The sequence below is a fragment of the Caballeronia choica genome, from assembly GCF_001544535.1.
GTDB lineage: Bacteria > Pseudomonadota > Gammaproteobacteria > Burkholderiales > Burkholderiaceae > Caballeronia > Caballeronia choica.
The window spans coordinates 1-56,593 of sequence record NZ_FCON02000008.1 but is presented as its reverse complement, the minus strand read 5'-3'; the positions used below and the strand labels follow the sequence as shown (position 1 = coordinate 56,593).

Below are 56,593 nucleotides of genomic sequence, written 5' to 3'. Positions count from 1 at the left end.
CGGCACGCGGCGCCTCTGGCAGTACGCGCGCGGCGGGAAAGCCGGCGTCGAGGGCGGCGCGCACGTCGTCCGGATTTGCCGACAAAAACAGCGACGCGCGGAACGGCTTCAGATAAGCAAACGGAGGGCGCCCCCGCGTGAACACGCCGCGCTCAATCGCGAGTCCATGCTCGCGACACGAACTGAACGCGCGCAAGCCGCTGATCGGATCGCTGCGCGACAGGATCACGACTTCGACATGCTGCGCGCCCGTGTTCAACGCCAGCAGCTTGCGAATCAGCCCGAACGCGACGCCCGGCTTGGCCGGCACGTTCAGCCGCGAGCGCTGCAGCGCTTCGTACTTGGAGAGATCGCCGGTCTCGTAGACCTCGTTCTCTTCTTCGAAGTCGAACAGCGCCCGCGACGAAATCGCGACGACGAGCTTGTCTTCGAGCGTGAATGCTGGCATCGCGAGTCAGGCCAGGAACAGCTTGTAGACCGGATTCGTGCCTTCGTCCCAATACGGATAGCCGAGCGTCGTGAGAAAGCGCTCGAATTCGGCGTTTTCCGCCGACGGCACCTGAATGCCGACGAGAATCGAGCTGTAATCCGCCCCCTGGTTCCGATAATGAAACAGGCTGATGTTCCAGTTCGGCGCCATCGACGACAGGAATTTCATCAGCGCGCCCGGCCGCTCGGGAAACTCGAAGCGCAAGAGGCGTTCGTCGCGGGCGAGCGGCGAACGGCCGCCGACCATATAGCGGATGTGCTGCTTCGAAAGCTCGTCGTGCGACAAGTCGACGGTCGCGAAACCGTGCTCGACGAACGCGTTCTGCATCTGCGCCGCTTCGCTGCGGGTCTTGATCTGCACGCCGACGAAGATGTGCGCGGCGTTGGCATCGGCGATGCGGTAGTTGAACTCGGTCACGCTGCGCGTGCCGACGAGTTCGCAGAAGCGCCGGAAGCTGCCGCGTTCTTCGGGGATCGTCACGGCGAACACGGCTTCGCGCGCCTCGCCGACTTCGGCGCGCTCGGCGACGAAGCGCATCCGGTCGAAATTCATGTTCGCGCCCGACGTCACGGCGACGAGCGTCTTGCCCTCGATGCCCTCGCGTTCCGCATACAGTTTCGCACCCGCGACGGCGAGCGAGCCGGCCGGTTCCAGCACGCTGCGGGTGTCCTGGAAGACGTCCTTGATCGCGGCGCAGAGCGCGTCGGTGTCGACGGTGACGACTTCGTCCAGCAGTTCGCGGCACAGCCGGAACGTTTCCTCGCCGACGAGTTTCACCGCCGTGCCATCCGAGAACAGGCCGACTTCCGGCAACGTGACGCGCTCGCCGGCCTTGATCGACTGCGCCATCGCGCAGGAATCCTCGGTCTGCACGCCGATCACCTTGATCTCGGGGCGCACGGCTTTCACATAAGCCGCGACGCCCGCCGCCAGCCCGCCGCCGCCGATCGGCACGAAGATCGCGTGAATCGGCCCCTGGTGCTGGCGCAGGATTTCCATCGCGACGGTGCCCTGGCCCGCGATCACGTCGGGGTCGTCGAACGGGTGCACGAAGGTGAGGCCGCGCTCTTCCTGAAGTTGGAGCGCATGGGCATAAGCGTCGCTGTACGACTCGCCGGCGAGCACCACTTCGACTGTCGGCCCGCCGTGAGCGCGCACGGCATCGATCTTGACCTGCGGCGTGGTGGTCGGAATCGCGATCACCGCGCGGCAGCCGAGCCGCGCCGCCGAAAACGCCACGCCCTGCGCGTGATTGCCCGCCGACGCCGTGATCACGCCGCGCGCGAGCACCTCGGCGGGCAGGTTCGCCATCTTGTTGTAGGCGCCGCGAATCTTGAACGAGAACACCGGCTGGTTGTCCTCGCGCTTCAGATAGACCGAATTGGAGAGGCGTGCCGAAAGATTGCGGGCCGGTTCGAGTTCGCTTTCGCGCGCGACATCGTAGACGCGGGCGGTCAGGACTTTTTTCAGGTAATCGGGGTGTGCCATGCGGGGAAGGTCACGCAGAGCGACTGCGCGCTATTTTTGAGAGCGAAAACGTCAATGATAGCGCCAACGTCCCGTGCATCGGCCGCGAGTCGCTTTTACCGACCGGCCGGTCGTCGATAGCACATGCAAAAAGTGACGGAAATACGGCGAAAACCGGCTGGCAAATGCCCCTTCGGCGCGCTAGTCACCGCGAACGGCGATTTTCGCGATGGGTTAGAATTCTCTTTTCGAATCTGGATCGGAAGATGCAACGGCAGCCTCGGATCGGTTTTTTGACGCATGTCCCCCGCGAGTCTCATCCCGCGGCTGAGCGGCATGCGCGGCATGCGCGTCATGCGCGATCGTGGCGCTGATTCCTGGCATCTCGAAGGCGCGGCGCGGCTCATGAGGCTGCTCATCCGCTCGATGGCCCGATGACCGGCCGCCTTCTCAAAAACAAGTCTCCCTCGAAAATTTGCGCCCCCACGCGCATCGTCGGGCATTGCGCCTTCCTTGGCGAATGCGCCGGCTCACCGAACCGTCGAACATGAACGCACCCCAAGCCTTCGATCCGAATGGCGCCGCCGCCGCTGCGGCGCTCGATCTCGAACCACGCCTGCGCGAAATTCCCTATAACTACACGTCCTTTTCCGATCGTGAAATCGTGATGCGGCTGCTCGGCGATGAAGCCTGGGCCGCGCTCGACGTCCTGCGCAACGAGCGCCGCACCGGCCGCTCGGCGCGCATGCTGTACGAAGTGCTCGGCGACATCTGGGTCGTGCGCCGCAATCCCTATTTGCAGGACGATTTGCTCGACAACCCGAAGCGCCGCGCACTGCTTGTCGAGGCGCTGAACCATCGGCTGCACGAGATCGAAAAGCGCCGCAAGGACGATCTGTCCGAACACGGCGATACGGCCGGGCACGATCGGGCGAAACGCGTCGAGATCCTGGTGTCGGCAGCGCGCCGCGCGGTCGACGATTTCGCCGACGAATTCGGCCGCATGGCGGAGTTGCGCCGGCGCGCGTCGAAGGTGCTCGGCAAGTGCACGCAGAAGGACAACATCAAGTTCGACGGATTGTCGCGCGTGTCGCACGTCACCGATGCCACCGACTGGCGCGTCGAATATCCGTTCGTCGTGCTGACGCCGGACACCGAGCAGGAAATCGCCGGGCTCATCAAGGCGTGCTTCGAACTCGGGCTGACCGTGATTCCGCGCGGCGGCGGCACCGGCTACACCGGCGGCGCGATTCCGCTCACGCCGTTCTCCGCCGTCATCAACACCGAAAAGCTCGAACAGCTCGGTCCGGTCGAGATGACGGACCTGCCGGGCGTCGATCACAAGGTCGCGACGATTTTTTCGGGCGCGGGCGTCGTCACGCGCCGCGTGACCGAAGCGGCGGAACAGGCGGGCTTCGTCTTCGCCGTCGATCCGACTTCGCTCGACGCGTCGTGCGTCGGCGGCAATGTCGCGATGAACGCGGGCGGCAAGAAGGCCGTGCTATGGGGCACGGCGCTCGACAACCTCGCGTGGTGGCGCATGGTCGATCCGGAAGGCAACTGGCTCGAAGTCACGCGGCTGGAGCACAACTGCGGCAAGATCCACGACATTCCGGTCGCGCGGTTCCGTCTCGACTGGTTCGATGGCACGCGTGCGCCGGGCGAAAAGCTCTTGCGCACGGAATCGCTCGATATCGAAGGCAAGACGTTCCGCAAGGAAGGGCTCGGCAAGGACGTGACCGACAAGTTCCTGTCGGGGCTGCCGGGCGTGCAGAAGGAAGGCTGCGACGGGCTGATCACGTCGGCGCGCTGGATTTTGCACAAGATGCCCGCGCACACGCGCACGGTCTGCCTCGAATTCTTCGGGCAGGCGCGCGATGCGATTCCGAGCATCGTCGAAATCAAGGATTACCTGTTCGAGACGTCGAAGCAGGGCGGCGCGATTCTCGCCGGCCTCGAACACCTTGACGAGCGCTATCTGCGCGCGGTCGGCTACGCGACGAAAAGCAAGCGCAACGCGTTTCCGAAGATGGTGCTGATCGGCGATATCGTCGGCGACGATGCCGATGCCGTCGCGCATGCCACGTCGGAAGTCGTGCGGATGGCGAACGGCAAGAGCGGCGAAGGCTTCGTCGCGGTGAACGCCGAGGCGAGGAAGCGCTTCTGGCTTGACCGCTCGCGCACGGCCGCGATCGCGAAGCACACGAACGCGTTCAAGATCAACGAAGACGTCGTGATTCCGCTCAATCGCATGGGCGAGTACACGGACGGCATCGAGCGCATCAACATCGAACTGTCGATCAAGAACAAGCTGCAACTCGTCGATGCGCTCGAAGCGTTCTTCAAGACCGGCAAGCTGCCGCTCGGAAAAAGCGACGACGCCAACGAAATCCCCAGCGCCGAACTGCTCGAAGACCGCGTGCAGCAGGCGCTCGATCTGTTGAAGCGCGTGAAGGCGCGCTGGACCTTTGTCGGCGACAAGCTCGACATGTCGTTGCGCGAGGCGCAGCACTATATGGTCGGTCTCGGCTACGAGTCGCTGGCGGAGAAATTCGCGGATCGCGTCGATGTGCAGCCGGGCGCGAACGTGTTCCACGTCGCGCAGGACCGCACCGTGCGCATCTCGTGGAAGCAGGAAATCCGCGCGGAACTGCGCCAGATTTTCAACGGCGGCGAGTTCAAGCCGATCCTCGACGAAGCGCAGAACATCCACAAGCAGGTGCTGCGCGGGCGTGTGTTCGTCGCGCTGCACATGCACGCGGGCGACGGCAACGTCCACACGAACATTCCCGTCAACTCCGACAACTACGAGATGCTGCAGGACGCACATCGCGCGGTCGCGCGGATCATGAAGCTCGCGCGTTCGCTCGACGGCGTGATCTCCGGCGAGCACGGCATCGGCATCACGAAGCTGGAATTCCTGACCGAAGACGAAATCAGCGAATTCCGCGCGTACAAGCAGCGCGTCGATCCTAACGGGCGCTTCAACGCGGGCAAGCTGCTCGCCGGTGCCGATCTGCGTAACGCGTACACGCCGAGCTTCGGCTTGATGGGCTACGAGTCGCTGATCATGCAGCAGAGCGACATCGGCGCGATCTCCGATTCGATCAAGGACTGCCTGCGCTGCGGCAAGTGCAAGCCGGTCTGCGCGACCCACGTGCCGCGCGCGAACCTGCTGTACAGCCCGCGCAACAAGATTCTCGCCACGTCGCTCTTGATCGAGGCGTTCCTGTATGAAGAGCAGACGCGCCGCGGCGTGTCGATCAAGCACTGGGACGAATTCAACGACGTCGCCGATCACTGCACCGTCTGTCACAAATGCGTGACGCCGTGCCCGGTGAAGATCGATTTCGGCGACGTGACGATGAACATGCGCAACCTGCTGCGCAAGATGGGCAAGAAGAAGTTCAACCCGGGCAACGCGGCCGGCATGTTCTTCCTCAACGCGACCAATCCGCAGACGATCAACATTGCGCGCACCGCGATGATGGGCGTCGGCTACAAGGCGCAGCGCCTCGGCAACGACCTGCTGAAGAAGTTCGCGAAGAAGCAGACGGCGCATCCGCCGGCGACCGTCGGCAAGCCGCCGGTCGTCACGCAGGTGATCCACTTCATGAACAAGAAGATGCCGGGCAATTTGCCGAAGAAGACGGCGCGCGCGCTGCTCGACATCGAAGACAACAAGATCGTGCCGATCATCCGCAATCCGAAGTCGACGACCGTCGATTCGGAAGCCGTGTTCTATTTCCCGGGTTGCGGATCGGAGCGGCTGTTCTCGCAAGTCGGCCTCGCGACGCAGGCCATGCTCTGGGAAGCGGGCGTGCAGACGGTGTTGCCGCCGGGTTATCTCTGCTGCGGCTATCCGCAGCGCGGCTCCGGCCAGTACGACAAGGCCGAACAGATTGTCACCGACAATCGCGTGCTGTTCCATCGCGTCGCGAACACGCTGAACTATCTCGATATCAAGACGGTGGTCGTGTCGTGCGGCACCTGCTACGACCAGCTCGCCGGCTATGAATTCGAGAAGATCTTTCCGGGCTGCCGGATCATCGACATCCACGAATTCCTGCTCGAAAAGAACATCAGGCTGGAGGGCGCGAAGGGCACGCGCTACATGTATCACGACCCGTGCCATTCGCCGATCAAGACCATGGACCCGGTCAAGCTCGTGAACGAACTGATGGGCTCGAAGAACGACGGCTACAAGATTGAAAAAAATGATCGCTGCTGCGGCGAGTCGGGCACGCTCGCCGTCACGCGGCCGGACATTTCGACGCAAGTGCGTTTTCGCAAGGAAGAGGAAATTCGCAAGGGCGCGGCCAAGCTGCGCGACATCCCGGTTCTCGCTGAGGCCGGGGCGAACGGCGTCGATCCGGCGAACGCGGCGGCGCCGGGCCTGGCGAGCCCGGCGGGCGCTTCCGTCCTCAAGGCCGGCGACGGCCCGCAGTCGAACGGCACCGACGTCAAGATCCTCACGAGCTGCCCGTCGTGCCTGCAAGGCCTGGCGCGCTATAACGAAGATGCGAACATCGAGGCGGACTACATCGTCGTCGAAATCGCGCGCAAGGTGCTCGGCGAGAACTGGATGGCGGAGTACGTCGCGCGCGCGAACGATGGCGGTATCGAGCGCGTGCTGGTGTAATAGCGAAATCGATGTTTGTTTCGCTAGAGGAAGATGATGGACTGTGTGTTTTGCCGTGAAGACGGCGGCGAGGTTTTATGGTCGGACGACACGTTGCGTGTCGTCCTCGCCGACGAGCCCGACTGGCCGGGCCTGTGTCGTGTGATCTGGAATGCGCACGTCGCCGAGATGTCCGATCTCGCCGATCCGTCGCGCATGAAGGTGATGACGGCCGTGAACGGCGTCGAGCGCGCGATGCGGCGCGTGCTGTCGCCGGCGAAGGTGAATCTCGCGAGCCTCGGCAATCAGGTGCCGCACGTCCATTGGCACATCATCCCGCGCCGCTCGAACGATTCGCGCTTTCCTCTGCCCATTTGGGCGCCGCGGCAGCGTTCGGTGCCCGAGGCGCAACTGTCGAAGTGGCGCGCTCAGGCCACGTTGCTGCGCGAAGCGGTGTGCATCGAACTCGATCACGCGTTCGGCCGGAACTAGACCCCTACCGATCAAGGCTCATCATGAGCGGACTCACTCCCCAAACGCCGATCCCGACCGGGATCGTCGTTCATTCGAAATCCCGCGCGCTGGAATTGCAGTACGCCAGCGACGAGACGTATCGCATTCCGTTCGAACTGCTGCGCGTTTATTCGCCGTCGGCGGAAGTGCAGGGGCACGGCCCCGGCCAGGAAACGCTGCAGACCGGCAAGCGCGATGTGACGTTGATCGCTGTCGAGCCGGTCGGCCACTACGCGCTGCAACTGAATTTCTCCGACGGCCACAATACCGGCATTTATTCGTGGGACATCCTGTACAACCTGGCGGTGCGTCAGGATGAGCTCTGGCGCGACTATCTCGCCAGACTTGAAGCAGCGGGCGTCGATCGCGACGCGCCGATGGCGGCGAAAGCGTCCGGCGGCCACTGTCATTGAGCGGGTTCGGGGCCATCACGACATCGCGGCGTTTTGCCGCATCGGCTGGCGCTCCGGGCGCGGGCACACAACGCACACAACGCACACAACGAATAACAGGCGAGGACGAACGCGATGAGCAAGACCCACTTCGGTTTCGAAACGGTCGACGAGCAGGACAAGGCGAAGAAAGTGGCGGGCGTGTTCCACTCTGTCGCGAGCAACTACGACCTGATGAACGACCTGATGTCGGGCGGGCTGCATCGCGTGTGGAAGATGTTCACGATCGGGCGGGCGGCGGTGCGTCCAGGTTCCAAGGTGCTCGACATCGCAGGCGGAACGGGCGATCTGGCGATGGCCTTCGCCAGGCAGGCCGGCGAAACGGGCGAGGTCTGGCATACGGATATCAACGAATCGATGCTGCGCGTCGGGCGTGACCGGCTGCTCAACAATGGCGTGATCACGCCCGCGCTCTTGTGCGACGCAGAACAGATTCCTTTCCCCAATAATTATTTCGATGTGATTACAGTTGCCTTTGGACTTCGTAATATGACGCACAAAGATGGTGCGTTGACGGAGATGCAGCGGGTTTTGAAGCCGGGCGGCCGATTGCTGGTGCTGGAGTTTTCGAAGGTTTGGGACCCACTGAAGAAAGCCTACGATATCTACAGTTTCAAGGTTTTACCGTGGCTTGGTGATAAATTTGCCAAAGATGCCGACAGTTATCGTTACCTGGCGGAATCCATCCGGATGCATCCGGACCAGGAAACTTTAAAGACGATGATGGAACAAGCCGGCCTGGATCGAGTCGAATATTACAATTTGTCAGGTGGCGTGGTAGCGTTACACGTCGGGACCAAATTTTAGTGTTCCACTCTTCTTAAAGGATTCGAAATGTCCGATTCGCGCTCACCCCAGTCTCGGGGTTTCCTGAAGTCTCTTTTCAGGAAAGCCGGGCTCCTGGCGCTGGCTGGCGTAATCATGGCCGGCGCCGTCATGTCTGACGACGCAGAGGCAAGGCGCATGGGCGGCGGCCGCAGCATGGGCCGCCAGTCCGCGACCGCAACGCAGCAGAATCAGGCGACGCCGCCTTCGCAGTCGATGCAGCCAGGTCAGGCCGCACAGGCGCAACGCGCCCAGCCGGCTCCCGCTCCTGCCGCGCCCGCCGCGCAGCCGGCGCGCAACCGCTGGCTCGGGCCGATCGCCGGTCTGGCCGCCGGCCTCGGCATCGCGGCGTTGCTGTCGCACTTCGGCCTCGGCGGCGCGTTCGCCGGAGCGATGGCCAACATCATCATGATCGCGCTGATCGTCGGCGCTGCCGTGCTGCTGTTCCGCTTCATCATGCGCAGGCGCAACGCCGCCAATGCCAATACGCCGGCATACGCTGCTGCTGGAGCCGGCGCAGGCGCCGGTTCGCCGTTCGGCGGCTCCGCTCGCACCTTGAATCAGGAGCCGAGCTACTCGGCGCCGGCCTCGGGTGGTTATATCCCGCAAAGCGCCGCGAGCACGACCGACGTCGCGCCGCAACCGGTCGTGCCGGCCGGTTTCGACAGCGAATCGTTCCTGCGCAACGCGAAGGTGTACTTCGTGCGTCTGCAGGACGCGTGGGATCGCGGCAACGTGAACGACATCCGCGAATTCACGACGCCCGAGATGTTCGCCGAAGTGAAGCTCGACATCGACGCGCGCAACGGCCAGCCGAACCGCACCGACGTCGTGCAGCTCAACGCCGACATTCTCGGCGTCGAAGATCGCGGGCAGGAGTATCTGGCGAGCGTGCGCTTCCACGGGTTGATCCGCGAGTCGGAAGGCGCGTCGGCCGAGCCGTTCGTCGAGATCTGGAACCTGTCGAAGCAAAAGACGGGCAACGAAGGCTGGCTGCTGGCCGGCATCCAGCAGGTTAGTTGAACGTCGACCTGACGCATTGGCCGGTTGGCCAGTCCGCACAGCGCGGCCGGCGGCATCGCCGGTTGCGAAGGTAGAATAGAAACCCGCGCGAGCCACCGCTTGCGCGGGTTTTTTCATCTCAGAGCCGATGACGAACGCAGACGAATCCGCCCGCATTTCCGCAAGTCCAGCCGTCAAGACCGCGTCGAAAGCCTTCGCGGCCGCCGTCAATCATCTGCTCGCTCGTGAGTCCTGGGCCCGCGAGCGCTTCAAGCCCTACGCCGGGAAGACTGCCCGGCTTGCCTGTGCGCCGTTCGCTCTGGCGCTCGTCGTGCAGCCGGACGGGCTCATCGCAGCCACCGACGAAGCCGAAGCGCAACGTTTCGACGTCACCGTCTCGGTCCCGCGCGACGCGCTCCCGGCGTTCCTGCAAGGCGGCCAGGCCGCGGTGATGAAGCACGTGAAGATAGAAGGCGATGCGGAATTCGCGACGACCATCGCGAAGCTCGCCGAGCATCTGCGCTGGGAACCGGAGGAAGATCTCGCGCGCGTGATCGGTGACGCGCCGGCACACCGTATCGGCGCTGTCGTGCGCACGGCGCATGAACAGGCGCTTCGCACGGGCCGCAATCTGCTCGATGCGGTCGCCGAATTCCTGCTGGACGAACAACCGCAACTCGTGCGTCGCAGTGCGCTCGACGCCTTCAACGCCGACCTGTCGCACGCCCGCGATGCACTCGCGCGCGTCGAAAAGCGCGTCGAGCGCATCGAGCGGATCGCAGGTTCCGAACCAACAGCTGAAGCCCGTGGCGCGTCCGCGTTCGGCGCCGCCGCAATGTCGCGCGGCACGCGCAAGTAATGGGCTGAACCATGCGTTTTCTGCGTTTCCTCAAGATATTCTTCACGATTGTCCGTTTCGGGCTCGACGAACTGGTGTTGAGCGGCATCGACGATCGCCGCGTGCGCTTCCTGATGCGCATCACGACGTTCGGCCGCAAGTTCGAGGTGCCGCGCGGCATTCGATTGCGGCTCGCGCTAGAAAGTCTCGGGCCGATTTTCGTCAAGTTCGGGCAGGTGCTGTCCACGCGCCGCGATCTCTTGCCGGTCGACATCGCGGATGAACTCGCGAAGCTTCAGGATCAGGTGCCACCGTTCGATTCGGCGGTTGCGATCGCGATCGTCGAGAAATCGCTGGGCGCGCCGATCGACGTCCTCTTCAACGACTTCGAGCGCGTGCCGGTGGCGAGCGCGTCGATCGCGCAGGTCCACTTCGCGAAGATCCGCTCGGGCGTGCATGCGGGCAAGGACGTCGCGGTGAAGGTGTTGCGGCCGGGCATGCTGCCCGTCATCGATTCCGACCTGGCGCTGCTGCGCGACATCGCGATCTGGGCGGAACGTCTCTGGGCCGACGGACGGCGCCTGAAGCCCCGCGAAGTGGTCGCGGAATTCGACAAATACCTGCACGACGAGCTCGACCTGATGCGCGAGGCCGCGAACGGCAGCCAGTTGCGCCGAAATTTCGCGGGGCTCGATCTGCTGCTCGTGCCCGAGATGTATTGGGACCTCTCCGCGCCTAGCGTGCTCGTGATGGAACGGATGGTCGGCGTGCCGATCAGCCAGGTGGAAACGCTGCGGGCCGCCGGCGTCGATATTCCGAAGCTCGCGCGCGAAGGCGTCGAGATCTTCTTCACGCAGGTCTTCCGCGACGGCTTTTTCCACGCCGACATGCATCCGGGGAACATCCAGGTGAGCCTCGATCCGGCGCATTTCGGACGCTATATCGCGCTCGATTTCGGAATCGTCGGCGCGCTGTCGGACTTCGACAAGAACTACCTGGCGCAGAATTTCCTGGCGTTCTTCAAGCGCGACTATCACCGGGTCGCGACGCTGCACCTGGAGTCAGGCTGGGTGCCGGAGAACACGCGCGTCGAGGAACTGGAGAGCGCGATCCGCGCGGTTTGCGAGCCCTATTTCGACCGCGCGCTGAAGGATATTTCGCTCGGGCAGGTGCTCTTGCGGCTCTTTTCGACGTCGCGCCGCTTCAACGTCGAAATCCAGCCGCAACTGGTGCTGCTGCAAAAAACGATGCTGAACGTGGAAGGGCTCGGCCGGTCGCTCGATCCCGAGCTCGATCTGTGGAAAACCGCGAAGCCGTATCTGGAACGCTGGATGAACGAGCAGATCGGGTGGCGCGGCTGGTACGAGCGGCTGCAGATGGAAGCGCCGCAGTGGAGCAAGACCCTGCCGCAGTTGCCGCGCCTGATTCATCACCTGCTCGCCGAGCGCCACGACCTGCCGCGTCCCGGCAACGACGAACTGATGCGCATGATCCTCGTCGAGCAGAAGAAGACGAACCGGCTGCTGCAGGCCTTGCTGATTTTCGGACTGGCGGTGGGCGCGGGCGTGGTCATCGCGCAGTTCTGGCTTACCTACGCCTACGGGAGTTGAACGGCATGAGCGATCCGACCTTTCCCGGTGCGCCGGAATTCCAGGCGCGCGATCCCAATTCACCGGAATTCTGGAACGAGCGCTTCGATCAGCGTTTCACACCGTGGGACCAGGCGGGCGTGCCCGACGCGTTTCAAGCGTTCGTCGCCGGGCGTGCGCCGTGCAACGTGCTGATTCCCGGCTGCGGCAGCGCGTATGAAGCGTTGTGGCTCGCGCAAGCTGGCTGGCCGGTCAAGGCGATCGATTTCTCGCCGAGCGCCGTCGCGGCGGCACGTACCCAACTCGGCGACCATGCGGACGTCGTCGAGCAAGCCGACTTTTTCGCCTATCAGCCTCCGTTCCCGGTCGACTGGGTGTACGAGCGTGCATTTCTCTGCGCGTTGCCGCCGGATCGCTGGCCGGACTATGCGGTGCGCATGGCCGCGCTGCTGCGTCCCGGCGCGCTGCTCGGCGGCTTTTTCTTTCTGGGCGCGACGCCGAAAGGTCCGCCGTTCGGCATCGACCGCGAGGCGCTCGACGCCATGCTGAGTCCGCACTTCGAACTGGTCGGGGAGCACGAGGTGTCGGGGTCGATCGCGGTATTTGCCGGGCGCGAACGCTGGCTGACCTGGCGACGACGCGCGTGAACTTTTTTGCCTTGAATTGCAGCCAGACGGACCGCATCTAGGAGTCCGCCCGCATGCCCCGACGCCCCGAAAATCGCGGGCCGTAAATGGTTTGCGGCTATAATTCAAGGCTTTGCAAGCGTCGACAGATTATTGTAGGAAGAGGGCCATGCCGATCTACGCGTACCGCTGCGAGTCCTGCGGCTTCGGAAAAGACGTACTCCAGAAGCTGAGCGACGCGCCACTCACCCAATGTCCCGAGTGCGGGAAGGAAACATTCGCCAAGCAGGTGACCGCCGCCGGTTTCCAGTTGAAGGGTTCCGGCTGGTATGTCACGGATTTCCGTGGCGGCAATAGCGGCGGCAAAGCTGCTGCGCCGAACGCGGAGAAGTCGGACGGCAACAAAGCGGACGGCAACAAAGCGGACGGCAGCAGCGCAGGCGGCGAAGGCGCGAAAACCGAAGGCGCCGCCACTGATTCCGGCGCGAAGTCCGATACCGCGAGTGCATCGAAGGATGCATCCAAGTCGAATTCCGCGACGCCCGCGCCGGGCACGCCACCATCGTCCGGCAACGCGTAACGCGTAAAGGGCAAAGCGCCCCGACGCCGGCTTCCGATCCGCCCGATCTGTCCGATCGCACGCAAGAAGACGACCGCTCTCCATTCAGGGCGGCAAACCTGCCAAACCGCGCCTCAAGCACGGGGCGGCCTTCCGGCTGTGTAAATGACGACCAAAAAGACTACGTTGAAATCCGTGTTCCTCACCGGCCTGCTCGTGCTGGTGCCGCTCGCCATCACCTTGTGGGTGCTGGGGCTCGTGATCGGAACCATGGACCAGACGCTCTTGCTGCTGCCGTTGTCGTGGCAACCCGAGCGCCTGTTCGGTTTCCATCTGCCGGGTCTCGGCGCGGTGCTGACGCTCGCGTTCATTTTTATCGTCGGCTTGCTGACGCAGAACTTTGTCGGGCAGAAGCTCGTCGGGTGGTGGGACGTCGTGGTGCGCCATATCCCGGTGGTCGGCCCGCTGTACACCAGCGTGAAGCAGGTGTCGGACACCTTGCTGTCGAGCAGCGGCAACGCGTTTCGCAAGGCGCTGCTAGTCGAATATCCGCGGAGGGGTTCGTACACCATCGGCTTCCTGACCGGAATTCCCGGCGGTGACGTGCTCAATCACCTGAAGGAAGATCACGTGAGCGTCTATGTGCCGACCACGCCGAATCCCACGTCCGGCTTCTTCCTGATGATGCCGAGAAGCGAAGTCATCGAGCTCGACATGTCCGTCGATGCCGCGTTGAAGTACATCGTCTCGATGGGCGTGGTGGCGCCGAATGCGCCGCCCGCGCAGGTAGCGCCCGCGCGCCGCCCCACCGAGCCGCCGCTGTAATGCCGGCACGCGCCGCGAAACCCTTCGCGCGCGTGCCGTTGATTAATGAAACAACGAAAGACACAACATCATGTCGATGCGATCTGAATACTGCGGTCTGGTGACCGAAGCCCTGCTGGGCCAAACCGTCTCGCTGTGCGGCTGGGTACACCGCCGCCGCGACCACGGCGGCGTTATCTTCATCGACCTGCGCGATCGCGAAGGGCTCGTCCAGGTGGTCTGCGATCCGGACCGCGCCGACATGTTCAAGGTCGCCGAGGGCGTGCGCAACGAGTTCTGCGTGCAGGTGAAGGGCGTCGTGCGCAGCCGTCCGGAAGGCACGGCGAACGCGGGCCTGACGAGCGGCAAGATCGAAGTGCTGTGCCATGAACTGACGGTGCTGAACCCGTCGGTGACGCCGCCGTTCCAGCTCGACGACGACAACCTCTCGGAAACCACGCGCCTCACGCATCGCGTGCTCGACCTGCGCCGCCCGCAGATGCAGCAGAACCTGCGTTTGCGTTATCGCGTGGCGATGGAAGTGCGCAAGTATCTCGACGCGCAAGGCTTCATCGACATCGAAACGCCGATGCTCACCAAGAGCACGCCGGAAGGCGCGCGCGATTATCTGGTGCCGTCGCGTGTGAACGCCGGTATGTTTTTCGCGCTGCCGCAGTCGCCGCAACTTTTCAAGCAGCTTTTGATGGTGGCGAACTTCGATCGCTATTACCAGATCGTGAAGTGCTTCCGCGACGAAGACCTGCGCGCCGACCGTCAGCCGGAATTCACGCAGATCGACTGCGAAACCTCGTTCCTGAACGAGCAGGAAATCCGCGATCTGTTCGAAGCGATGATCCGTCACGTTTTCAAGGAAACGATGAACGTCTCGCTCGACGAGAAATTCCCGGTCATGCTGTATTCGGAAGCGATGCGCCGTTTCGGTTCGGACAAGCCCGACCTGCGCGTGAAGCTCGAATTCGCCGACCTGACCGATGCCGTGCGCGACGTCGATTTCAAGGTGTTCAGCACGCCGGCGAACTCGAAGGACGGCCGCGTCGCGGCGTTGCGCGTGCCGAAGGGCAGCGAACTGTCGCGCGGCGACATCGACGGCTACACGGAATTCGTGCGCATCTACGGGGCGAAGGGGCTGGCGTGGATCAAGTTCAACGACGTGTCGAAGGGCCGTGACGGCCTGCAAAGCCCGATCGTGAAGAACCTGCACGACGCCGCGATCGCCGCCATTCTGGAGCGCACCGGCGCGCAGAACGGCGACATCGTGTTCTTCGCGGCGGATCGCGCGAAGGTGGTCAACGACAGTCTTGGCGCATTGCGCCTGAAGATTGGCCACTCGGAATTCGGCAAGGCGAACGGTCTGCTCGAAACGGGCTGGAAGCCGCTGTGGGTGATCGACTTCCCGATGTTCGAGTACGACGAGGAAGACAACCGCTACGTGGCGGCGCACCATCCGTTCACGAGCCCGAAAGACGAGCATCTCGAATATCTCGAAACCGATCCGGGCCGCTGTCTCGCGAAGGCGTACGACATGGTGCTGAACGGCTGGGAAATCGGCGGCGGTTCCGTCCGTATCTTCCAGGAAGACGTGCAGAGCAAGGTGTTCCGCGCGCTCAAGATCGGCGAGGAAGAAGCGCGCGCGAAATTCGGCTTCCTGCTCGACGCGCTTCAGTACGGCGCGCCGCCGCATGGCGGCATCGCGTTCGGCCTGGACCGCATCGTCACGATGATGGCCGGCGCCGATTCGATCCGCGACGTGATCGCGTTCCCGAAGACGCAGCGCGCGCAATGTCTGCTCACGCAGGCGCCGAGCGAAGTCGACGAGCGTCAGTTGCGCGAGTTGCACATTCGTCTGCGTCAGCCGGAGCAGAAACCGCAATAAGTCTGAAGTAATCCCCGGGAAAAAGGCGCCGAGTGCGCCTTTTTCATTTTTTGGGTTACATTCATCGGCCATGATAAAAGATGTACGCGCCGTCACCCTATGACCAAGCCGCCGAAAATCCCCGAATCCGTTCTCGTCGTCATCCATACGCCCGAACTCGACGTGCTGGTCATCGAACGCGCCGATCACAAGGGCTTCTGGCAATCGGTGACGGGCTCGAAAGACCGCGTCGACGAACCGCTCGTCGAGACGGCCGCGCGCGAGGTCGCGGAGGAGACGGGGATCCTCATCGGGAGCGAACGGGTGCCGCAGCGGTGCCTGCTCGACTGGCATCACCGCATCGAATACGACATCTATCCGCAATGGCGGCATCGTTACGCCGAGGGCGTGACGCGCAACACCGAGCATCAGTTCAGCCTGCTCGTGCCGCACTGCCTCGAAATCACGCTCGCGCCGCGCGAGCATACGTCGCATGTGTGGTTGCCCTTCCGTGAGGCAGCCGACCGTTGCTTCTCGTGGTCGAATCGCGAGGCGATCCTGCAATTGCCCGAGCGCCTCGCGGAGCACAACCGATGATCGGTTTCGGCCAGCGGCGCCGATTCACGCGCTTGCGGCAGGCTCTGTTTTCCGGGCGGCGTCCATCGCGGCTGTGCTTTACCGTCGGCAACGAAGTGCGGCTCCTCAAATGCGGCACCGAATTCTTCCCGACGCTGCTCAAACGCATCGACAACGCGCGCCACCGCGTCACGCTCGAAACCTACATCTTCAGTAACGACGACACCGGCCGCGCGGTTTCCGAAGCGCTGGTCCGCGCGGCCAAGCGCGGCGTTCATGTACGCGTGATCACCGACGGCATCGGCACCGAGAAAAACCTGCCGATGTTCCCCGAGTGGGACGAAGCGGGCGTCGAGCATCGCATCTACAACCCGCATCTCTTCGGGCCGCTCGGTTTTTCGCGCACGCATCGCAAGCTCGCCGTGATCGACGAGACCTATGCGTTTTGCGGTGGCATCAATATCGTCGACGACCTGGCGCAGGACGGCGTGCGCCTCGAGCGCCCGCGCTGGGATTTCGCGCTGGAGGTGCAAGGGCCGGTGGTCGCCGATGTGCGCGAAGCGTTCGATCTTCAGTGGCAGCGCATCTGGCTCGGCGTCAAGCCGCGCGAGCCGCGCCAGCCGGGCTGCGACGAGCCGCAATCGGGCGGCGCGCACTTCGCGCGCGGCTCGGTGTGGCGGGCGGCGCGCGCGAAGCGCCGCGCTCGCCTCGGCGAGATTCACGCCGTCGATCAGCCGTGCGTGGCGTTCGTCGCGCGCGACAACCTGCTGAACCGGCGCGCGATCGAGAAGGCCTATTTGCGCGCGATCGCTCATGCCGAGCGCGAAGTGTTGCTCGCGAATCCTTATTTCATGCCCGGTCGCAAACTGCGGCGCGCGCTGGTGCAGGCGGCCCGGCGCGGCGTGCGCGTGAGTCTCGTGATCGGCCGCAAGGAGTTCGTCGCGCTCGATTATGCGACGCCGTTCCTCTACGACAACCTCCTCAAGCACGGCGTGCGGATTGCTGAGTACGAAAAAACGATGCTCCACGGCAAGGTCGCGGTGGTCGATGCCGACTGGGCGACGGTCGGCTCGTCGAATCTCGACGCGCTCAGTCTCGTGCTCAACAACGAGGCGAACATGGTGCTCGTCAATCACGCCGAGATCGCGGCGCTGCACGACGCGATCCTGACGGCGTTCGGCGAGGCCCGCAGCATCGACGCGAAGCATTACGCCGCGCGGCCGATCGGCGAACGGATACTCAGTTGGCTCGCCTATAACACCTACCGAATGATGATGAAAATGCTGACAATTGGCCAATACGATTAATTTCCCACAAGATGGGAACTCGGGGAGCACCTAGCATGCAGGCTGCTAATAAAAGGGGACAATGAGCGCGGGCAAGAACTACGCGTTTTCCTATTGACGGGCACTCGGCGGTTAGATATGGGTTTCTAAAAAATAGCTTGTCTCGCGAACGGCCGACTAGAATAATAGTACGGCCGTTCGATTTTTAATCGGTCACATAAGAACGGTAGGGAAGATCATGCGAAAAGGCGAACAGACGCGAGTCGCGATTCTCGATGCAGCACTGGACCTCGCAAGCCGCGACGGGCTCGAAGGGCTGACGATCGGCCTTTTGGCCGAGCGGATGCAGATGAGCAAAAGTGGCGTGTTTGCGCATTTCGGGTCGCGCGAGGACTTGCAGGTCGAAGTCGTGCGCGAATATCACCGCCGTTTCGAAGACGAAGTGTTTTTCCCGAGCCTGCGCGAGGCGCGCGGCCTGCCGCGTTTGCGATCGATGATGAATCGCTGGATGGAACGGCGCATCCAGGAAGTGACGACCGGGTGCATCTACATCAGCGGCGCCGTCGAATACGACGATCGCGCAGCGAGCGCCGTGCGCGAGCAGCTCGTCCATAGCGTGACGATGTGGCGCGAGGCGCTGTTGCGCGCGATCCAGCAGGCGAAAGACGAAGGGCATCTGAAGGCGGAAACCGATCCGGCGCTGATGCTCTTCGAACTGTATAGCTTCACGCTCGGCCTGCATCACGACGCGCGGTTCCTGCATTTGCCGGATGCCGTGCAACTGACGCGGGACGCGCTGGAAAAAACGATTGTTTCGTATCAAAGCGATAACAGCCGTTAGCGGCGCCGATCGAAGCTGAATTCGGCGGCGGCGCGCGGCACCAAGACTGAACATCTGGAGAGACTCATGGGACAGTACGCCGCGCCGCTGCGCGATATGCAATTCGTGTTGCACGAAGTGCTCAACGTCGAAGCCGAACTCAAGAACATGCCGACGCATGCCGACCTCGACGCCGACACCATCAACCAGGTGCTCGAGGAAGCCGGCAAGTTCTGCTCCGAAGTCATTTTCCCGCTGAACCAGAGCGGCGACCGCGAAGGTTGCACGTATGAGGGCGACGGGGTCGTGCGCACGCCGGCGGGTTTCAAGGAAGCGTATCGGCAGTATGTCGAGGCCGGCTGGCCCGCGCTCGGCTGCGATCCCGAATTCGGCGGCCAGGGCTTGCCGATCTTCGTGAACAACGCGATGTTCGAAATGCTGAACTCGGCGAACCAGGCGTGGACGATGTATCCGGGCCTTTCGCACGGCGCCTACGAATGCCTGCACGAACACGGCACGCCGGAGCAGAAGTCGGTTTATCTGCCGAAGCTCGTGTCGGGTGTCTGGACCGGCACGATGTGCCTGACCGAACCGCATTGCGGCACCGACCTCGGCATCCTGCGCACGAAGGCCGAGCCGAACAGCGACGGTTCGTACGCGATCAGCGGCACCAAGATCTTCATCTCCAGCGGCGAACATGATCTCGCCGAGAACATCGTTCATCTGGTGCTCGCGCGCCTGCCGGGCGCACCGATGGGCACGAAGGGCATTTCGCTTTTCATCGTGCCGAAGTTCGTCCCGACCGAGGCCGGCGAACCCGGCGAGCGCAATGGCGTGAAGTGCGGTTCCATCGAACACAAGATGGGCATTCACGGCAATTCGACTTGCGTGATCAACCTCGATAACGCACAAGGCTGGCTCGTCGGCGAAGCGAACAAGGGCTTGAACGCCATGTTCGTGATGATGAACGCGGCGCGTCTGGGTGTCGGCATGCAGGGGCTCGGGCTCACCGAGGTCGCGTATCAGAACTCGCTCGCGTATGCGAAGGAGCGTCTGCAGATGCGTTCGCTGACCGGTCCGAAGGCGCCGGAAAAGGCCGCCGATCCGATCATCGTGCATCCGGACGTGCGCCGCATGCTGCTTACGCAAAAGGCCTACGCTGAAGCCGGCCGCGCATTCACGTACTGGGCCGCGCTCAACATCGACAAGGAACTTTCGCATGCCGAGGAAGCCGTGCGTCGCGATTCCGGCGATTTCGTCGCGCTGCTCACGCCGGTCATCAAGGCGTTCCTGACCGACAACGCGTTCGAAGGCACGAACATGGGGATGCAGATCTACGGCGGCCACGGCTTCGTCGCCGAGTGGGGCATGGAGCAGTACGTGCGCGACGCGCGCATCAACATGATCTACGAAGGCACGAACTCGATTCAGGCGCTCGATCTGCTCGGCCGCAAGATTCTCGGCGACATGGGCGCCAAGCTGAAGAAATTCGGCCAGCTCGTGACGGACTTCGTCGAAGAAGAAGGCGTGAAGGCGGAGATGCAGGAGTTCATCAACCCGCTCGCCGACATCGGCGACAAGGTGCAGAAGCTGACGATGGAAATCGGCATGAAGGCGATGCAGAACCCCGACGAAGTCGGCGCCGCAGCCGTGCCATATCTGCGCACGGTCGGCCATCTGGTCTTCTCGTACTTCTGGGCGCGCATGGCGCGCGTCGCGCTCGACAAGGAAGCCGAAGGCGACCCGTTCTACAAGGCGAAGCTTGCCACCGCGCGCTTCTATTTCGCGAAGCTGCTGCCCGAAACGGCATCGACGATCCGCGCCGCACGCGCGGGCTCGAAGACGCTGATGGAATACGACGAAGCGCTGTTCTAAGCGTTTCCGCGAGCGCGCCGCCTGTCCAGCGACCGGCGGCGCGCCGACCTCTCAAGCTGCTTCCGACGAAGCGCATCGAATCAACACTCCCGGAGGTAAAACGTGAGCAACCTGAATATTGCCAAGGTGGCTGTGCTCGGCGCCGGCGTGATGGGCGCGCAGATCGCCGCGCACCTGGTCAACGCCCGTGTGCCGGTCCTGCTGTTCGACCTGCCCGCGAAGGAAGGTCCGAAGAACGGCATCGCGCTGAAGGCGATCGAGAACTTGAAGAAGCTGTCGCCGGCGCCGTTCGGCGTGAAGGACGACGCGCAGTACATCGAGCCCGCGAATTACGACGACGACATCGAAAAGCTGAAGGATTGCGACCTCGTGATCGAGGCGATCGCCGAACGGATGGACTGGAAGCACGACCTGTACAAGAAGGTGTCGCCGTATATCGCCGACCACGCGATCTTCGCAACCAACACGTCGGGGCTGTCGATCACGGCGTTATCGGACGGCTTTTCTGACGAGCTGAAGGCGCGCTTCTGCGGCGTGCACTTCTTCAATCCGCCGCGCTACATGCATCTGGTCGAACTGATTCCGACCGCGTCCACGCGTCCGGAAATCGTCGACCAGTTGGAAACGTTCCTGACGAGCGTCGTCGGCAAGGGCGCCGTGCGTGCGAAGGACACGCCGAACTTCATCGCGAACCGCGTCGGCATCTTCTCGATTCTCGCGGTGATCGCGGAAGCGCAGAAGTTCGGCCTGCGTTTCGACGAAGTCGACGACCTGACCGGCGCGCGCCTCGGCCGGGCGAAGTCCGCGACGTTCCGCACGGCGGACGTCGTCGGCCTCGACACGATGGCGCACGTCATCAAGACGATGCAGGACAACCTCGCGGGCGATCCGTTCTTCCCGGTCTACGAAACGCCTGCCGTGCTCGCCGGGTTGGTGAAGCAGGGCGCGCTGGGACAGAAGACCGGCGCTGGTTTCTACAAGAAGGACGGCAAGGCGATCAAGGTGCTCGACCCGAAGAAGGGCGAGTACGTCGAAAGCGGCGCGAAGGCCGACGAACTCATCGGCCGGATTCTGAAGCGTCCGGCACCTGAGCGGCTGAAGCTGCTGCGCGAGTCGCAGCATCCCCAGGCGCAGTTCCTGTGGGCGATTTTCCGCGACGTGTTCCATTACATCGGCGTGCATCTGGAGTCGATTGCCGATAACGCACGCGATGTCGATTTTGCGATCCGCTGGGGCTTCGGCTGGAACGAAGGTCCGTTCGAAGGCTGGCAAGCCGCTGGCTGGCAGCAAGTCGCGAAATGGGTGCAGGAAGACATCGAGGCAGGCAAGGCGCTTTCGACGGCGCCGCTGCCCGCGTGGGTGTTCGACGGCCCTGTTGCGGAGAAGGGCGGCGTGCATACGGCCGAAGGCTCGTGGTCGCCGCAGGCGCGCAAGTTCGTGCCGCGCTCCGATCTGCCGGTCTACGAGAAGCAGGTGTTCCGCGCGCCGCTCGCCGGCGAGGCGGGCGTCGATCCGAGGACCTACGGCCGGACGCTGTTCGAAACCGACGCCGTGCGCGCGTGGGTCGATGACCGCGCGGGCGAGGACGACGTCGTGATCGTGTCGTTCAAGAGCAAGATGAACACGATCGGGCCGTCGGTGATCGACGGCCTCACGCAAGCCATCGCACTGGCCGAGAACGATTACAAGGGCGTCGTGATCTGGCAGCCGACCTCGCTCAAGCTCGGCAATCCGGGCGGCGCGTTCTCGGCCGGCGCGAACCTCGAAGAAGCGATGCCCGCGTTCATGACGGGCGGCGCGAAGGGGATCGAACCGTTCGTGAAGAAGTTCCAGCAGGGCATGCTGCGCGTGAAGTATGCGAGCGTGCCGGTCGTGTCGGCGGTATCGGGCATCGCGCTCGGCGGCGGCTGCGAACTCGCGCTGCATTCGGCGAAGCGCGTCGCGCATATTGAAAGCTATATCGGTTTGGTCGAAGTGGGCGTCGGCCTCGTGCCGGCGGGCGGCGGGCTGAAGGAAGCGGCACTGCGCGCAGCGGAGGCGGCGAGCGCCGTCAACGCAACCAGCGACCTGCTCAAGTTCGTGCAGAAGTCGTTCGAGAACGCGGCGATGGCGAAGGTCTCGGCATCCGCGCTCGACGCCCGCGCGATGGGCTACCTGAAGCCGTCGGACACGATCGTGTTCAACGTCCACGAACTGCTCGACATCGCGAAGAAGGAAGCGCGCGCCTTGAGCGCGTCGGGCTATCGTCCGCCGCTGCGCGTCAAGCAGGTGCCGGTCGCGGGCCGCTCGGCGATCTCGACGATCAAGGCGTCGCTCGTCAACATGCGCGACGGCCGCTTCATCAGCGACCACGACTACCTGATCGCGAGCCGCATCGCGGAAGCCGTGTGCGGCGGCGATGTCGAAGCGGGCAGCCTGGTCGATGAAGAATGGCTGCTGAAGCTCGAACGTCAGGCGTTCGTCGACTTGCTGGGCACGCAAAAGACGCAGGAACGGATCATGGGCATGTTGCAGACCGGCAAGCCGGTTCGCAACTGAGCGCGCGGAAACTAGGAGTCGGACATGAGCAAACAATTGCAGGACGCATACATCGTCGCCGCGAGCCGCACGCCGATCGGCAAGGCGCCGCGCGGCGTCTTCAGGAACACGCGCCCGGACGAACTGCTCGTCCACGCGATCCGGTCGGCGGTCGCGCAAGTGCCGGGACTGGACACGAACCTGATCGAAGACGCGATCATCGGCTGCGCGATTCCCGAGGCCGAGCAGGGCTTGAACGTCGCGCGCATGGGCGCGTTGCTGGCTGGCCTGCCGAACACGGTCGGCGGCGTGACGGTGAACCGCTTCTGCGCGTCGGGCGTCACGGCGCTCGCGATGGCGGCGGACCGCATCCGCGTCGGCGAATCGGACGTGATGATCGCGGGTGGCTGCGAATCGATGAGCATGGTGCCGATGATGGGCAACAAGCCGTCGCTGTCGCCGCATATCTTCGATCGCAGCGAAGACGTCGGCATTGCCTACGGCATGGGCCTGACCGCCGAGCGGGTAGCCGAGCGCTGGAAGATCAGCCGCGACGCGCAGGACGCGTTCTCGGTCGAGTCGCACCGCAAGGCTTTGGCCGCGCAGCAGTCGGGCGAGTTCAACGACGAAATCGCCGCGTTCACGCTGAACGAGCGCTTCCCCGATCTGACGACAGGCGAAGTGCGCGTGAACTCGCGCGAGATCCGTCTCGACGAAGGCCCGCGTGCCGGCACGACGATCGAAGGGCTGGCGAAGCTGCGTCCGGTGTTCGCGGCGAAAGGCTCGGTCACGGCGGGCAACAGTTCGCAGACATCGGACGGCGCGGGTGCGTTGATTGTCGTATCGGAGAAGATCCTCAAGGCGTTCAACCTGACGCCGCTCGCGCGCTTCGTGAGCTTCGCGGTGCGAGGCGTGCCGCCGGAGATCATGGGCATCGGTCCGAAGGAAGCGATTCCGGCCGCGTTGAAGGCAGCGGGCCTGAAGCAGGACGACATCGACTGGATCGAACTGAACGAAGCGTTCGCCGCCCAGGCGCTGGCGGTGACGCAGGACCTCGGCCTCGATCCGTCGAAGATCAATCCGCTCGGCGGCGCGATCGCGCTGGGGCACCCGCTCGGCGCGACGGGGGCGATCCGCGCATCGACGGTCGTGCACGGCCTGCGCCGGCGCAACCTGAAGTACGGCATGGTGACGATGTGCGTCGGCACCGGCATGGGTGCGGCGGGCATCATCGAGCGTCTGTAACCGGATGGCAGCGTTGACTTGAACGGCGGTTCGCGAGCCATTGCGCTGGCGAACCGCTTTTTTACACTGGAGACAAGATGGACATTCTCATCGAACGAGCCGACGGCGTATTGACCATCACGCTCAACCGGCCCGACAAGAAAAACGCGATCACGGCGGCGATGTATCAGGAAATGGCCGATGCGTTCTTCGAAGCCGAGAAGGACGCCAGCGTGCGCGTCGTGCTGCTTCGCGCCAATGGTGGCTCGTTCAGCGCGGGCAACGATCTCGAAGACTTCATGAAGGCGCCGTCCATGGATCGCGACGCGCCCGTGCTCCAGTTCCTGCGTCGCATCAGCACTGCGCCGAAACCGCTTGTCGCGGCGGTGGCCGGTGCGGCGGTCGGGGTCGGCACGACGATGCTGCTGCATTGCGACCTGGTCTATGCAGCGTCGACGGCAAAGTTCTCGATGCCGTTCGTGCAACTCGGGCTGTGTCCCGAGGCAGCGTCTAGCTTGTTGCTGCCGCGCATCGCGGGCTATCAGCGCGCGGCTGAAAAGCTGCTGCTCGGCGAAGCGTTCGACGCGAATGAAGCGATGAACATGGGCTTCGTGAATCGCATCGTCGATGCGGAAGCGGTCGATGCATTGGCGCTTGCGCAGGCGAAGAAACTCGCGGCGCTGCCCGCTTCATCGCTGCGCATGAGCAAATCGCTGATGAAAGGCGCCGACGCCCGCGAGATCGCCGAACGCATCGCCGAGGAAGCGGGCCACTTCGGCAAGATGCTGACGGCGCCTGAAGCGCGCGAAGCGTTCCAGGCGTTCTTCGAGAAGCGCAAGCCGGACTTCAGCCGGTTCGAGTAGCCTGCGAAGGCGTCACTCCACGTCGTATTCGACGAAGCTGCCTTCGCGCGCGAAGCTCACGAGCCGCAAGCCCGCTTGCTTCGCAATCGAGATCGCCAGTGACGTCGGCGCGGAAATCGTGACGACCATCGGCACGCCGACGCGCGCCGACTTGCGCACGAGTTCATAGCTTGCGCGGCTCGACAGGAACACGAAGCCCTGGGTGGTGTCCTCGCGCTTCAGGATCAGATGACCGATCAGCTTGTCGAGCGCGTTATGCCGGCCGACGTCCTCGAACGCGTAGCGCACCGCGCCACTTTCATCGCACCACGCGGCCGCGTGAAGACCGCCGGTGCGCTTCGTCAACTGCTGATGCGCGGGCAGTTCTCGCGCGGCGCGTGCGATCGCATCGCTGGCGAGGCGGGCAAGAAAGCCCGTGTCAGGCACGCGTTCGGGCTGCAGGTCGAGCAGTTCGATACTTTCGATGCCGCATACGCCGCAGCCGGTCCTTCCGGCGAGCGCGCGCCGCTTGTCCTTCAGCGCGACGAACGCTTGTTGCACGACCTGCAAGTGCACTTCCGCATGCGGCAGCGCGTCGCCGCCGTTGCTGTCACCGTCGCGAAAGAAAACCTCGATGTCGTGGATATCGCTGCCCCGCTCGACGATGCCTTCCGTAATCGAAAAGCCCACGGCGAACGCTTCGAGATCGCGCGGCGTGCACATCATCACCGCGTGCGAGATGCCGTTGAAGACGAGCGCAACCGGCCATTCCTGGCCGACGTCGTCCGTCGCGATCGCCGTGTCGCCGGCGCGATGGCGGCGCACCTGGCGCTCGATGAAGCCGGGTTGATCGTCCGTGTCGAGATCGTTCACTTTGCCTGGTTCCTTGAGCCTTGCCCGGTAGGGAGAACGGGCATAACGTTTGCTGCGCCCAGTGTGTAAAAGCGCATGCCCATGCGCCGCAACAGTAGGTATATTGGTCGTTCGAGGCCCTACAATAACTTAAGCCGGCGATGCATGCCGATGCTCGCCATCAACGCCAACGAGGCAACCGCCATGGGACTTTACGACGCCGCGCGTCTGTTCAAATTCGAAGTCGAGTCGTCCGAGAACCTGCGCTTCATTCCGCTCGTCGTGCGCTACAACCTCGATCGCTTTGGTCTGCGGATAACGCTCGATCAATGGCAGATGCTGCCTTACGACGACCGCGTGCTGCTTGCGCGCTTTCCCGTCGAGGCCGACCGCGAGATCGAGCCGAACTTCGATCGCGCGGTCGACGAGATGCTGCGGACCCATGCGAAGGTCGAACCGGAGAAGTTCGCGCCCGACGCCGATCCGGTCTGGGCGCACGCCGATGCCGTTCCTGAAACGGTCATCCGGCAAAGTAGTCTTGCTGGCGTGAGTTCGCCGAGCCTGTCGCGCTGGGCGGAACTCGATCCGTTTCAACGCTATGCGCTCGCGAAACTCGCGCGCCGCACGGGCGAACTGAATCACGATTTCCTGCCCGCGATGCGCGAATTCGGCCTTGCTGATTGAGCGGGCCGCTTGCGGCAATCGCTGCCGCAAGGCTTCAGGCAAGTAAGCGCTTCACGCGCTCTTCAACTCGATGCGCTGACTCCGGCGGGTCGCTGAAGCCCTAAGCCGCCGCGAAGGCTCAGTCAAGTGACGGCAGCGCGCGCGGCCGACGGTCGCGATCGGTGGCGACGTAGGTGAGTGTTGCTTCCGTCACCTTCACCACTTCGCCGTTCAGGCGCATGCGCTGCGCATAGACCTCGACCGACACCGTGACCGATGTGTTGCCCGTCTTCACGACTTCCGCATAGAAACTCAGCAGGTCGCCGACGAACACGGGCTGCTTGAAGATGAACGAGTTCACGGAGATGGTCGCGACGCGCCCGTTCGCGCGCCGGCTTGCCGGGATCGAGCCGGCGATATCGACCTGCGCCATGATCCAGCCGCCGAACACGTCGCCGTGGACGTTCGAATCGGCGGGCTGCGGAATCACGCGCAGCGCGACCGGCTTGTCGGGAAGTTGCGGGGAGTCGGTCATCGATCGGTTCCAGTAAGGGGCGCCTGGAAGGGCGCCTGAGCGGGGTGTCTTGCCATCTGCGACAATGAATGCACGACGATGGTCCGCGAGCGGAAGACGGTTCGCTGGTTTGAATGCACAAGCCGCCCGGGTCATCGAATTGTACGGGAAAGCACGCATTTTCGACGTGCTCCCGCCCCCGCGATACCACGCGTGGTGCTCGGCGCCCGGCCTCTGGCCGCGTGCCACGCGCCGATGCAGACCTCGAATTCATGCGCCGCTATCCAAACGCCGAACCGGCTCCCGTCACCAAAGGACCGCGCAACGACTGGCAGACGATCCGCTCGCTGCTGCCCTATCTGGCCACCTACAAGTGGCGCGTCGCGTTCGCGCTCGTCTGCCTGATCGGCGCGAAGGTCGCCAATCTGGGCGTGCCGATCGTGATGAAGAAGATCGTCGACGGCCTCGCTTCCGTGCAGCACCTGACCGCGCTCGGACGTGCGCACGATTCGCCCGCCATCGTGCTGATCGGCGGCATCGGCCTGCTCGTGGTGGCGTATGCGGTGGTGCGGCTTTCCACGTCGCTCTTCACCGAACTGCGCGAGATTCTCTTTGCGAAGGTCACCGAGAGCGCGGTGCGCACGCTCGCGCTCCAGGTGTTCCGTCATCTGCATTCGCTGTCGCTGCGCTTTCACCTCGAGCGGCAGACGGGCGGCATGTCGCGCGATATCGAACGCGGCACGCGCGGCATCCAGCAACTGGTGTCGTACTCGCTGTACAGCATCCTGCCGACGCTCGTCGAAGTCGGCCTCGTGCTCGGCTTCTTCGTGGCGAAGTACGAGGCGTACTACGCGATCGTCACGCTGATCGCGCTCGTCACGTATATCGTTTTCACGGTGAAGGTGACTGAGTGGCGCACGCATTTCCGGCGCACGATGAACGACCTCGATTCGAAGGCGAACTCGCGCGCGATCGATTCGCTGCTGAACTACGAGACGGTCAAGTACTTCGGCAACGAGCAGTGGGAGGCCGAGCGCTACGACGAGAACCTGAAGCGCTACCGGACGGCGGCGATCAAGTCGCAGCGCTCGCTTTCGATGCTGAACTTCGGGCAGCAGGCGATCATCGGCACGGGGCTCGTGTTCATTCTCTGGCGCGCGACGCAGGGCGTGATGGCCGGGCATCTCACGCTCGGCGATCTCGTGCTGATCAACACGTTCATGCTGCAGCTCTATATACCGCTGAATTTTCTGGGCGTGGTGTATCGCGAACTGAAGCAGAGCCTCACCGACATGGACCGCATGTTCACGCTGCTCGGTGCGGGCCGCGAAGTGCCGGACGTGCCGAATGCGCCGCCACTTGCGGTGCGCGGCGCCGCGGTGCGCTTCGATAGCGTCAGCTTTGCCTACGAGGCCGCGCGGCCGATTCTTCACGGCGTCGATTTCACGATTCCCGCCGGTACGACGACGGCTGTCGTCGGCCATAGCGGTTCGGGCAAGTCGACGCTCGGGCGGCTCTTGTTCCGCTTCTACGACCTCGACCGCGCGCACGGCGGACGCATTCTGATCGACGGCCAGGATATCCGCGACGTCACGCAGGATTCGCTGCGCACGGCGATCGGCATCGTGCCGCAGGACACGGTGCTCTTCAACGATTCGATCTACTACAACATTGCATACGGCCGGCCGTCGGCGACGCGCGATGAAGTGATCGCGGCGGCGCGGGCGGCGCATATCCACGATTTCATCGAAGGCTTGCCGGCAGGCTACGAGACGCCGGTCGGCGAGCGGGGATTGAAGCTGTCGGGCGGCGAGAAGCAGCGCGTGGCGATCGCGCGGACGCTGCTCAAGAACCCGCCGCTTTTGATCTTCGACGAAGCCACGTCCGCGCTCGATTCGAAATCCGAGCGCGCGATCCAGCACGAACTCGATTCGATCGCCCGCGAACGCACGACGCTGATCATCGCGCACCGGCTGTCGACGGTCGTGCATGCGGAGCAGATCATCGTGATGGATCGCGGGCGCATCGTCGAGCGCGGCACGCATGCGGAACTGCTGCGCGCGGGCGGTCTCTTCTCGCAGATGTGGGCGCTGCAGCAGCAGCGAGCGGCGGAGCCGCTTGCGAGCGACGATGCGCTCGGTCAGCCGCTCAGTGAGTCAGATCCTCAGCCGCTCAGCGAGTCAGATCCTCAGCCAGATACGGCGCGGGCCTGATCGCCGCTAAAATGCGGGCTTCGCCGCCGAGCGCGCCGCAGAAGCAAGGACCCAGCATGGAACTCAAATGGCTCGAAGACTTCGTCTCGCTCGCGGAGACGCGCAGCTTCAGCCGCTCGGCCGAACTGCGCCACATCACGCAGCCGGCATTCTCCCGGCGCATCCAGGCGCTCGAAGCCTGGCTCGGGACGGAACTCATCGACCGGTCGGTGTATCCGACGCGCCTCACGCAAGCGGGCCAGGTCTTCTACGAGCAAGCGCTCGCGATGCTCTCGCAGTTCCATGAAGCGCGCACCTTGCTGCGCGGACAAGGCGGCGCGCCCACCGCGACGATCGAATTCGCCGTGCCGCACACGCTCTCGCTCACGTATTTCCCGCGCTGGCTGCAACGCATCGAAGCGCGGCTCGGGCGCATCCACACGCGCCTGCGCGCGCTCAACGTGCACGACGCGGTGCTGTCGCTCGTCGAAGGCGGCGTCGACCTGGTGATCGGCTATCACCATCCGAGCCATCCGGTCGCGCTCGATCCCGCCCGCTACGACATGCTGACGCTCGGCACCGAGCCGATCAGTCCGTTCTCGGCGGCGAGCAAGAGCGGCCGCGCGCGCTACACCTTGCCCGCGAGCGCCGAGGCGCCGGTGCCGTATCTGTCTTACACGCCTAATGCATACCTCGGCCGCATGACCGAGGTGATTATCGCGACGGCGCCGACGCGCCTCTATCTCGACAAGGTCTACGAAACCGACATGGCCGAGGGGCTCAAGGCGATGGCGCTGGCGGGCCATGGCGTCGCGTTCCTGCCGCACAGCGCGGTGGAAGATGCCGTGGAGGAAGGGCGCCTGATCCGCCTCGACCGGGGCACGCGCGGCACGCCGGCCGGCCAGTTCACGCTGACGATGGATATCCGCCTGTATCGCGACAAGCTGGCGTCCCAAGGCGACGACCGGCGTCAGGCGCTGGCACGCAGCCTGTGGGACGCGGTCGGCGCGGAAGTGTCGAAGGTGGCGGCTCAAGCCCAGGCGGGATAACTCTCGCCAACGTTATGCACGATCTGCATAATCGGATAATGAAACGGCATTGGATTTCGTCAGGCCGTTTTTCGACAATGAGCGCATTCCACAACACGCTGGAGCGTACATGTCATCTCCGAAGCACGATCTGCCGTCGCCTGCCGCCCATCACGCCATCCCGTCGTATCTTCACGCCGACGATCTCGGCCCCTGGGGAAACTACCTGCAGCAGGTCGATCGCGTCGCGCCGTATCTCGGCCCGCTGTCGCGCTGGCTTGAAACCCTCAAGCGCCCGAAGCGGATCCTGATCGTCGACTGCCCGATCGAACTCGATAACGGCACGGTCGCGCACTTCGAAGGTTATCGCGTGCAGCACAATACGTCGCGTGGTCCGGGCAAGGGCGGCGTGCGTTATCACCAGGACGTGACGCTCTCCGAAGTGATGGCGCTCTCCGCGTGGATGTCGGTGAAGAACGCTGCGGTGAACGTGCCGTACGGCGGCGCGAAGGGCGGCATCCGCGTCGATCCGCGCACGCTCTCGCGCGGCGAACTCGAACGCTTGACGCGCCGCTACACCAGCGAAATCGGCATCATCATCGGACCGAACACCGACATCCCCGCGCCGGACGTGAACACGAACGAGCAGATCATGGCGTGGATGATGGACACGTACTCGATGAACCAGGGCCAGACGGCAACCGGTGTGGTGACCGGCAAGCCGATCTCGCTCGGCGGGTCGCTCGGCCGCAAGGAAGCGACGGGACGCGGCGTGTTCGTCGTCGGCACGGAAGCGGCGCGGCGCATCGGTTTCGACATCGAAGGCGCGCGCATCGCGGTGCAGGGTTTCGGCAATGTGGGCGGCATCGCGGCGCGCCTGTTCCAGGAAGCGGGCGCGCGCGTCATTGCCGTGCAGGATCACACGGGCACGCTGCATAACTCGAAGGGCATCGACGCGGTCGCGCTGCTCGATCACGTCGCGAAAAATGGCGGCGTGGGCGGCTTCGCCGGCGCCGATCCGGTTTCCGCCGACGAATTCTGGACGATCGAAAGCGACATCCTGATCCCGGCCGCGCTCGAAGGCCAGATCACCGAAAAGAATGCGCCGAAGATCAAGACGAAGATCGTCGTGGAAGGCGCGAACGGCCCGACGACCACCGCCGCCGACGACATCCTGCACGACAAGGGCGTCCTCGTGATCCCCGACGTGGTGGCGAACGCGGGCGGCGTGACGGTGTCGTACTTCGAATGGGTGCAGGATTTCTCGAGCTTCTTCTGGACCGAGGACGAGATCAACCAGCGCCTTGAACGCGTGATGCGCGAAGCGTTCGCCGCGGTGTGGCAGGTGGCGAGCGAACACAAAGTGTCTGTGCGGACGGCCGCATTTATCGTCGCTTGTACGCGGATTTTGATGGCGCGTGAAATGCGCGGCCTCTATCCCTGATCTTCGGGTATGTTGGACACGGCGCGCGTGCGGTTCATCGCTGCGTTCGCGCCCTTTAAGAACGCAGGCGGCATCCCTCTGGATGCCGCCTGCGTTTCTATCGATACTGGCGTTAGAATGCGCGTCGCGCGGGACTTGGCGGGGTTCGTCGTCAATTTTTGAGATGTGTGGTTAACATTCATTCTTTCAAATAAATTACCCTGCTAAACTTGCCCCGTTTTCGCCATAGGAGATCGAACAAATGAAGATTAAAAAGGCCGCGCTGGTACTCGCCGCCCTGGGTGTTCTCGCAACGGGCGCCCATGCCCAGGACGCCGGCACGCTGAAAAAGATCAAGGACACGGGGGTGATCTCGCTGGGTCACCGCGAGTCGTCGATTCCGTTTTCCTATTACGACGACAAGCAGAACGTCGTCGGCTATTCGCATGAGTTCGCGCTGAAGGTGGTCGAAGCCGTCAAGCAGAAGCTCAACATGCCGAACCTGAAGGTGAAGCTCACGCCGATCACGTCGCAAAACCGCATTCCGCTCGTGCAGAACGGCACGGTCGACATCGAGTGCGGCTCGACCACGAATAACGCCGAGCGTCAGCAGCAGGTCTCGTTCTCGAACACGATCTTCGTGATCGGCACGCGCCTGATGACCAAGAAGGATTCCGGCGTAAAGACCTGGGATGACCTGAAGGGCAAGACCGTCGTGACGACCGCGGGCACCACGTCCGAGCGCCTGCTTCGCAAGATGAACCAGGACAAGAGCATGGGCATGAACATCATCAGCGCGAAGGACCACGGCGAGTCGTTCCTGACGCTGTCGACCGGCCGCGCGGTTGCGTTCATGATGGACGACGCATTGCTCGCGGGCGAACGCGCGAAGTCCAACGACCCGGCCGACTTCGTGATCGTCGGCACGCCGCAGTCGCATGAAGCCTACGGCTGCATGATCCGCAAGAACGATCCCGAGTTCAAGAAGGTCGTCGACGACGCGATCGCGAAGGTCGAGACCTCGGGCGAAGGCGACAAGATCTACAAGAAGTGGTTCGAAAGTCCGATCCCGCCGAAGGGCCTGAACCTGGCCTTCCCGGAAAGCGACGACATCAAGGCGCTCTTCAAGAGCCCGAATGACAAGGCAATCGACTAACCTGTCCGGGTATCGCTAAACGAAAGATGAACGAAACGGAAGGAGCGTCGCGCTTCTTCCGTTTTCTTTTGGAGTGAGTCCATGTCTTATCACTGGAACTGGGGCATTCTGCTGAGTCCGGTTTCCACCGGCGAGCCCACGACCTATCTCGGCTGGCTGATTTCCGGCTTCTGGGTGACCGTCACCGTGTCGCTCGCTGCCTGGGTGATCGCGCTCGTGGTCGGCTCGTTGTTCGGCATCTTGCGCACGGTCCCGAATCGCTTTCTCGCGGGTATCGGCACGGTCTACGTGGCGATCTTCCGCAACATCCCGCTGATCGTGCAGTTCTTCATCTGGTATCTCGTGATACCGGAGTTGCTGCCGCCATCGATCGGCAACTGGTTCAAGCAATTGCCGCCCGGTGCGCAGTTCTTTTCGTCGTCGATCATCTGTCTCGGGCTGTTTACCGGCGCGCGCGTGTGCGAGCAGGTGCGCTCGGGCATCAATGCGCTGCCGCGCGGCCAACGTGCGGCCGGGCTGGCAATGGGCCTCACGCAATGGCAGACCTATCGCTACGTGCTGATGCCGGTGGCGTACCGGATCATCGTGCCGCCGCTCACGTCCGAATTCCTCAACGTGTTCAAGAACTCGGCGGTCGCTTCCACCATCGGTCTGCTCGACTTGTCCGCGCAGGCGCGCCAGCTCGTCGACTACACCGCGCAGACGTATGAATCGTTCATCGCCGTGACGCTCGCCTACATGCTGATCAACCTGATCGTCATGATGTTGATGCGCTGGGTCGAAGCGAAGACCCGGCTGCCCGGCTACATCGGAGGCAAGTGATGCATCATTTCAACTGGAGTGGCGTCATCGCCGCGCTGCCGACGCTGTGGACCGGTGCGATCATCACGCTGCAGATCACGGTGCTCGCCATCGTGGTCGGCATCGTCTGGGGCACGGTGATCGCGTTGATGCGCCTGTCCGGCATCAAGCCGCTCGTGTGGTTCGCGAACATCTACGTCACGCTGTTCCGCTCGATCCCGCTCGTGATGGTGCTCCTGTGGTTCTTCCTGATCGTGCCGCAGCTCCTGCAGAACGTGCTCGGCCTGTCGGCGGATATCGACATCCGGCTCGCCTCCGCGATGGTCGCGTTCTCGCTTTTCGAAGCCGCGTACTATTCGGAGATCATCCGCGCGGGCATCCAGTCGGTCGCGCGCGGGCAGGTGAACGCTGCGTTCGCGCTCGGCATGACGTACGCACAGGCAATGCGGCTGATCGTGCTGCCGCAGGCGTTTCGCGCGATGGTGCCGCTGTTGCTCACGCAGGCCATCGTGCTGTTCCAGGATACGTCGCTCGTCTACGTGATCAGCCTCGCGGACTTCTTCCGCACGGCGACCAACGTCGGCGACCGCGACGGCACCACCGTCGAGATGGTCCTGTTCGCCGGGGCGTGTTATTTCGTGATCTGCGTGTTTGCATCGGCCCTCGTCAAAAGTCTTCAGAAAAAGGTCGCAAGATGATCTCTTTGAAAAATGTTTCCAAGTGGTACGGGCAATTCCAGGTGCTGACCGATTGCACGACCGAAGTGAAAAAGGGTGAAGTAGTCGTCGTGTGCGGTCCGTCAGGGTCGGGCAAGTCGACGCTCATCAAGACGGTGAACGGCCTGGAGCCGTTCCAGAAGGGCGAGATCACGATCAACGGCCAGTCGGTCGGCGACAAGAAGACCAATCTGTCGAAGCTGCGCGCGAAGGTCGGGATGGTGTTCCAGCACTTCGAACTGTTCCCGCATCTGTCGATCGTGCAGAACCTGACGCTCGCGCAGGTCAAGGTGCTCGGCCGCTCGAACGACGAAGCCACCGCGAAGGGCTTGAAACTGCTCGACCGCGTCGGCCTGCGCGCTCACGCGGACAAATTCCCGGGCCAGTTGTCGGGCGGACAGCAGCAGCGCGTGGCGATTGCACGCGCGCTGTCGATGGACCCGATCGCGATGCTCTTCGACGAACCCACGTCAGCGCTCGATCCGGAAATGATCAACGAAGTGCTCGACGTGATGGTCGAACTGGCGCAGGAAGGCATGACGATGATGTGCGTCACACACGAAATGGGCTTCGCCAAGAAGGTCGCGCATCGCGTCGTCTTCATGGATCAGGGCTTGATCGTGGAAGACGACAAGAAGGAAGAGTTCTTCGCGAATCCGAAGTCGGATCGCGCGAAGGATTTTCTGGCGAAGATCCTGCATTGATCGGCAGGTTCTCTTGAGCAATGAAAAACGCGGCCTCTTTTGAAAGAGGTCGCGTTTTTTTATCTGCGCGACTTACTTCGTATTGTCCTGGATGACGGCATCCGGCGCGTTCTTCTTCACCGATTCGATGCCGTTCTCGCGCGCCGCCGTGCTGCTATAGCCTTCGCTCACGCCGATCACTTCGTGATTGGCCGCCTTGAGCGTGAACATCGGCTCGCCCTTGCTGTTTTCCTTGCGGTCGTAGCGCTCGTCGAGCGGCGCGTTTTTTCGCACGGACTCGATGCCATGCTCCGCCGACGCCCGCGTCACATACGTCTCGCTCTTGAGGATCGGCTCGCCGTTGGCTGCTCGCAGGTTGAAGTAGAACTGGCCATTCTTCGCTTTATCGATGACGAATTTTCCTGACATGGCCGTTCCTTTCGAGGTTTTCGAGGTGAGTGAAGCCTGAGTCCGGGGTGATGCACGTTCATTCGATCCCGAGCGCCGTCTCCACGGCCGCCGTCGTTTTGATCTTCAGCGCCGATTCCACGCATACCTTGCAGAGCGGCTCGGCTGCCTTCTTCGCCACGTCCTCCGGCACCGGGATGTTCACGGTCTTCTGCAACGCGCCCTTCTGGAACATCGCGAGATCGCCGGGTTCGAAGCGCGTCCAGATTTCGTCATCGGTGAGCGGCGAGGTCGCGATCACCGCGACGCGGTCTTCCGGCGTCGTGTACTTGGCGAAGTCGATCGACATGTCGGCGTCGATCAGGTGCGCGGTCGAGAACGGCCAACTGCGCACGAGGTAGTAGAGATGCGTCGAACAATGCGAGAACAGCGCCTGCCCGTTCGACATCAGGAAATTGAACACGCCGTACTGCGTGATGTCGCGCGTAAGGGTGGCGAGCGCGTCGAAGAGTTCGTCGAGCGGCGGCTGCGCGCCGGGAAACGCATCGCGCAAACCCTGCAGCAATGCGCAGAACGCGAGTTCGCTATCCGTCGTGCCGACCGGCTGATACACGCCGGAGAACTCCGGCGCGTGGCCTTTCAGGTCGCCGTTGTGCGCGAAGATCCAGTGACGGCCCCACAATTCACGCAGGAACGGATGGCAGTTTTCCAGCAGGATGTGCCCCTGCGTCGCCTTGCGGATATGCGCGATCGTGTTCTTCGACTTGATCGGATAGCGCTTGACCATCTCCGCGAGCGGAGAACTGGCCGACGACTGATGGTCGATGAAAAGCCGGCATGCCTTGTCTTCGAAGAAGGCGATGCCCCAGCCGTCGGCGTGATGGTCGGTGACGCCGCCGCGCGCCGCGAAACCCGTGAACGAGAACGTGACGTCCGTCGGCTCCGCGCAGTTCATTCCAAGAAGTTGGCACATGTTGCTGGGACTTGCAGGCTTAGGTGTTGGGGCGAATGGTTACAATGTGTCCAGCAAGCATATCACCGAGCCAATCGCCAAAATATCGATCATCCGGCTGTGTGCAGGCATCGTTGTTGATTTTCCACGGCGTTTTTTGCCGCCATGCTTCGATGTCCGCGCGCCGCCGGTCTCGTCATCCGGCGCAGGCTGTTTCCCTGCAATCCGATCGTCTTTGCCTTCGATACGCCATGTCCGCTCAACAGCCCGCCGCTTCAGCCTCGACGCAGTCTCCCGCCACGCTCACCATCGCACGCCCCGACGACTGGCACCTGCACGTGCGCGACGGCGCCATGCTCGCCGCCGTCCTGCCGCACACCGCGCGCCAGTTCGGCCGCGCGATCATCATGCCGAACCTGCGCCCGCCGGTGACGACCACCGAGATGGCCAGCGCGTATCGCGAGCGGATTCTGGCCGCGCTGCCGAAAGAGGGCGCCGGCGCCGCTTTCGAGCCGCTGATGACGCTCTATCTCACCGACAACACTCCGCCCGACGAAATCCGCCGCGCGCGCGAAAGCGGCTTCGTGCACGGGGTGAAGCTGTATCCGGCGGGCGCGACGACCAATTCCGATGCCGGCGTGACCGATCTGGCGAAGTGCGCGAAGACACTCGAAGCGATGCAGGAAAGCGGCATGCCGCTGCTCGTGCACGGCGAAGTGACCGACCCGGCGATCGACCTGTTCGATCGCGAGAAGGTGTTCATCGACCGCGTGATGACGCCGCTGCGCCGCGATTTTCCGGCGCTGAAGGTCGTGTTCGAGCACATCACCACGAAAGATGCCGCCGAGTACGTGCGCGAGGCGAGCGGCCCGGACGGCACCATTGGCGCGACGATCACCGCGCATCATCTGCTGTACAACCGCAATGCGATTTTTGTCGGCGGAATTCGGCCGCATTACTACTGCCTGCCGGTTCTGAAGCGCGAGACGCATCGCGTGGCGCTCGTCGAGGCGGCGACGTCGGGGAATCCGCGCTTTTTCCTCGGCACGGACAGTGCGCCGCATCCGAAGGGGCTGAAGGAACACGCGTGCGGATGCGCAGGGTGCTATACGGCGCTGCACGCGCTCGAGCTCTATACCGAAGCGTTCGACAAAGCCGGCGCGCTCGACAAGCTCGAAGGCTTCGCAAGCTTCCACGGGCCGGATTTCTACAACTTGCCGCGCAGTGCCGAAACGGTGACGCTGCGTCGCGAGACGTGGACGCTGCCCGCCGAATTCATGGTCGGCGATGAGGAAGTCGTGCCGTTGCGCGGCGGGGAATCGATCGGCTGGCGGCAGGTTTGAGGACTGTCGACGTAGCAAAACATGAGCGCGCTCACGGAAGCTGACGACGCGCGTCAGGTGTTCGCGCGCATCGACTGGCGCCAGCCGTGGCTCGCGCCGCTCGCGGAGCGGGGCGCGCGCTGGCAGACAGCGGCGCTCGCGGGTTACGCGCCGTATCTGGCTGCGCTCAACGCCGACGCCCGCTCGAAAGCGCTGCCCACCGGCCGCGGCGAGCCGCTGTCGTTCATCGCGCAGGACGACCTGCCGCCGGACGCGTCCTACGAAGCGCACATCGCCGCGACGGGCTGCGTGCCGACGCGCCACAATCTTCACGACTTCTTCAACGCGTCGATGTGGTTCCAGTATCCGCGCATCAAGGCGACGCTGAACGCCCTGCAGGCGGCGCAGATCGAGGCGCTCGGCATCGGTCCGACGCGCGGCGGCGTGCGCGACGCCCTCACGCTCTTCGACGAAAACGCCGTGCTGTTCGCCTGCGCCGATCGCGCTTTGGCGGACGCTTTGCTCGGCTTCGACTGGCCGACGCTGTTTCTGTCAAAACGCGACGCGTGGAGCGAACGCTGCGAGGCGCGCGTCTTCGGCCACGCGCTGCTGGAAAAGCTGTTGTCGCCCTACAAGGCGTGCACGGGCCACGCGTGGATCGTGGAAGTTCCGCCTGCCTACTTTTCCTTCGACGACGAACAACGCCGGTCGTTGCTCGACGAACGCGTCGCGCGCATGCTGCTGAGCCCATCGCCGACGAGCCGCGACTTCGCTCCGTTGCCCGTTCTGGGCGTGCCGGGCTGGTGGCCGGCGAACGAATCGCCCGCTTTCTACGCCGACGCCGCCGTTTTCCGCCCAGGCCGGCGCAACCGCCGATAAAGCGGCCCGGTCAGGCCATGCTAATATGCGTCCCGCAAAGCAGGCCAGGCAGTCGCGGCTTTTCCGGTTTCGGCTGGAAAGGGCGAGGAAAGTCCGGACTCCACAGGGCAGGGTGATGGCTAACGGCCATCCGTGGCGACACGCGGAACAGGGCAACAGAAAGCAAACCGCCGATGGCCCGGCGCAAGTCGGGATCAGGTAAGGGTGAAACGGTGCGGTAAGAGCGCACCGCGGCTGTCGCGAGGCAGACCGGCACGGTAACCTCCACCCGGAGCAATTCCAAGTAGGCAGGCGCGCATCTTCGAGATGCAGGACGGGGCCCCCGTCTCGTCTGCGGGTAGGAAGCTTGAGCGCGTCAGCAATGGCGCGCCTAGAGGAATGGCTGCCACACGCTTCACGTCTTCGGACGTGGTGCGTGCACAGAATCCGGCTTATCGGCCTGCTTTGTCGTCATTCAAAATCAAAAAGCCGGCGTCAGTGATGACGCCGGCTTTTTGCTTTGCGGCTTGGAACGTGGTCTGTTCTCAGAGTCTCAGGCGGGAACGATATCGAACGAATGGGTCAGTTCGGCCGTCTTCGCGATCATGATCGACGCCGAGCAGTACTTGTCGTGCGACAGGTTGATCGCCCGTTCGACGGTTGCCGGATTCAGGTTCTTGCCCGTCACCGTGAAGTGGAAATGGATCTTGGTGAAAACCTTCGGGTCCTCGCTCGCGCGCTCGGCCTTGAGCGTCACCGAGCACCCCGCGACTTCCTGGCGGCTTTTCTTCAGGATCATCACGACGTCGTACGCCGTGCAGCCGCCGGTGCCGAGAAGCACCATTTCCATCGGGCGCGGCGCCAGATTGCGGCCGCCGCCGTCGGGCGCGCCGTCCATCGTGACGAGATGGCCGCTACCGGTTTCGGCGGCGAACGCCATGCCGTCCTGTCCCATCCAGCTTACTTTGCATTCCATGCTCAGACTCCAGCGCGCTCAAGACGTTGTTTTACAAAAAGCGACATTGTAGCGTTTCGACCGATGGGCCGACGACGCCACTACGCGCATATACGGGTTGACGGGGCGTTAATCAACCCAGCTTCGGAACCGCTAACGCCGGAATGGCAAAACCGAGCACGGCCTCTAGTTCGCCTTTCACGGCGAAAGCCGACGCCAAGTCTTGTCCATATCATTGTTTATAAAAGAAAAACCACACGATCTTCCGGCCGAGCCACGATTTCACATTATGGTTGTAATTTCCACCATGCAAATTTTCTTGCTTTGCAGCAAACCGCTGCCTATACTCGGCTCATTGGTTGTCGCAGTTCGACAAATGTACCGCGTCTCCTCCACCTCCTCCTTTGGTGGATTCAGCCCGAGCCTCAGATGCTCGGGCTTTTTTTCGCCTGTCGCCACGCGACGGCGCGCTCCGTACAGATCAGATCGCGCAAGTTTTGACTCGGCACCAAAAATCCCCTTATAATTCAAAGTTCTCTTCGCACCATGCCCGCGAAGGGGATTCAGGGAGAGCCTGCACGCGCCTCGATGCGCAACATTCATACAAGCGGGACTGCAAGGGCACAGTTATTTTTTTGGATCGATCATGAAGACGTTTTCCGCAAAAGCCCATGAGGTGACGCGTGAATGGTACGTGATTGACGCGACGGATAAGGTTCTCGGCCGTGTCGCCAGCGAAGTGGCACGCCGTCTTCGCGGCAAGCACAAACCCGAGTTCACCCCGCACGTCGACACTGGTGATTTCATCATCATCATCAACGCCGGCAAGCTGAAGGTCACGGGCAACAAGGCAACCGACAAGAAGTACTATCGTCACTCGGGTTACCCGGGCGGCATCTACGAAACGACGTTTGGCAAGATGCAGGAACGCTTCCCGGGCCGCGCGCTCGAGAAAGCGGTCAAGGGCATGTTGCCGAAGGGTCCGCTCGGCTACGCGATGATCAAGAAGCTGAAGGTCTACGCCGACGCAACGCATCCGCATACGGCTCAACAGCCTAAAGCGCTCGAGATCTAAGGGGAGCCCACATGATCGGTAACTGGAACTATGGCACGGGCCGCCGCAAGAGCGCCGTTGCTCGCGTCTTCATCAAGGCAGGCAAGGGCGACATCGTTGTCAACGGCAAGCCCATCGCTGACTACTTCTCGCGCGAAACCTCGCTCATGATCGTGCGCCAGCCGCTCGAACTGACGAGCCACGCCACCACGTTCGACATCAAGGTCAACGTGACGGGCGGCGGCGAAACGGGTCAGGCCGGCGCGGTTCGCCACGGCATCACCCGTGCGCTGATGGACTACGACGCAACGCTCAAGCCGACGCTGTCGAGCGCAGGCTTCGTGACGCGTGACGCACGTGAAGTGGAACGTAAGAAGGTCGGTTTCCACAAGGCACGTCGCAGGAAGCAGTTCTCGAAGCGTTAAGCCGTATCCGCGCTGTTCGCCGATCTCGGCGAATTACCGGAAGAAGCCGCCAGCGTCATACGCGGGCGGCTTTTTTATTGTTTGTGACGCTTTTGCATCGTTCGTCTATAGCCCATTGATTTTATGGGCATTCAGCACGATATCGAGATCAGCCCTACAATGACGGATAGAAGCTTTTTTGGAGAGTTCGAATGAACGCTGTCACCGACACCCCCACGACCGAAATGCCGATGCCGTTCGTCTTCACCGACGCGGCCGCCGACAAGGTCAAGCAACTGATCGACGAAGAAGGCAATCCGGACCTGAAGCTGCGCGTGTTCGTGCAGGGCGGCGGCTGTTCGGGTTTCCAGTACGGCTTCACGTTCGACGAAGCCGTCAACGAAGACGATACCGTGATGGACAAGAGCGGTGTCCAGTTGCTGGTCGACTCGATGAGCTACCAGTATCTGGTCGGTGCCGAGATCGATTACAAGGACGACATCAACGGCGCGCAGTTCGTGATCAAGAACCCGAACGCGTCGACAACCTGTGGTTGCGGATCATCGTTCTCGGTCTGATTCCGGGCTGAGCGTGGTATGAAAAACGGAGCTTGCGGGCTCCGTTTTCTATTGTGCGTCAGGTTCGACGACACTCAGTGCGGATAAATCGCACCCAGGACGCGCTCGCCGGCCGCGCCTGTCACGGCCGCGATGTTGCCGGCCTCGCGCGACACGCAGCGCATCGCGAGCCACGCGAACGCAAGCGCTTCCACTTGCTGCGGCGGCACGCCGAGCGCCTCGGTCGTCATGACCGGCACGCCCGATACGCCGCTGTCTTCCAGGGCCTGCTGGATCGCGCTCATCAGCACGGGATTGCGTGCGCCGCCTCCGCAAACATAGACCGCGCGCGAATCGGAGGCATGCCGCTCGATTTCCCGCGCGACGCTCACCGCCGTCAATGCGACCAAGGTCGCCTGCACGTCGGCGGGCGGCAGGCCGGAAAAGCCCGCCAGTTTCGCATCGAGCCACGCGGGATTGAACAGGTCGCGTCCGGTGCTTTTCGGCGGCGGCTGCTCGAAAAACGGTTCATCGAGCAGCGCGTTGAGCAACGGCCGATGCACCTGACCCTGCGCCGCAAATTGTCCGCCCTCGTCGTAGGGCTTTTTCAGATGACGCTGCGACCACTCGTCGAGCAGCGCGTTCGCCGGACCGCAATCGAAGCCGCGCACCGTGCCATTCGCCGACAACACCGTGATATTGCTGATGCCGCCAAGATTGCAGACGACGCGCGTCTCGTCCTTCGCGCCGAACACAGTCGCGTGGAAGGCCGGCACGAGCGGTGCGCCCTGACCGCCCGCGGCGACGTCGCGGCTGCGGAAGTCGGCGATCACGTCGATGTTGGTCATTTCCGCGAGCAGCGCCGGATTGTTGATCTGGCTCGTGTAACCCTTCTCCGGCCGATGCCGCACGGTCTGCCCATGCACGCCGATCGCGCGCACCTTCGTGGCCGAGCAGCCGCTCATGCTCTGCAATTCGTGACAGCAGACCGCGTAGCGCGTCGCGAGCGCGTTCGCCGCGAGCGCCGCGCGCTCGATCTCGTTGTCAGCGGGTTCTTGCAGCGCGAACAGGGCATCGCGCATGCTTTTCGAAAAACTGACATGCGCTTCGCCGAGCACGGCGGGCGGCTTGCCGGTCGTGAACTGGACGGCCACGCCATCGACGCCGTCCATGCTCGTGCCGGACATCAAACCGAAGTACACGCCGTCCGCCTTGCCGCATTCGATTTCCTCGGTTTTTCGTCCCACGCTTGTTCTCCTGGTCCCATGCTGGTTGCGGTCGATGCCGTTTTTATCGATCAAGCGCGATTATCCGCGCATCGGGGCGAATCGTTAAGGTGCGTCGGAGCGGGTTCGCGCGGCCGCCACACCGGCGCGAATTCCGGGCGCGAGGTCGAAAACAGGGCGCAGCAGGGCGTCATCGCGTAAAATCCTGTGCCTGTACAAGGGATTGCCGCGCATCGGGCACGTTGCGTATTTATTTCCGCCGCGCGCGCTTCCTCTCCGCTTTCCGCAATCTCCGCAGTCCACCGGCTGATCGATGAGTGCCGCCCGGCCCGGCCGCCACGCCAGCCATCGAACCACTTTCAATTCAAAAGTCGCAAGCATGACCACTGACTCCACCGCTTCTTCCGCGCCCGCGCCCCAGGCCTTTCCCATCACCGACGAAGTGCGTGCCGCGCTCGCGATCGCCAAACGCGGCTGCGACGAACTGCTGATCGAAGACGAGTTCGCGCAGAAGCTCGCGAGAAGCGCCGCGACGGGCAAGCCGTTGCGCATCAAACTCGGCCTCGACCCGACCGCGCCGGACATCCACGTCGGCCACACGGTCGTGCTGAACAAGATGCGGCAGTTGCAGGACCTCGGTCACCACGTGATCTTCCTGATCGGCGATTTCACGTCGTTGATCGGCGATCCGTCGGGCCGCAACGCAACGCGTCCGCCGCTCACGCGCGAGCAGATCGAATCGAACGCGAAGACCTATTTCGAGCAGGCGTCCCTCGTGCTCGACCGCGAGAAGACCGAGATCCGCTACAACAGCGAATGGTCGATGCCGCTTGGCGCCGATGGCATGATCAAGCTCGCGTCGCGCTACACGGTCGCGCGCATTCTTGAGCGCGAGGACTTCACCCGGCGCTTTCAAAGCGGCGTGCCGATCTCGATCCACGAGTTCCTGTATCCGCTGATGCAGGGCTACGATTCTGTCGCGCTGAACGCCGACCTCGAACTCGGCGGCACCGACCAGAAGTTCAACCTGCTGGTCGGCCGTGAATTGCAGAAGCAGTACGGCCAGGAACAGCAGTGCATCCTCACGATGCCGCTGCTCGAAGGGCTCGACGGCATCGAGAAGATGTCGAAGTCGAAGAACAACTACATCGGCATCAGCGAAAAGCCGACCGACATGTTCGGCAAGTTGATGAGCATCTCCGATACGCTGATGTGGCGTTACTTCGAGTTGCTGTCGTTCCGCAGCATCGAGGAGATCGCGCAGTTCAGAAAGGAAGCCGAAGGCGGGCGCAATCCGCGCGACTTCAAGGTGATGCTGGGCCAGGAAATCGTCGCGCGCTTTCATTCGGCGGCGGACGCCGAGCGCGCGCTCGAAGACTTCAACCATCGCGCGAAGGGCGGCGTGCCCGACGACATTCCGTCCCTGACGCTGGCGGGCGCGCCGCTCGCGATCGGCCAGTTGCTGAAGCAGGCGGGACTCGTGCCGTCGACGAGCGATGCGCTGCGCAATATCGACCAGGGCGGCGTGAAGATCGACGGCGCAACCGTTTCCGACCGCGCATTGAAGGTCGAAGCAGGCGAATTCGTCGTGCAGGTCGGCAAGCGCCGCTTCGCACGCGTCACGCTGACGGCCTGAACGTGATCGCGCTCATCCAGCGGGTTCGGCGCGCGGAAGTGCGCGTGGACGACCGCGTGACCGGTGCGATCGACGCGGGTCTGCTGGCGCTCGTCTGCGCGGAGCGCGGCGACACCGAGGCCGCCGCCGACAAGCTGCTCGCGAAGATGCTCGCGTACCGCGTGTTCAGCGATGCCGCCGGCAAGATGAACCTGCCGGTGCAGAACATCGATGGCGCCGGGCGCGCGGGCGGCGTGCTGCTGGTGTCGCAATTCACGCTCGCCGCCGATACGTCGAACGGCTTGCGCCCGAGCTTCACGCCCGCCGCGCCGCCCGACGAAGGCAAGCGTCTCTTCGAGTACTTCGTGGCGCAGGCGCGCGTGAAGCATCCGATCGTCGAGACCGGCGAGTTCGGCGCCGATATGCAGGTATCGCTCGTGAACGACGGCCCGGTCACTTTCTGGCTGCAGGTTCACCCCTGATCGCGGCGGTCCGCGCGATCGATTGAACAATCGAACCATCCAAATCAATCCAACCCTCGCGCTCATGACCACGCAAATCCTCTTCATCCGGCACGGCGAAACCGACTGGAACCGCATCAGGCGCATTCAGGGGCACATCGACATTCCGCTCTCGGCGACTGGTTTCGCACAGGCCGAGCAACTCGCGGGGCGCATCGTGCGCGAGTCGAAGGCTGGCGCGCGGCTCGATGCGGTTTATTCAAGCGACCTGCAACGCGCGCAGCAGACGGCGCGTCCGTTCGCCGATGCGCTCGGCTTGGCCGTACAGCCGAGCGAAGGCTTGCGCGAGCGCTGGTACGGCGAGTTCCAGGGCCTCGACAGCGACGAGATCAACGAGAAGTTTCCCGACGAATATGTCGAGTGGCAGACTCGCGATCCCGGCTTCGCCCCGCCCGGCGGCGAGTCGCAGCGCGCGTTTTATCATCGCGCGTTGCGGGCGGTCGAGCCGATCGTGGCCGCGCATCCGGGCGGGCGCATCGCGTGTGTCGCGCATGGTGGCGTGCTCGATTGCATCTACCGGTTCGCGATGCGCGTGCAGCTCCAGGAGCCGCGCAAGTGGCCGCTGCTCAATTGCAGCATCAATGTGGTGGACTTCGAGAACGGCGCGGCGAAAGTCGCTGCGTGGGGCGACATCGCGCATCTTTCCGCCGGCAGCAGCGACGACGGGCTGAAGAAAAACGCCTAGTCCTTAGTCCTGGTCGCGCTTGGCGGCAACCCGGCGGCGCGCGCGCTTCGATACGCCGTTGGTCAGCGCCCAGCGCATCACTGGCGCAATCAGCCGGACGCCGGGCCGCGCGATCCCGCGCCGCAACGGCGCGAAGGCGTCGAGACCGAGCATCGACTGCGCCCAGTCCGGCAATAAATCGACGCCCGCATGCATGATCAGCGCGGCGGCCGGTTTCATCGCGAGGTTCGGCAGCCGCGCGCTCATCAGGATCTGCACCACTTCCCGCGCGCGCTCACTCGCCTGCAATTGCGGACGCATCGCGTTCAGATATGCCTCGATTTCTGCGCAACTCGTCGGCACGTCGCGTGCGCCGAGCATGCGCGCGATCCTCGACGTCTCCGCGTAATAGCGGTCCTGTTCATCCGCCGACAGCGACGCATTCCCGAAGCGCAGATAAGCCTTCAGAAAACTCGACACCTCGGCGACGTGCACCCACGTCAGCAGATCGGGATCGCTCGCGCGATACGGCTGGCCGTCGGGCGCGATGCCGGTCACGCCGAGGTGGATGCTCTTCACGCGCTCGATCAGCGCGAGCGCATCGCGCCGGTTGCCGTAGGTCGTGCCCGCGACGAACGTCGCCGTGCGGCGCAGGCGGCCGAGGATATCGGTGCGAAACGTGGAGTGGTCCCAAACGCCGGCGAGCGCCACGGGATGCAGCGCCTGAAGCAGCAGGGCGCTGACGCCGCCGGTCATCATCGACGTGAAATCGGCGTGGACTTTCCAGCAAATGGCGTCAGGCCCGAACAGGCCCGGGTCGCCCGCCGGCGACGAATAATCGAGCTTTGGACCGCCGCCGCCGCTCGTCAGATTCGTGACGCCGGCGGCGATCGTCGAGCGCAGGCGTTTCGACACGGCGCGCCCCAGTCCGGGACGGTCATCGGAACGGCGCGTCGCTTGATCGGACATGACTTAACCGTTCGCGTCCCACAGGTCGCGGATCGGACCCGCGTCGGGCGCGGCGAGGCCGAAATGCCGGTACGTCAGCAGCGTGGCGACGCGTCCTCGCGGCGTGCGCTGCAAATAGCCTTGCTGGATCAGATAGGGCTCAAGCACGTCTTCGATCGTGTCGCGCTCTTCACCGATCGCCGCCGCGAGATTGTCGACGCCGACCGGGCCGCCGTCGAACTTGTGCAGGATCGCTTCCAGCAGCTTGCGGTCCATCAGGTCGAAGCCGACCGGATCGACGTCGAGCATTTTCAGCGCGGCATCGGCGACTTGCGCGGTGATGTTGCCGTCGGCCTTCACCTCGGCGAAGTCGCGCACGCGACGCAACAGCCGGTTCGCGATCCGCGGCGTGCCGCGCGCGCGCTTCGCGATTTCCAGCGCGCCTTCGGGCACGATCTCGGCCTTCAGCAGCGACGCCGAACGCGTGACGATGCGCGCCAGTTCGCTTGCGTTGTAGAACTCGAGCCGCGACACAATGCCGAAGCGGTCGCGCAGGGGATTGGTCAACATGCCGGCGCGCGTCGTGGCGCCGACGAGCGTGAACGGCTGCAGGTCGAGCTTGACGCTGCGCGCCGCCGGACCTTCGCCGATCATGATGTCGATCTGATAATCCTCGAGCGCCGGATACAGGATTTCCTCGACGACGGGCGAGAGCCGGTGAATCTCGTCGATGAAAAGCACGTCGTTGGTTTCGAGATTGGTCAGGAGCGCGGCGAGATCGCCCGCGCGCTCCAGCACCGGCCCCGACGTCTGCCGCAGGTTCACGCCCATCTCACGCGCGATGATGTGCGCGAGCGTGGTTTTGCCGAGGCCCGGCGGGCCAAACAGCAGCACGTGGTCGAGCGCTTCGGAGCGGCGCTTGGCCGCCTCGATGAAGATTTCAAGCTGGCCGCGGACCTTTTCCTGGCCGACATATTCGTCGAGTTGGCGCGGGCGCAGTGCGCGCTCGAACGCCTCTTCATTCCGCGAGACGGGCGTGGCCGAGATGATGCGTTCAGCGGCGAGTTTGTCGGTTTCGATCATGTTTTGATTGTACAGCGAGGCCGTTGCTCGGGACGTTGGCCCGGGCGCCACGGGCTGTAACCGTCAATCGCTAACTTTTCGACAATGCCTTCAACGCGAGCTTGATACCTTCCGAAACCCCGGTCCCCGCCGGCACGTTCTTGACCGCTGCGACTGCTTCCTTCTCCGAATAACCGAGCGCCAGCAACGCGTTCAAAATATCGCCCGCATGATCCGAGGCCGCGACCGCTCCCGCCGCCGCTCCGAGATCCGCACCCAGCTTGCCCTTGAGTTCGAGCAGCAGCCGCTCCGCGGTTTTCTTCCCGATCCCCGGCGTGCGCGTGAGTCGAGCCGCATCCTGCAAGGTGACCGCCTGCGCCAGTTCCTGCACGCTCATACCGGATAGAACAGCAAGCGCCATCCGGGCACCGATCCCGCTGATCTTGAGCAATTCCCGGAACGTCGTGCGTTCCTGCGCCGTGCCGAATCCATAGAGCAAATGCGCATCTTCGCGGACGATCAATTGCGTGAGCAACGCGATTTTTTCGCCGGTATGCGGCAGGTTGTAGAACGTGCTCATCGGCACGGCGATTTCGTATCCGACGCCATTACAGTCGACGAGCAGATGCGGCGGATTTTTTTCCAGCAGAACGCCGGCGATACGACCGATCATGGTGAGCTTTGCAGGTTATTAGCCAACGAGACGCCCGCGCCGGACGCGCAGGCCCTTTTTCGCGAGCGATGGCGCGATGCCGCCGAGCGCCGCCAGCGCGCCGCCGCCGTGCGCATGGCAGATCGCCATCCCGAGGGCGTCGGCGGCGTCGGTGCTGGGGACGCCCGTGAGATTGAGCAGCCGCACGACCATCTGCTGCATTTGTTCTTTGGTCGCACGGCCATACCCGACGACCGCCTGCTTCAACTGGAGCGCCGTGTATTCGGCGACCGGAACGCCGCTGGCCACGAGTCCGCAGATCGCGGCGCCGCGTGCCTGGCCGAGCAGCAGTGTGGATTGCGGATTGACGTTGACAAATACTTTCTCGATCGCCGACTGGTCGGGGCTGTGTTGCCTGACGAGCGTGGAGATGCCTTCGAAGATCGTGTTCAGGCGCGAGGGCAGGTCGGCGTCCGCGGTCTTGATGATGCCGCTCGTCACGTAGGTCAGCGTGTGGCCGGTCTTGTCGATGACGCCGAAGCCCGTCACGCGCAGGCCCGGGTCTATGCCGAGGATTCGCATGAAGAGGCGGGCGCCGGAAGGATGGTCGGAGTTGTTATGTCGGTCACTGCGGTCTCTGCTGGGAACCGGACACGGCTCCATGGTCGCGTGCGCGAGATTGCCGCGCACGCTTGAAACTCGCCACTCAGTGCCGGAAGTGTCGCGTTCCGGTAAGAATCATCGCGACGTTGTGCTCGTCGGCGGCGGCGACCACTTCGTCGTCGCGCATCGAGCCGCCCGGCTGGATCACACAAGTCGCGCCCGCGTTCACGACGACATCGAGCCCGTCGCGGAACGGGAAGAACGCATCCGACGCCACCGCCGAGCCCGTCAGCGTGAGGCCGGCGTTCTGCGCCTTGATGCTCGCGATGCGCGCCGAATCCACGCGGCTCATCTGGCCGGCGCCGACGCCGAGCGTCATGCCGCCGCCGCAGAACACGATCGCATTCGACTTCACGTATTTCGCGACGCGCCATGCGAACATCAGGTCGTCCATTTCCTTCGGCGTCGGATGGCGCTTCGTCACCACGCGCAGTTCATGCGGCTGCACGTTCTTCGAATCGAGCGACTGCACGAGCAGCCCGCCGCCGACGCGCTTCAGATCGAATGCGTTGTGCCCGTCGCCGAGCGCGATCTGCAGCAAGCGCACGTTCTGCTTCGCGGCGAACACCTGCTTCGCGGCATCGCTGAAGGACGGCGCGATCAGCACTTCCACGAACTGCTTCGCCACCGCTTGCGCCGCCGTTTCGTCGACTTCGCGATTGAACGCGATGATGCCGCCGAACGCCGACGTCGGATCGGTCTGGAACGCCTTCGCATACGCTTCGTGCGCGTTCGCACCGAGCGCGACGCCGCATGGGTTCGCGTGCTTGATGATCACGCAGGCCGGCGTGTCGAAGGTCTTCACGCATTCCCACGCCGCATCGGAATCGGCGATGTTGTTGTACGACAGTTCCTTGCCCTGCAACTGCTTGTAGTTCGCGAGCGCGCCCGCCGGCGTCGTCAGGTCGCGGTAGAACGCCGCGCTCTGATGCGGATTCTCGCCGTAGCGCAGGTCCTGCACCTTGTCGAACGCGAGATTGAACGTCGACGGATAGGTGTTGCGGTCGCCGTGGCGAAGTTCGTCGGTGAGGCTCGTCAGGTAGTTCGTGATCGCGCCGTCGTACTGCGCGGTGTGCGCGAAAACCTTGGTCGCGAGCCTGAAGTTCGTCGCGTAGGCGATCGTGTTGTCGTTCGCGCGCATTTCGTCGAGCACGAGCGCGTAGTCGGCCGGGTCGACCACGACCGTGACGTCGCGATGATTCTTCGCCGCCGAACGCAGCATCGTCGGGCCGCCGATATCGATGTTCTCGATCGCGTCTTCCAGCGAGCACTCTTCCTTAGCCACCGTCTGCACGAACGGATACAGGTTCACGACGAGCAGGTCGATCGTCGGGATGCCGTGCTGTTCCAGCGCGGCCATGTGTTCCGGCGAATCGCGGCGCGCCAGGATGCCGCCGTGCACCTTCGGATGCAGCGTCTTCACGCGGCCGTCGAGCATTTCCGGGAAGCCGGTGTAATCGGCGACTTCCGTGACAGGCAGACCCGAATCGGCGAGCAGTTTCGCCGTGCCGCCGGTCGACAGGAGCTTGACGCCGAGGTCCGACAGCGATTTCGCAAAATCGACGATGCCGGACTTGTCGGAAACGGAAATGAGCGCTTGCTTGATCATGATGAAGGCTGGAACCGAAGTAGGGATACAGGTCGGGCCGTCGCGACGGCCCCGCGAATCAAATCAATCCGTGCTGTTGCAGCTTCTTGCGCAGCGTGTTGCGGTTGATGCCGAGATATTCGGCCGCGAGCGACTGGTTGCCGCCCGCCTGCTCGAGCACCACTTCGAGCATCGGTTTTTCCACGCACGAGATCACCATGTCGTAGACGTCGTGCGGATTCGATCCGTCCAGGTCCTGGAAGTAGCTGTCCAGGCTCTGGCGGACGCATTGTTCGATGTTATGTCTGCTCATGCGGCTAGTCGGTCTGTGTTGTTCTGCCCGTCGCACGATTCTTCTTCCCCGGCTTCGTCCGTCAGGCCCGCTTCGTCCACGTAGACGAGGCGGTCGGACAACGCCTTTTGGGCAGCGAAGAATTCGTTGACGGCGAGCAATTGTTCTCGTGTGGTATCCAGCGTGTTCATGCGGTGCCTGAACGTGTGGGCGCCAGAAAGGCCGCGAGTGTACCAGCCGATGTGCTTGCGCGCAGTGCGGACGCCGGTGAATTCCCCGTAGAAGGCGTAGTGATCTTCGAGGTGTTCGTTCATCACCTGCTGGATCTCGTCGATGCGCGGCGGCAGCAGGCGCTCGCCGGTCGAAAGGAAATGCTCGATCTCGCGAAAGAGCCACGGGCGGCCCTGCGCCGCGCGGCCGATCATGATGGCGTCGGCGCCGGTGGCGGCGAGCACGTCGCGCGCTTTTTCCGGCGTGGCGATGTCGCCGTTCGCGACCACCGGAATTTTCACCGACGCTTTCACGGCCGCGATGGTTTCGTATTCCGCGTCGCCCTTGTACAGGTCGGCGCGCGTGCGGCCGTGGACGGTGAGCATCGCGATGCCGGCGTTCTCCGCGATCCGCGCGATGTTGAGCGCGTTCTTGTTCTCGCGATTCCAGCCGGTGCGGATCTTCAGTGTGACGGGCACCGCATCCGGCCCGACGCCGACCGCCTGCACGACCGCCTCGACGATCCGTGCGACGAGCGCTTCGTTCTGCAACAGCGCGGAACCGGCCGCAACATTGCAGACCTTCTTGGCCGGACAGCCCATGTTGATGTCGATGATCTGCGCGCCGTTCGCGACGTTGTGACGCGCCGCTTCGGCGAGCATTTGCGGATCGGCACCCGCGATCTGCACGGAGATCGGCTCGACTTCGCCGGCATGGTTCGCGCGGCGCATCGTCTTCTCGCTCTTCCACAACTGCGCGTTCGACGCGACCATCTCCGACACCGCGTAGCCCGCGCCCATGCGCTTGCACAGTTGCCGGAACGGTCGGTCGGTGACGCCTGCCATCGGGGCGACGAAGAGATTGTTGCGGAGGACGTGTGAACCGATGCTGGGCATGAAGGCGGGCGGCATCCGCGTGACACGGCAGATGCAATGATGCGTTAGGAAAACGCTTATTTTAGCGCGAACAGCTTGCTGAATTTAAGTGCAATCGTCTGCAAGTCGTTAAATCTTCTATGAAAGTCGGGGCGGCTGGAGAGGATAAGTCGGGCTGTCGGGCCTGGACGACGCGGATCGGCGAGCCTCGCGCGGCCTCAGCGCCGCTGCCCGAACATCATCTGCCGCGCGAGCGCGGTCTTCACCGGCGGCAGGAATTCCAGCGCCGTGAGCGCGAGCCCGCGCAGCGCGGCGAGCGGCGGGAAGTCGACGGTAAAGATGCGCGCGAGCGTATCGGTCGCACCGATCGTCAGGCGCCGGTCCAGCGCGCGGCGTTGCGAGAACTGGGCGAGCGCAAGCGTCGAAGGGCCGTGGACCGAGAGCGCATCGCACAGCGCGTGGGCGTCGCGCAGGCCCAGGTTCAGCCCCTGGCCCGCGACCGGATGCAGCGTCTGCGCCGCGTTGCCGATCGCGACTGTGCGCCGGTCGACGAGCGCATGCAGCGCGTTCAACCCGAGCGGAAAGGCGGCGCGCCCTTTGACATGCGTGAAGCGGCCCATACGCTCGCCGAACGCGACGCCGAGTTCGGCGAGGAACGCTTCGTCGGACAGTTGCGCGCGACGGGTGGCTTCCTCGGGCGTGCAGCACCAGACGAGCGAATAGTCGGCGTGACGCGCGCCGCCGCTTGGCAGCAGCGCGATCGGACCCTCGCGCGTGAAGCGTTCCCACGCAACATTCGGCCGCGGCGCGGACACGCTGACCGTGCCGACGATCGCCGTTTGACCATAGTCGCGAGCGTGCTCGCGCGTGTCCTCGTAAAAGCCGCCCTCGGCATTCACGAGCACGCGCGCGCGAATCGTGCGCTCGCCGCTCGCCGACTGGAGCGGCAGCGTGACGCCGTCGTGATCCTGGATCGGCACGAGCGCGTTCGTTTCAGTGAACCAGTGGACGTCGGTTTCGCGCACGGCCTTTGCCAGCGCGCTGACGAGCGACCCGTAGCGCACGACATATCCGAGGGCGGGCAATTCATGCTCGTCGTGGTCGATCAACGTGCGCCCGAAGTGGCCGCGCTGCGAGACGTGAATGTGCCGGATCGGCGTGGCGTCGGCGGGAAAGCCGAGCGGCTCCAGCATCATGCGGCTGCCGTGCGACAACGCGAGCGAACGCGGGTCGGTCGATGCCGCCTCGGGCGTGCGCGCATCGATCAGCGCGACGGACAAGCGCGACGTCGCGCTGCGCCGCATCAGCCAGCCGGCGAGCGCGAGCCCGACGGGCCCCGCGCCGACGATCGCGATATCGAAGTCGAAATGGGTGGCTTCGCTCATGCTCGATTCACCTGGCCGCGCTCATCAAAGCCTCGATTTCATCCGCGTCGACGGGCACGCCGCGCGTGATCAGTTCGCAGCCGGTGGCTGTGACGATCGCGTCGTCCTCGATGCGGATGCCGATGTTCCAGTAACGTTCGGGCACGTCGTCGGCGGGGCGCACGTAGAGGCCCGGCTCGACCGTCAGCGCCATGCCTGCCTGCAGCGTGCGCCACGGACGCGCGCCTTGATCGTCGAGCGGGCCGTCGTGGTCGCGGTAGTCGCCCGCGTCGTGCACGTCCATGCCGATCCAGTGCCCCGTGCGATGCATGTAGAAGCGCGCGTAGCCGCGCTCGGCGATCACGTCGTCGGCGCTGGCGAACTTATTTCGGTCGACGATGCCTGTATCCAGCAAGCCCTGCGACAGCACGCGCAGCGCGGCCTGATGCGGCGCGTCGAAGCTCACGCCCGCACGCGTCGCGTCTACCGCCGCCGATTGCGCGGCGAGCACGATGTCGTAAAGCTCGCGCTGCGCCGACGTGAAGCGGCCGCTCGCGGGAAACGTGCGAGTGATGTCGGACGCGTAGCCGTCGAGTTCGCAGGCGGCGTCGATCAGGATCAGGTCGCCTTCCTGGATGATCGCGTTGCCCGCCGGGTAGTGCAGCACGCAGGCGTTCGCGCCGGTCGCGACGATCGACCCGTAAGCCGGCGACTGCGCGCCATGCCGGCGGAACGTGTAGAGCAGTTCGGCTTCGAGTTCGTACTCGCGCATGCCTGGCCGGCAGGCATGCATCGCGCGCCGGTGCGCCTCGGCGGAAATCGAGGCCGCGCGCCGCATGATCGCGATTTCATGCGCGCCCTTGACGAGGCGCATTTCGTCGAGAAGCGGCAGCAGGTCCTGCGCTTTCGATGGCGCCAGCACGCCGCTGCGGTTCTGCGCACGCACCGCAGCGAGCCAGCCGCGCACCTTTTCATCGAGCGTGGCCGATGTGCCGAGCGCATAGTGCAGCGCGGGCGAATCGGCGAGCAGGCGCGGCATGTGTTCGTCGAGCGTGTCGATGGGGAACGCGGCGTCGAAGCCGAACACATCGCGGGCGCCTTCTGGACCGAAGCGGAAGCCTTCCCACGTCTCGCGCTCGGCGTTCTTCTCGCGGCAAAAGAGTATCGACGACGGCTCGCCGTCTTTCGCGTCGGCGTCGAGGATGAGCGTCGCTTCGGGCTCGTTGAAACCGGTCAGGTAATAGAAGTAGCTGTCGTGGCGAAACGGATAGTCGGCGTCGCGGTTGCGCATGACTTCCGGCGCGGTCGGCACGATCGCCACGCCGCCGCCCGATTGCCGGAGCGCGGTGAGAACGCGGGCGCGGCGGGCGCGGTAGACGTCGACGGCGGATTCGGTCTGTGAGTTCATCCAGCGATTGTAGCGCCCGCCTATCCGTGGCGTGCTCGCGTGCCTCAATCCTCGTGCGGCAAGTCTGGCGTTTGCGGGTTGGCCGGACGATTGCGCACGCTACCCGCGATCAGGTCGAAACGGAACAGGCGGCATTCGAGCGCGCCGTTGAAAAGCGGTGTCTTCGTCGATTCGCGCAGGCGCATCAGGCCCGGCAGCTTGCGATCCGAAGTCAGCACGTAAGCGCGCCAGCCGGGGAAGCGCTGCTTGAGCGCATTGCCGAACGAGATGAAGAATTCCGTATCGGTCGGGTCGGGTTGCGCGCGGCTGAAGGCTTCGTCGTCTTCCTCGCGACGGCCGCGGCCGGTGTCGCGGATTTCGCCGCGGGGGCCGCGTCCGCGCACTTCGATCCGCTCGCCATACGGCGGATTCGCGACCAGGATGCCGGGCGTGTCGCCGGGCGGCGTCATGTGGCGGGCATCCACCTGCTTCAGCGACAGGTCGGGCAAGCCGGCGCGGTCCAGGTTGGCGCGCGCCTTGTCGAGCATGTCACCGGAGATGTCGCTGCCGAAGATCTGCAAATCCGCACGCGACGTGCGCGCGGCGCGTTTGGCATCGACAGCGGCGACTTTCAGCTTCTGCCACGCGTTGACGTCGTATTGCTTGAGCTTCTCGAAGCCGAACCGGCGCTCGACGCCCGGCGCGATGTTCAGCGCGACTTGCGCGGCTTCCGCGAGGAAGGTGCCGCTGCCGCACATCGGATCGTAGAGCGGCGTGCCGGGCGTCCAGCCGGTCAGGCGCAGGATGCCCGCTGCAAGGTTTTCACGCAGCGGGGCCGCGCCCTTGTCGAGACGCCAGCCGCGCTTGAAGAGCGGATCGCCCGACGTGTCGAGGTAGAGCGTGCATTCGTTGATCGTCAGGAACGCGAAGACGCGCACGTCGGGCTGCGCGGTATCGATGCTCGGACGCGAGCCGCTCAGTTCGCGCAGGCGGTCGCAGACGGCGTCCTTCACGCGCAGCGTCGCGAATTCGAGGCTGCGCAGCGGCGATTTGATCGCGGTGATGTCGACGCGCATCGTCTGGTTCGGCGTGAACCATTGCTCCCATTGCTGCTGGTAGGCGAGTTCGTAGATGTCGGTTTCGTTGCGGTAGGCGCCGTGCGCGATCTTCAGCAGGACCCGGCTCGCGATGCGCGAATGCAGGTTCGCCGCCATGCCGGCCGCCCAGCCTCCGCGAAAATGCACGCCGCCGGGGACTTGCGCGCCGGGCTTGAATGCCCCGCTGCCAAGATGGCGTTGCGCGATTTCGGCGAGTTCGGCCGCGAGGGGCGCTTCGAGGCCGCGCGGGCAGGGGACAAACCAGTCGAAAAGGGGAGGGGCCATGGGAGCGGTGCTGAGAGGGATCTGTGAAGGCGACATTGTACGCGGGGCGGACGGGCGTTCGAGTGACGCGAATCGATGCGCGATGCCTCAAGCTGAAACGCCGAGGCCCCGCGTAGCGGGGCCTCGGCGTCGTGGCCCGGTAGTTGGACCGTGGGTTACATGGACGCGAAGGTCAATCCACCGCCTTCATCATGTCCTCGACGACCTTCTTCGCATCACCAAAAACCATCATCGTCTTGTCCATGTAGAACAACTCGTTGTCGAGACCGGCGTAGCCCGCCGCCATCGACCGCTTGTTCACGATGATCGTGCGCGCTTTATAGGCTTCGAGAATCGGCATCCCGGCGATCGGCGATGTCGGATCAGTTTTGGCCGCCGGATTCACCACGTCGTTCGCACCGAGCACCAGCACCACGTCGGTCTGGCCGAACTCGCTGTTGATGTCCTCCATCTCGTGGACGAGTTCATACGGCACTTCGGCTTCTGCCAGCAGCACATTCATGTGCCCCGGCATCCGCCCGGCGACCGGGTGAATCGCGTAGCGCACGTCGATGCCTTTTTCCACCAGCTTGTCGGTCAGTTCCTTCAGCGCGTGCTGCGCGCGGGCGACTGCAAGACCGTAACCCGGCACGATCACCACGCTCTCCGCGTTGCCGAGCATGAACGCGGCGTCATCGGCGGAACCGGATTTGACCGGACGCTGTTCCGTCGCCCCACCCGCCGCCGCAGCGCCGGCTTCGTTGCCGAAGCCGCCCAACAGCACGTTAAAGAACGACCGGTTCATCGCGCGACACATGATGTACGAAA

The 56,593-nt window shown here is 63.7% G+C and carries 53 protein-coding genes and 1 other RNA gene (1 of these 54 cut by a window edge); 35 read left to right on the top strand and 19 right to left on the bottom strand.

Translation table 11 applies throughout. From position 1 onward, the window contains the following. Both AWB68_RS05525 and ilvA read right to left on the bottom strand, forming a co-directional pair. On the bottom strand, positions 1-448 hold the beginning of the coding sequence (locus AWB68_RS05525) for a 5'-nucleotidase (protein WP_087643345.1). It extends 458 nt beyond the left edge of the window; only the first 448 of its 906 coding nucleotides appear in the window; its start codon is at positions 446-448; its stop codon lies off the left edge, out of view. 6 nt (positions 449-454) lie between these two features. Continuing rightward, positions 455-1,978 (bottom strand): threonine ammonia-lyase, biosynthetic, encoded by a 1,524-nt coding sequence (ilvA, locus tag AWB68_RS05520; protein ID WP_087643344.1) that lies wholly within the window; start codon positions 1,976-1,978, stop codon positions 455-457. 526 nt (positions 1,979-2,504) lie between these two features. On the opposite strand from ilvA, the gene AWB68_RS05515 reads away from it, so the two are divergent. From AWB68_RS05515 to AWB68_RS05430, 18 genes are all read left to right on the top strand, one after another. After that, a complete protein-coding gene (locus AWB68_RS05515) occupies positions 2,505-6,599 on the top strand; it encodes a DUF3683 domain-containing protein (RefSeq protein WP_087643422.1) in 4,095 nt (1,364 codons plus the stop codon). 36 nt (positions 6,600-6,635) lie between these two features. Then, complete coding sequence (locus AWB68_RS05510; RefSeq protein WP_087643343.1) at positions 6,636-7,070, top strand: HIT family protein; 435 nt, start codon at positions 6,636-6,638, stop codon at positions 7,068-7,070. 23 nt (positions 7,071-7,093) lie between these two features. Further along, positions 7,094-7,504, top strand: a complete 411-nt coding sequence (locus AWB68_RS05505) for a gamma-butyrobetaine hydroxylase family protein (protein ID WP_087643342.1) — start codon at positions 7,094-7,096, stop codon at positions 7,502-7,504. A gap of 114 nt (positions 7,505-7,618) precedes the next feature. Further along, the gene (gene ubiE / locus AWB68_RS05500) at positions 7,619-8,350 is read left to right on the top strand and encodes a bifunctional demethylmenaquinone methyltransferase/2-methoxy-6-polyprenyl-1,4-benzoquinol methylase UbiE (protein WP_087643341.1); all 732 of its coding nucleotides are present in this window, start codon (positions 7,619-7,621) and stop codon (positions 8,348-8,350) included. Between the two features lie 27 nt (positions 8,351-8,377). Beyond that, positions 8,378-9,391 carry a Tim44 domain-containing protein gene (locus AWB68_RS05495; RefSeq protein ID WP_087643340.1) on the top strand — a complete coding sequence of 338 codons (1,014 nt, stop codon included), beginning with the start codon at positions 8,378-8,380 and terminating at the stop codon, positions 9,389-9,391. A 127-nt stretch (positions 9,392-9,518) separates the two neighbouring features. After that, a complete protein-coding gene (locus AWB68_RS05490) occupies positions 9,519-10,229 on the top strand; it encodes a ubiquinone biosynthesis accessory factor UbiJ (protein ID WP_087643339.1) in 711 nt (236 codons plus the stop codon). Positions 10,230-10,240: 11 nt separating this feature from the next. After that, positions 10,241-11,818 (top strand): ubiquinone biosynthesis regulatory protein kinase UbiB, encoded by a 1,578-nt coding sequence (ubiB, locus tag AWB68_RS05485; RefSeq protein ID WP_087643338.1) that lies wholly within the window; start codon positions 10,241-10,243, stop codon positions 11,816-11,818. Between the two features lie 5 nt (positions 11,819-11,823). Next, positions 11,824-12,444, top strand: coding sequence for a methyltransferase domain-containing protein (locus AWB68_RS05480; protein ID WP_087643337.1), 621 nt, complete (start codon positions 11,824-11,826; stop codon positions 12,442-12,444). A gap of 148 nt (positions 12,445-12,592) precedes the next feature. After that, positions 12,593-13,003 carry an FmdB family zinc ribbon protein gene (locus AWB68_RS05475; RefSeq protein WP_087643336.1) on the top strand — a complete coding sequence of 137 codons (411 nt, stop codon included), beginning with the start codon at positions 12,593-12,595 and terminating at the stop codon, positions 13,001-13,003. Between the two features lie 144 nt (positions 13,004-13,147). Continuing rightward, positions 13,148-13,807, top strand: coding sequence for a DUF502 domain-containing protein (locus AWB68_RS05470; protein ID WP_087643335.1), 660 nt, complete (start codon positions 13,148-13,150; stop codon positions 13,805-13,807). A gap of 70 nt (positions 13,808-13,877) precedes the next feature. Next, positions 13,878-15,680: an aspartate--tRNA ligase gene (gene aspS / locus AWB68_RS05465; RefSeq protein WP_087643334.1), complete on the top strand. Its 1,803-nt coding sequence runs from the start codon at positions 13,878-13,880 to the stop codon at positions 15,678-15,680. A gap of 99 nt (positions 15,681-15,779) precedes the next feature. Next, complete coding sequence (gene nudB, locus AWB68_RS05460; RefSeq protein ID WP_087643333.1) at positions 15,780-16,256, top strand: dihydroneopterin triphosphate diphosphatase; 477 nt, start codon at positions 15,780-15,782, stop codon at positions 16,254-16,256. Further along, on the top strand, positions 16,253-17,542 hold the full coding sequence (gene clsB, locus AWB68_RS05455; RefSeq protein WP_087643332.1) for a cardiolipin synthase ClsB: 1,290 nt from the start codon (positions 16,253-16,255) through the stop codon (positions 17,540-17,542). Before nudB ends, clsB begins: the two co-directional genes overlap by 4 nt. A 217-nt stretch (positions 17,543-17,759) precedes the next feature. After that, positions 17,760-18,362: a TetR/AcrR family transcriptional regulator gene (locus AWB68_RS05450; protein WP_087643331.1), complete on the top strand. Its 603-nt coding sequence runs from the start codon at positions 17,760-17,762 to the stop codon at positions 18,360-18,362. A 66-nt stretch (positions 18,363-18,428) separates the two neighbouring features. Next, entirely contained in the window at positions 18,429-20,216 is a 1,788-nt protein-coding gene (locus AWB68_RS05445) for an acyl-CoA dehydrogenase C-terminal domain-containing protein (protein WP_087643330.1), read from the top strand. Positions 20,217-20,318: 102 nt separating this feature from the next. After that, a complete protein-coding gene (locus tag AWB68_RS05440) occupies positions 20,319-22,754 on the top strand; it encodes a 3-hydroxyacyl-CoA dehydrogenase/enoyl-CoA hydratase family protein (RefSeq protein WP_087643329.1) in 2,436 nt (811 codons plus the stop codon). A 24-nt stretch (positions 22,755-22,778) separates the two neighbouring features. After that, a complete protein-coding gene (locus AWB68_RS05435; protein ID WP_087643328.1) occupies positions 22,779-23,978 on the top strand; it encodes an acetyl-CoA C-acyltransferase in 1,200 nt (399 codons plus the stop codon). Between the two features lie 77 nt (positions 23,979-24,055). Then, positions 24,056-24,820, top strand: coding sequence for an enoyl-CoA hydratase (locus tag AWB68_RS05430; protein WP_087643327.1), 765 nt, complete (start codon positions 24,056-24,058; stop codon positions 24,818-24,820). A 12-nt stretch (positions 24,821-24,832) separates the two neighbouring features. On the opposite strand, the gene fdhD is transcribed toward AWB68_RS05430, so the two are convergent. After that, complete coding sequence (gene fdhD / locus AWB68_RS05425) at positions 24,833-25,672, bottom strand: formate dehydrogenase accessory sulfurtransferase FdhD (protein WP_087643326.1); 840 nt, start codon at positions 25,670-25,672, stop codon at positions 24,833-24,835. A 183-nt stretch (positions 25,673-25,855) separates the two neighbouring features. Here fdhD and AWB68_RS05420 point away from each other — a divergent pair, with 183 nt between their 5' ends. Further along, positions 25,856-26,335 carry a nitrate reductase associated protein gene (locus tag AWB68_RS05420; RefSeq protein WP_087643421.1) on the top strand — a complete coding sequence of 160 codons (480 nt, stop codon included), beginning with the start codon at positions 25,856-25,858 and terminating at the stop codon, positions 26,333-26,335. Between the two features lie 118 nt (positions 26,336-26,453). Here AWB68_RS05420 and AWB68_RS05415 read toward each other — a convergent pair whose 3' ends face one another. Continuing rightward, positions 26,454-26,849: an acyl-CoA thioesterase gene (locus tag AWB68_RS05415; protein WP_087643325.1), complete on the bottom strand. Its 396-nt coding sequence runs from the start codon at positions 26,847-26,849 to the stop codon at positions 26,454-26,456. 251 nt (positions 26,850-27,100) lie between these two features. Between AWB68_RS05415 and AWB68_RS05410 the strand changes: the two genes are divergently transcribed. The 7 genes from AWB68_RS05410 (at position 27,101) to AWB68_RS05380 (ending at position 34,848) form a co-directional block, all read left to right on the top strand. Then, on the top strand, positions 27,101-29,041 hold the full coding sequence (locus tag AWB68_RS05410; protein WP_235028223.1) for an ABCB family ABC transporter ATP-binding protein/permease: 1,941 nt from the start codon (positions 27,101-27,103) through the stop codon (positions 29,039-29,041). 56 nt (positions 29,042-29,097) lie between these two features. Then, positions 29,098-30,069 (top strand): LysR substrate-binding domain-containing protein, encoded by a 972-nt coding sequence (locus tag AWB68_RS05405; protein WP_087643324.1) that lies wholly within the window; start codon positions 29,098-29,100, stop codon positions 30,067-30,069. Positions 30,070-30,178: 109 nt separating this feature from the next. Further along, positions 30,179-31,492, top strand: a complete 1,314-nt coding sequence (locus tag AWB68_RS05400; protein WP_087643323.1) for a Glu/Leu/Phe/Val family dehydrogenase — start codon at positions 30,179-30,181, stop codon at positions 31,490-31,492. A 241-nt stretch (positions 31,493-31,733) separates the two neighbouring features. Then, on the top strand, positions 31,734-32,627 hold the full coding sequence (locus tag AWB68_RS05395) for a glutamate/aspartate ABC transporter substrate-binding protein (RefSeq protein ID WP_087643322.1): 894 nt from the start codon (positions 31,734-31,736) through the stop codon (positions 32,625-32,627). An 81-nt stretch (positions 32,628-32,708) separates the two neighbouring features. Beyond that, positions 32,709-33,449, top strand: a complete 741-nt coding sequence (locus AWB68_RS05390; RefSeq protein WP_087643321.1) for an amino acid ABC transporter permease — start codon at positions 32,709-32,711, stop codon at positions 33,447-33,449. Continuing rightward, on the top strand, positions 33,449-34,126 hold the full coding sequence (gene gltK, locus AWB68_RS05385) for a glutamate/aspartate ABC transporter permease GltK (protein ID WP_087643320.1): 678 nt from the start codon (positions 33,449-33,451) through the stop codon (positions 34,124-34,126). The genes AWB68_RS05390 and gltK overlap by 1 nt, the downstream gene beginning before the upstream one ends. Continuing rightward, positions 34,123-34,848 (top strand): amino acid ABC transporter ATP-binding protein, encoded by a 726-nt coding sequence (locus AWB68_RS05380; protein WP_087643319.1) that lies wholly within the window; start codon positions 34,123-34,125, stop codon positions 34,846-34,848. Before gltK ends, AWB68_RS05380 begins: the two co-directional genes overlap by 4 nt. Before the next feature lie 72 nt (positions 34,849-34,920). On the opposite strand, the gene AWB68_RS05375 is transcribed toward AWB68_RS05380, so the two are convergent. Both AWB68_RS05375 and AWB68_RS05370 read right to left on the bottom strand, forming a co-directional pair. Beyond that, on the bottom strand, positions 34,921-35,256 hold the full coding sequence (locus tag AWB68_RS05375; RefSeq protein ID WP_087643318.1) for a YegP family protein: 336 nt from the start codon (positions 35,254-35,256) through the stop codon (positions 34,921-34,923). A 58-nt stretch (positions 35,257-35,314) separates the two neighbouring features. Further along, positions 35,315-36,208: a class II glutamine amidotransferase gene (locus tag AWB68_RS05370; protein ID WP_087643317.1), complete on the bottom strand. Its 894-nt coding sequence runs from the start codon at positions 36,206-36,208 to the stop codon at positions 35,315-35,317. 230 nt (positions 36,209-36,438) lie between these two features. On the opposite strand from AWB68_RS05370, the gene pyrC reads away from it, so the two are divergent. The 3 genes from pyrC (at position 36,439) to rnpB (ending at position 38,838) form a co-directional block, all read left to right on the top strand. Further along, entirely contained in the window at positions 36,439-37,530 is a 1,092-nt protein-coding gene (gene pyrC, locus AWB68_RS05365; RefSeq protein WP_087643316.1) for a dihydroorotase, read from the top strand. A gap of 21 nt (positions 37,531-37,551) precedes the next feature. Then, the gene (locus tag AWB68_RS05360) at positions 37,552-38,388 is read left to right on the top strand and encodes a DUF3025 domain-containing protein (RefSeq protein WP_087643315.1); all 837 of its coding nucleotides are present in this window, start codon (positions 37,552-37,554) and stop codon (positions 38,386-38,388) included. Between the two features lie 36 nt (positions 38,389-38,424). Then, positions 38,425-38,838, top strand: an RNA gene (gene rnpB / locus AWB68_RS05355) — RNase P RNA component class A. 82 nt (positions 38,839-38,920) lie between these two features. Here rnpB and AWB68_RS05350 read toward each other — a convergent pair. Next, a complete protein-coding gene (locus AWB68_RS05350) occupies positions 38,921-39,343 on the bottom strand; it encodes an OsmC family protein (protein WP_087643314.1) in 423 nt (140 codons plus the stop codon). Positions 39,344-39,968: 625 nt separating this feature from the next. On the opposite strand from AWB68_RS05350, the gene rplM reads away from it, so the two are divergent. From rplM to erpA, 3 genes are all read left to right on the top strand, one after another. Next, on the top strand, positions 39,969-40,397 hold the full coding sequence (gene rplM, locus AWB68_RS05345) for a 50S ribosomal protein L13 (protein WP_087643313.1): 429 nt from the start codon (positions 39,969-39,971) through the stop codon (positions 40,395-40,397). Between the two features lie 11 nt (positions 40,398-40,408). Beyond that, positions 40,409-40,801 (top strand): 30S ribosomal protein S9, encoded by a 393-nt coding sequence (gene rpsI / locus AWB68_RS05340; protein ID WP_087643312.1) that lies wholly within the window; start codon positions 40,409-40,411, stop codon positions 40,799-40,801. 191 nt (positions 40,802-40,992) lie between these two features. Then, positions 40,993-41,358, top strand: a complete 366-nt coding sequence (erpA, locus tag AWB68_RS05335; protein ID WP_087643311.1) for an iron-sulfur cluster insertion protein ErpA — start codon at positions 40,993-40,995, stop codon at positions 41,356-41,358. 74 nt (positions 41,359-41,432) lie between these two features. On the opposite strand, the gene AWB68_RS05330 is transcribed toward erpA, so the two are convergent. Then, positions 41,433-42,563, bottom strand: coding sequence for an anhydro-N-acetylmuramic acid kinase (locus AWB68_RS05330; protein WP_087643420.1), 1,131 nt, complete (start codon positions 42,561-42,563; stop codon positions 41,433-41,435). A 379-nt stretch (positions 42,564-42,942) separates the two neighbouring features. Here AWB68_RS05330 and tyrS point away from each other — a divergent pair, with 379 nt between their 5' ends. From tyrS to AWB68_RS05315, 3 genes are all read left to right on the top strand, one after another. After that, the gene (tyrS, locus tag AWB68_RS05325) at positions 42,943-44,199 is read left to right on the top strand and encodes a tyrosine--tRNA ligase (protein ID WP_087643310.1); all 1,257 of its coding nucleotides are present in this window, start codon (positions 42,943-42,945) and stop codon (positions 44,197-44,199) included. Between the two features lie 2 nt (positions 44,200-44,201). Further along, complete coding sequence (gene dtd, locus AWB68_RS05320) at positions 44,202-44,660, top strand: D-aminoacyl-tRNA deacylase (RefSeq protein WP_087643309.1); 459 nt, start codon at positions 44,202-44,204, stop codon at positions 44,658-44,660. A gap of 64 nt (positions 44,661-44,724) precedes the next feature. Then, a complete protein-coding gene (locus AWB68_RS05315) occupies positions 44,725-45,384 on the top strand; it encodes a histidine phosphatase family protein (protein WP_087643308.1) in 660 nt (219 codons plus the stop codon). 3 nt (positions 45,385-45,387) lie between these two features. Here AWB68_RS05315 and AWB68_RS05310 read toward each other — a convergent pair whose 3' ends face one another. The 11 genes from AWB68_RS05310 to AWB68_RS05260 all read right to left on the bottom strand — a co-directional run. Next, the gene (locus AWB68_RS05310) at positions 45,388-46,332 is read right to left on the bottom strand and encodes an oxygenase MpaB family protein (RefSeq protein WP_087643307.1); all 945 of its coding nucleotides are present in this window, start codon (positions 46,330-46,332) and stop codon (positions 45,388-45,390) included. Between the two features lie 3 nt (positions 46,333-46,335). Further along, on the bottom strand, positions 46,336-47,394 hold the full coding sequence (gene ruvB / locus AWB68_RS05305; protein WP_087643306.1) for a Holliday junction branch migration DNA helicase RuvB: 1,059 nt from the start codon (positions 47,392-47,394) through the stop codon (positions 46,336-46,338). A 70-nt stretch (positions 47,395-47,464) separates the two neighbouring features. Further along, the gene (gene ruvA, locus AWB68_RS05300) at positions 47,465-48,046 is read right to left on the bottom strand and encodes a Holliday junction branch migration protein RuvA (RefSeq protein WP_087643305.1); all 582 of its coding nucleotides are present in this window, start codon (positions 48,044-48,046) and stop codon (positions 47,465-47,467) included. Positions 48,047-48,064: 18 nt separating this feature from the next. Continuing rightward, entirely contained in the window at positions 48,065-48,607 is a 543-nt protein-coding gene (gene ruvC / locus AWB68_RS05295) for a crossover junction endodeoxyribonuclease RuvC (RefSeq protein WP_087643304.1), read from the bottom strand. A gap of 124 nt (positions 48,608-48,731) precedes the next feature. Then, positions 48,732-50,297, bottom strand: coding sequence for a bifunctional phosphoribosylaminoimidazolecarboxamide formyltransferase/IMP cyclohydrolase (gene purH / locus AWB68_RS05290; RefSeq protein ID WP_087643303.1), 1,566 nt, complete (start codon positions 50,295-50,297; stop codon positions 48,732-48,734). 58 nt (positions 50,298-50,355) lie between these two features. Beyond that, entirely contained in the window at positions 50,356-50,589 is a 234-nt protein-coding gene (locus AWB68_RS05285) for a Fis family transcriptional regulator (RefSeq protein ID WP_087643302.1), read from the bottom strand. After that, positions 50,586-51,674: a tRNA dihydrouridine synthase DusB gene (gene dusB, locus AWB68_RS05280; RefSeq protein WP_087643419.1), complete on the bottom strand. Its 1,089-nt coding sequence runs from the start codon at positions 51,672-51,674 to the stop codon at positions 50,586-50,588. Before dusB ends, AWB68_RS05285 begins: the two co-directional genes overlap by 4 nt. A 197-nt stretch (positions 51,675-51,871) precedes the next feature. Continuing rightward, the gene (locus AWB68_RS05275) at positions 51,872-53,038 is read right to left on the bottom strand and encodes a UbiH/UbiF/VisC/COQ6 family ubiquinone biosynthesis hydroxylase (protein ID WP_087643301.1); all 1,167 of its coding nucleotides are present in this window, start codon (positions 53,036-53,038) and stop codon (positions 51,872-51,874) included. A gap of 7 nt (positions 53,039-53,045) precedes the next feature. Continuing rightward, complete coding sequence (locus AWB68_RS05270; protein WP_087643300.1) at positions 53,046-54,425, bottom strand: aminopeptidase P N-terminal domain-containing protein; 1,380 nt, start codon at positions 54,423-54,425, stop codon at positions 53,046-53,048. Between the two features lie 44 nt (positions 54,426-54,469). Beyond that, the gene (locus tag AWB68_RS05265) at positions 54,470-55,786 is read right to left on the bottom strand and encodes a THUMP domain-containing class I SAM-dependent RNA methyltransferase (protein WP_087643299.1); all 1,317 of its coding nucleotides are present in this window, start codon (positions 55,784-55,786) and stop codon (positions 54,470-54,472) included. Between the two features lie 172 nt (positions 55,787-55,958). Next, a partial coding sequence (locus AWB68_RS05260) for an NAD(P)(+) transhydrogenase (Re/Si-specific) subunit beta (RefSeq protein ID WP_143281952.1) occupies positions 55,959-56,593 on the bottom strand: 635 nt, incomplete at its 5' end.

What these genes read in the sequence shown, in the direction of transcription:
- clsB (WP_087643332.1), top strand. Translation starts at nt 16,253, where the DNA reads ATGATCGGTTTCGGCCAGCGGCGCCGATTCACGCGCTTGCGGCAGGCT.
- ruvB (WP_087643306.1), bottom strand. Translation starts at nt 47,394, where the DNA reads ATGATCGAAACCGACAAACTCGCCGCTGAACGCATCATCTCGGCCACG.
- pyrC (WP_087643316.1), top strand. Translation starts at nt 36,439, where the DNA reads ATGTCCGCTCAACAGCCCGCCGCTTCAGCCTCGACGCAGTCTCCCGCC.
- ilvA (WP_087643344.1), bottom strand. Translation starts at nt 1,978, where the DNA reads ATGGCACACCCCGATTACCTGAAAAAAGTCCTGACCGCCCGCGTCTAC.
- rplM (WP_087643313.1), top strand. Translation starts at nt 39,969, where the DNA reads ATGAAGACGTTTTCCGCAAAAGCCCATGAGGTGACGCGTGAATGGTAC.
- erpA (WP_087643311.1), top strand. Translation starts at nt 40,993, where the DNA reads ATGAACGCTGTCACCGACACCCCCACGACCGAAATGCCGATGCCGTTC.
- AWB68_RS05445 (WP_087643330.1), top strand. Translation starts at nt 18,429, where the DNA reads ATGGGACAGTACGCCGCGCCGCTGCGCGATATGCAATTCGTGTTGCAC.
- purH (WP_087643303.1), bottom strand. Translation starts at nt 50,297, where the DNA reads ATGATCAAGCAAGCGCTCATTTCCGTTTCCGACAAGTCCGGCATCGTC.
- AWB68_RS05410 (WP_235028223.1), top strand. Translation starts at nt 27,101, where the DNA reads ATGCGCCGCTATCCAAACGCCGAACCGGCTCCCGTCACCAAAGGACCG.
- AWB68_RS05380 (WP_087643319.1), top strand. Translation starts at nt 34,123, where the DNA reads ATGATCTCTTTGAAAAATGTTTCCAAGTGGTACGGGCAATTCCAGGTG.
- AWB68_RS05430 (WP_087643327.1), top strand. Translation starts at nt 24,056, where the DNA reads ATGGACATTCTCATCGAACGAGCCGACGGCGTATTGACCATCACGCTC.
- nudB (WP_087643333.1), top strand. Translation starts at nt 15,780, where the DNA reads ATGACCAAGCCGCCGAAAATCCCCGAATCCGTTCTCGTCGTCATCCAT.
- ubiE (WP_087643341.1), top strand. Translation starts at nt 7,619, where the DNA reads ATGAGCAAGACCCACTTCGGTTTCGAAACGGTCGACGAGCAGGACAAG.
- AWB68_RS05480 (WP_087643337.1), top strand. Translation starts at nt 11,824, where the DNA reads ATGAGCGATCCGACCTTTCCCGGTGCGCCGGAATTCCAGGCGCGCGAT.
- aspS (WP_087643334.1), top strand. Translation starts at nt 13,878, where the DNA reads ATGTCGATGCGATCTGAATACTGCGGTCTGGTGACCGAAGCCCTGCTG.
- AWB68_RS05315 (WP_087643308.1), top strand. Translation starts at nt 44,725, where the DNA reads ATGACCACGCAAATCCTCTTCATCCGGCACGGCGAAACCGACTGGAAC.
- AWB68_RS05420 (WP_087643421.1), top strand. Translation starts at nt 25,856, where the DNA reads ATGGGACTTTACGACGCCGCGCGTCTGTTCAAATTCGAAGTCGAGTCG.
- AWB68_RS05390 (WP_087643321.1), top strand. Translation starts at nt 32,709, where the DNA reads ATGTCTTATCACTGGAACTGGGGCATTCTGCTGAGTCCGGTTTCCACC.
- AWB68_RS05265 (WP_087643299.1), bottom strand. Translation starts at nt 55,786, where the DNA reads ATGGCCCCTCCCCTTTTCGACTGGTTTGTCCCCTGCCCGCGCGGCCTC.
- AWB68_RS05510 (WP_087643343.1), top strand. Translation starts at nt 6,636, where the DNA reads ATGGACTGTGTGTTTTGCCGTGAAGACGGCGGCGAGGTTTTATGGTCG.
- ubiB (WP_087643338.1), top strand. Translation starts at nt 10,241, where the DNA reads ATGCGTTTTCTGCGTTTCCTCAAGATATTCTTCACGATTGTCCGTTTC.
- AWB68_RS05515 (WP_087643422.1), top strand. Translation starts at nt 2,505, where the DNA reads ATGAACGCACCCCAAGCCTTCGATCCGAATGGCGCCGCCGCCGCTGCG.
- gltK (WP_087643320.1), top strand. Translation starts at nt 33,449, where the DNA reads ATGCATCATTTCAACTGGAGTGGCGTCATCGCCGCGCTGCCGACGCTG.
- AWB68_RS05505 (WP_087643342.1), top strand. Translation starts at nt 7,094, where the DNA reads ATGAGCGGACTCACTCCCCAAACGCCGATCCCGACCGGGATCGTCGTT.
- AWB68_RS05495 (WP_087643340.1), top strand. Translation starts at nt 8,378, where the DNA reads ATGTCCGATTCGCGCTCACCCCAGTCTCGGGGTTTCCTGAAGTCTCTT.
- AWB68_RS05415 (WP_087643325.1), bottom strand. Translation starts at nt 26,849, where the DNA reads ATGACCGACTCCCCGCAACTTCCCGACAAGCCGGTCGCGCTGCGCGTG.
- AWB68_RS05435 (WP_087643328.1), top strand. Translation starts at nt 22,779, where the DNA reads ATGAGCAAACAATTGCAGGACGCATACATCGTCGCCGCGAGCCGCACG.
- AWB68_RS05375 (WP_087643318.1), bottom strand. Translation starts at nt 35,256, where the DNA reads ATGTCAGGAAAATTCGTCATCGATAAAGCGAAGAATGGCCAGTTCTAC.
- AWB68_RS05395 (WP_087643322.1), top strand. Translation starts at nt 31,734, where the DNA reads ATGAAGATTAAAAAGGCCGCGCTGGTACTCGCCGCCCTGGGTGTTCTC.
- AWB68_RS05275 (WP_087643301.1), bottom strand. Translation starts at nt 53,038, where the DNA reads ATGAGCGAAGCCACCCATTTCGACTTCGATATCGCGATCGTCGGCGCG.
- ruvA (WP_087643305.1), bottom strand. Translation starts at nt 48,046, where the DNA reads ATGATCGGTCGTATCGCCGGCGTTCTGCTGGAAAAAAATCCGCCGCAT.
- rpsI (WP_087643312.1), top strand. Translation starts at nt 40,409, where the DNA reads ATGATCGGTAACTGGAACTATGGCACGGGCCGCCGCAAGAGCGCCGTT.
- AWB68_RS05400 (WP_087643323.1), top strand. Translation starts at nt 30,179, where the DNA reads ATGTCATCTCCGAAGCACGATCTGCCGTCGCCTGCCGCCCATCACGCC.
- AWB68_RS05450 (WP_087643331.1), top strand. Translation starts at nt 17,760, where the DNA reads ATGCGAAAAGGCGAACAGACGCGAGTCGCGATTCTCGATGCAGCACTG.
- dusB (WP_087643419.1), bottom strand. Translation starts at nt 51,674, where the DNA reads ATGCCCAGCATCGGTTCACACGTCCTCCGCAACAATCTCTTCGTCGCC.
- AWB68_RS05270 (WP_087643300.1), bottom strand. Translation starts at nt 54,425, where the DNA reads ATGAACTCACAGACCGAATCCGCCGTCGACGTCTACCGCGCCCGCCGC.
- tyrS (WP_087643310.1), top strand. Translation starts at nt 42,943, where the DNA reads ATGACCACTGACTCCACCGCTTCTTCCGCGCCCGCGCCCCAGGCCTTT.
- AWB68_RS05360 (WP_087643315.1), top strand. Translation starts at nt 37,552, where the DNA reads ATGAGCGCGCTCACGGAAGCTGACGACGCGCGTCAGGTGTTCGCGCGC.
- ruvC (WP_087643304.1), bottom strand. Translation starts at nt 48,607, where the DNA reads ATGCGAATCCTCGGCATAGACCCGGGCCTGCGCGTGACGGGCTTCGGC.
- AWB68_RS05475 (WP_087643336.1), top strand. Translation starts at nt 12,593, where the DNA reads ATGCCGATCTACGCGTACCGCTGCGAGTCCTGCGGCTTCGGAAAAGAC.
- AWB68_RS05405 (WP_087643324.1), top strand. Translation starts at nt 29,098, where the DNA reads ATGGAACTCAAATGGCTCGAAGACTTCGTCTCGCTCGCGGAGACGCGC.
- AWB68_RS05370 (WP_087643317.1), bottom strand. Translation starts at nt 36,208, where the DNA reads ATGTGCCAACTTCTTGGAATGAACTGCGCGGAGCCGACGGACGTCACG.
- AWB68_RS05470 (WP_087643335.1), top strand. Translation starts at nt 13,148, where the DNA reads ATGACGACCAAAAAGACTACGTTGAAATCCGTGTTCCTCACCGGCCTG.
- AWB68_RS05490 (WP_087643339.1), top strand. Translation starts at nt 9,519, where the DNA reads ATGACGAACGCAGACGAATCCGCCCGCATTTCCGCAAGTCCAGCCGTC.
- AWB68_RS05310 (WP_087643307.1), bottom strand. Translation starts at nt 46,332, where the DNA reads ATGTCCGATCAAGCGACGCGCCGTTCCGATGACCGTCCCGGACTGGGG.
- AWB68_RS05350 (WP_087643314.1), bottom strand. Translation starts at nt 39,343, where the DNA reads ATGGAATGCAAAGTAAGCTGGATGGGACAGGACGGCATGGCGTTCGCC.
- AWB68_RS05285 (WP_087643302.1), bottom strand. Translation starts at nt 50,589, where the DNA reads ATGAGCAGACATAACATCGAACAATGCGTCCGCCAGAGCCTGGACAGC.